Genomic DNA, 56929 nt, shown 5'->3' on the forward strand with positions numbered 1-56929 from the left:
GCGCTGCTCATCCGCCTGCCTGCCCCCCAGGGCCGTGCGCTGAGCCGCCAAGAAGCACCCGCCCTGTTTCAAGCCTTGGACGATATGCGCCAGCGCATGAAGGGCCCGCGCTTTCACCATGTGCTCTTGGTGGACGACGTGAACGCCGCCGTGGTGCAACGCCCGGCTTTTGGTTTGATGGGCTTTCCGCGCAATTACCTGCTGCTGGGCCTGCCCCTGCTGGAGGCCATGACCCCCGATGAGGCCTTGGCAGTGGTCGCCCATGAGTATGGCCACCTGAGCGGCGCACATGGCCGCTTCGGGGCCTTCATCTACCGCTTGCGCCTGACCTGGTCCACCGTCCAAGCCCATGTCGACGCTTGGCAAGGCCGGATGGGCAAGCTGCCCAGCCGCTTGGTGGGGTGGTACGCCCCCTACTTCAACGCCTACACCTACGTGCTGGCCCGGCAACAGGAATACCAAGCCGATGCCGCTGCGGCTGAGCTGGTGGGCCTGCCCGCAGCCCAAAGCGCACTGAAGCGCAGCAATGTGGCGATGGCCTGCCATTCCGCCTTCATGGACAAAACCATTGAAACAGTGCGCCTGCAGGCCCTGCCGCCCAGCGACTTGGCCGTGCGCTGGGCCCAAGAAGCTGCTGCCGAGCAGGCGGCCAGCCCCCGCTGGCTGAACGATGCGCTGGACCGCCAAGCCAACCCGCTGGACACCCACCCGACTTTGCGGCAGCGCTTGCGTGCACTGGGCGTGCCCGACGAAGACCTGAGCCACAGCCCGGACACCTTGACCGGCCCCTCTGCCGCCCAAGCCTGGCTGGGTGAACAACTGCCGCAGTTGCGAGAGGCCCAGCAGACGGCTTGGCGGGATGCTGTGAACGAAGGCTGGGCCCAGCAACACCAAAGCTGGGTAGAGCGCCGCAAAGCCTTGGCCGACCTGCTGGCCTTGGACGAGCGCAACAGCGACCAAGCGCTGGAGGTGCTGCGCCTTCAGCTGAACCTGGAGCCAGAGGCCGACCATCGCGAGGGCCTGGCCGCCTTCAATTCGGCCCACCCTGACCATGCGCTGGGGCAGTTTCTGGAAGGTGTGGCCCGCCTGGACCAAGAGGACGACAGCGGCTTGGCCAATCTGGAGCGCGCCATCGCCTTGGATGCCGACGCCACCAAGGGCGCCAGCGAAAAAGCATGGCGCTACCTGCTGAGCCGAGACGCCGCCGCCGCCGAGGCCTGGGCCCAGCGCTGGCGCGACCGCGACGCCTGGGAACAGGAGCGTGCACGCCAGGTGGACACCCTCAGCGACCAAGAAGTGCTGTTGGCGCCCACGCTGAGCGCTGAAGCCCGCGCCCAAGCCGCCACCCTGATGTCCCGCCACACCCAAGGCGTGAAGCGGGCCTGGCTGGCCCGCCGCCAGATTGCCGCAGACCCGAACGTTGAGACCTATGTCATCGTGTTGGAGCTGACGGCCTGGGCCTCATTCCGCAGCAAAGGCCCGGAGATCGTGCAGGCTTTGGCGAAAGAAGAATGGCCTTTTGTCACTCACCTCTGCCTGCTGAAGTCCTTCCCTGGCTACAAAGCCAAGGTGAACTTGGTGGGTGACCCTCTGCTGCGCTAACGCGAGAGATTGGCCCCCAGGAACTCCCACAGCTTGGGCTCCTGGGCAAAAGCCACGTTGAAGCGCATCCAGGGCGTGGGTGCCAAGTCTGCGGTGAAGAGGTGGCCGGGGCCGAGCATGATGTCTTGCTCGCTGGCTTGGTTGGACAGCGGCAGTGAGTCGGCCAGCGCCGGGTGGCGGGCCCAGAGGAACATGCCGGCCTTGGGCTCGGCAAACAGCTCAAAGCCCTGGGTTTGCAAATGCCCCGCCACCTGCTGGTGAGCCTGGGCCAAGCGCTCGCGCAGCGCCTTGAGGTGCTTGCGCCAGCGCCCTTCGGTGAGCGCGCCATGGGCCACGCGCTCGCCGAACTCGGCGCTGGTCAGGCCCGAGATCATCTTGAGCTGCGCCAAATCCTCGATCAAGTCGGGGTGAGCCACGGCATAGCCCACGCGGATATTGGGCGAGATGGTCTTGGAGAAGCTGCCGATGGTGATGACCCGGGCAAGTTGATCCAGGCTGGCCAGCGAGGGCCGGGGCTCCGGGTCCAGGTCAGCGTAGATGTCGTTCTCGACAATGATGATGTCGTGCTTCTCGGCCAGTTGCAGCACCCGGTGCAGATGCGCCAATTGCGCCACCGAGCCCGTCGGGCTTTGCAAGCGCGGCTGGGTGAAGAAGACCTTGGGCCGGTGCGCCACGATGCGCGCCTCCAGCGCGGCCAGGTCCCAGCCCTGGGGCGTGCGCGGCGCGCCCACCAACTCTGCCCCCTGAAAACGCAGGCTGAACAGCAGGTTGGCATAGCCGGGGTCGTCCACCAACACTGCATCACCGGGCCGCACCAAGCGGCGCACGGCCAGGTCCAGCGCCTGGCTGGAGCCCTGGGTCAGCAGCACCTGGGCCGGCTGCACGGCCACCTCTTGTTCGGCCAGGGTCTCGCAGATCAAGGCGCGCAGCGGCGGGTAGCCTTTGGGGTCACCATAGCCGCCCAGGTCGGCGTCGTCAGCCGCCAAAGCACGCAGAGCGCGGCGCACGCCGTCTTCAAACAGCCAGTCGCTGGGCAGCCAGCCGCAGCCGGCCTTCACGCTCAGGTGGCGGTGCTCAAAAATCTTGCGCAAGTACCACATGGCATCAAAGCCCTGGCCCACGGCGGGCAGGGCTTGCGGGGCCGCGTTGGCCACCACTCGCTTGCGCACAAAAAAGCCGGAATGCGGACGCGAGACCAAAAAGCCCTGGGCCACCAGCCGGTCGTAGGCCTCGACCACGGTGAACACGCTGACCTGGTGCGCGTGGGCAAACTGCCGGATGGACGGCAGCTTGGTGCCCGAGCGCAGCGCGCCGCTGGCGATCTGGCTGGCCAAGCCGTCCACGATCTGGGCCACCAGCGGGGTGGCGGATTGGGGCTGGAGTTGGAGCATCACGCCAGCATCTTAGGGCAAGGCTGTACAGGGTCTCGGGCCTGTACAGTCTTTGCGCTGTTGGGCTGGGCTGTACATGGCTGCGGGGCTGCGCTGGCCGTACAGTCGAGCGAACCCATCCTGGAGATTGACATGCCGCTTGACCCCAAGACCCCTGCTCAGACCAACGCCGCCCTGATGGCCCGCCGCAAGGCCGCCCTGCCCTCGGGCCTGGGCCAGACCTATGAGGTGTTTGCCGCCCGTGCCGAAGGCGCTGAGATTTGGGACGTGGAAGGCAAGCGCTACATCGACTTTGCCGGGGGCATTGCGGTGCTGAACACCGGCCACCGCCACCCCAAGATTGTGGAAGCGGTGAAGCAGCAGCTCGACCAGTATCACCACACCTGCTTCCAGGTGCTGGCCTATGAGCCCTACGTAGAGTTGGCTGAGCGGCTGATTGCCAAGACCCCAGGCAATTTCGCCAAGAAGGCCTTTTTCCTCTCGAGTGGCGCCGAAGCCGTGGAGAACGCCATCAAGATCGCCCGCGCCGCCACCAAGCGCCAGGGCGTGATCGCCTTTGGCGGTGGCTTCCATGGCCGCACGCTGATGGGCATGGCGCTGACCGGCAAGGTCGCGCCCTACAAGGCCGGCTTCGGCCCCTTCCCGGCCGAGATCTACCACGCCGAGTTCCCCAATGCGCTGCATGGCGTGAGCGTGGCCGACGCGCTGAAGTCGCTGGAGCATTTGTTCAAGTACGACATCGAGCCCGAGCGCGTCGCGGCCATCATCTTGGAGCCAGTACAGGGCGAAGGCGGCTTTTATGTGGCGCCGCCTGAGTTTGCCCAGGCGCTGCGCGCCTTGTGCGACAAGCACGGCATCGTGCTGATCGCCGACGAGGTGCAAACCGGCGCCGGCCGCACCGGCACCTGGCTGGCCTGCGAGCAATGGGACGTGGCGCCGGACCTCATCACCATGGCCAAGTCCATGGCCGGTGGCTTCCCCCTCTCGGCCGTGATTGGCAAAGCCGAGATCATGGACAAACCCGGCCCCGGCGGCCTGGGGGGCACTTATGCCGGCAACCCGCTGGCCTGCGCTGCGGCGCTGGCGGTGCTGGACGTGTTTGAGGAAGAAAAGCTGCTCGACCGCTCCAAGGCCGTGGGCGAGCGCCTTCGCAAGGGCCTGACCGCCCTGGCCAGCCAGCACAAGAGCATTCTGGATGTGCGCGGCCTGGGCGCGATGATCGCCATCGAGCTGTTCAAGGGCGGCGACATCACCCAGCCCGATGCTGACCTGACCAAGCGCGTCTGCGCCGAGGCGATCCAACGCGGATTGGTGCTGTTGTCATGTGGCGTCTATGCCAACGTCATCCGGGTGCTGGTGCCGCTGACGGCGTCAGATGCCATTTTGGATGAAGGTTTGGCGGTGCTTGGGGAATCCCTCAAGGCGGCGGGCGCCTGAAGCCACGGTAGAGTGCAGCCATGACCACCTCTTCCTCACCACTCTCCCAGCTCAACGACCCCAGCTTGCTCAAGACCGACGCCCTGATCGGCGGCGAGTGGGTGGCGTCTTCCAACCGCTTTGCCGTGACGGACCCAGCCACCGGCGAGCACCTGGCCGATGTGGCCAACCTGGGGGCCACCGACGCACACAACGCCATCGTCGCGGCCAACAAGGCTTGGCCTGCTTGGCGCGCCAAGCCCGCCAAGGAGCGCGCCGCTATCTTGATGCGCTGGTTTGCCCTGCTGCACGCCAACGCCGACGACCTGGCCCGCCTGATGACGGCCGAGCAAGGCAAGCCCCTGGCGGAAGCGCGCGGTGAGGTCACCTATGGCGCGAGCTTTGTCGAGTGGTTTGCCGAAGAGGCCAAGCGCGTCTATGGCGAGACTATTCCCACCACCGACAACAACAAGCGTTATCTTGTCGTCAAGCAGCCCATCGGCGTGTGCGCGGCCATCACGCCTTGGAACTTCCCCATCGCCATGATCACCCGCAAAGTGGCCCCAGCCCTGGCTGCCGGCTGCCCAGTGGTGATCAAGCCCGCCGAGCAAACGCCGCTCTCCGCCCTGGCCGTGGCCGAGCTGGCCCAGCGGGCCGGCATGCCTGCGGGCGTGCTGAACATCTTGACGGCCGATGGCGACAACTCGATTGAGATTGGCAAAGTGCTGTGCAGCTCCGACGTGGTGCGGCACTTGTCCTTCACCGGCTCCACCGAAGTCGGCCGCATCTTGGCCGCGCAATGCGCGCCCACCATCAAGAAGATCTCGCTAGAGTTGGGCGGCAATGCACCCTTCATCGTGTTTGACGACGCAGACCTGGACTCTGCCGTCGAAGGCGCCATGGTCAGCAAATACCGCAATGCCGGACAAACCTGCGTGTGCGCCAACCGCTTTTACGTGCAGAGCAGCGTGTACGACGCCTTTGTGGCCAAGCTGGCCGAGAAGGCGGCCGCCATCAAGGTGGGCAATGGCTTTGAGCCCGGCATCAACCAAGGCCCGCAGATCGACGAGCCGTCGATGCAGAAGATCGAAACCCTGGTGGCCGACGCGCTGGACAAGGGCGCCAAAGTGGTGGTGGGCGGCGAGCGCATTGGGGAGCGTTTCTACACACCCACGGTGCTCTCAGGCGTGACGCCCGAGATGCGCGTGGCCCGCGAAGAAATCTTTGGCCCAGTCGCACCGATCTTCCGCTTCGACACAGAAGCCGAAGCCATCGAGTTGGCCAATGCCACCGAGTTCGGCCTGGCCAGTTATTTCTATAGCCGCGACATCGGCCGCATCTTCCGCGTGGGCGAAGGCCTGGAGTACGGCATGGTGGGCGTGAACACCGGTCTGATCTCCACCGCCGAAGTGCCCTTCGGCGGCGTCAAGCAATCCGGCCTGGGCCGCGAAGGTGCACGCCAGGGCATGGATGACTATGTAGAGGTCAAGTACCTCTGCTTGGGTGATATTCAGAAGTAAATCAGCGGCTTGGCAGTAACGCGCGGCGGTTTGAGCGTGCGCTGCCACAAGCCATGGCCCGGGGCTCATGCATCGGCGGTCGGCTGAAGCCGACTCCCTTCGGTGCTCGGTCAAGGGCGTGCGCCGTCAAACTCCCTCCGCTCGCCTTCGGCTCGCTATGGTCAAACAGTGACGGCGAGTATGTTCTTGAAGCGCGCGAATACGCGCGCCACGCCCTTGCCCTGCGCGCCTCAGCGCCGAAGAAATCGCCCCGGGCCATGGCCTGCGGCAGCGCGGTGAGGGCGGGGGTGGCTTGCGGACGGGACACGATGTGTCGATGCCGTCCGTCTTAGTGGTTCGCCGAGCCAGTAGTGCCGTGTTCTCTGCAGTGCTGGGCTGATCTCTCGGGAAAGCGTCATCAGTAGCAAACTCATGAGGACGTTTATGTAGGTGCCCGCTTGAGTAGATCTTTGACACCCTTCCCCCTGCCGAATTCGCCCAAACGGTCTAACCGACTAATGACGCCAAAGGACATGGGGAAGAAGACTGACGGGATCGCTATGGGCTAGGCTAAAGAGAGCTAGATTTGAGACACAGCCCTGATTTCCAAAACATCAAGTCTCATGCAGCAATGTGGACAAGGCCTAAAACCTTGCTACTGAGTTCGGCGCGAAAATGGGAGGTCTTCGGTGACAGCTTGGGCTCGCCTCAGTGATGTCGGTTTTCTCGGCGTCGATTTTGAATTCGAAAGCTCGGTTCCGGCCCTGGCCGCAACCCGATTCGTATACGAGCAGCATCGCCTCTCAGCCTCGCTCAACGGTCAACTTCTAGCCGTTAGCGATGGTGCAAGGCGGCTTCAATTGGGATCAGAAATTTACAAGCCAGTGCGAAAGTGGTTTCGCGTCGTTGCATGGACTGGCTCGGACGGAAGGACTCTGGATCTAGCGTGGAGGCGCGACCAGCTCTTGGGGCCAGAACTGCTCTTGCTCATCGAGCCTGGGTCCCGCCGCTACTCGATCGGCAGCGATCAATTGCAGAGATTTAGGATCGGAACGTCTGTGAGTATCGTGAGCTCCGATCCACATGCAACCGATCATTTCGGGGCTGAGATGATTGGTTTGCTGACCTATGCGTGGGCCATGTTCGAACGGGACCGGCGCGCGACAGCATGAATGTGGGTACTAGGACTTCACCGCATTGACTGGCAGAGGACCTGAAGCCGTCTCGCGACGGCTAGCCTCGAAACCCCACGCCTCGTCAACTCAGCACGCCGCCATGCCCACGACATCCAAGAAACTCACCCTCCGCCTCGTTTGCCAGTCGATGCCCGAAACACCGTCTGAAGAAGGCCCACTGGACGTCGGCATTCAAGACAAAAAGCAGGCTGTGCACGCCGGGCGAAAGGGCCAAGACGGTGAGATGTGCTTTGAGTGCTCAGCCGAGGCACGCATCGATGCCTTGAGCGGGGACATCGATTTTCGGGGTCCGTTTGTCCACGGTACGCCCCAAGCTCGCTTCCTGTACCTGAGCTGGAAGCGCACAGGTGCCAGCGCCACGCCTTGGTACTGGCGGCTGAAGATTCCGCTCGCCGGCATCGGTGCTCAAAACATTGCCACGCTGCGGGGTGGCGAGTGGCTTGTCGCAGACATCACGGGTCGGCGCCCACATGCGTCCGAGCCGATTATTTGGAAGCGCGTCGCTGACGAGAAAGCGTGAAGCGCTCGCTCGCGCCACCACGCCAACCGCCCTGGCGCGGGGTAGGCCCCAGGGCGATTTGAGAGGCGCTGAGGCGCGCAGGGCAAGGGCGTGGCGAGCGTAATCGCGCGCTTCAAGAACATACTCGCCGTCATTGTTTGACCATAGCGAGCCGAAGGCGAGCGGAGGGAGTTTGACGGCGCACGGCCTTGCCCGAGCACCGAAGGGAGTCGGCTTTAGCCGACCGTCTCTCGCATGAGCCCTGGGGCCTACCCCGCGCCTGGGCTAGCAGGCCACCACCTGAAAGCGGCATCGAACTGGCAGAGCGGCCCTTCGACAGGCTCAGGGCGAACGGTGGGGAAGCTTGGCTCCACACATGCCGCTATGAACGCTCAGGCAGGCCGAGTGCGAACAATTCAAAACCGTGGCGTCAAGACCAGCTCAATCGTCATTCGCCGCCGCATCCGCCGCCAGCAAGCGGCCGAGCTGGCCGACTGAGGCTTGGGTGGCCGCATGGCGCAGCAGAGATTGCGCGTCGCGGCCATGGGCGGGGTACTGGCCCACGCCGGCGCGGGCGGTGATGGGCACGGCTTGGCCGCCGACTTGGAAGGGCTGCATCACGGTTTGCACCAGCTTTTGGGCCACGCGCTGGCCATCGTCTTCGGCGTCTATCCAGGCCAGGAGCACGGCAAACATGTCGCTGCCTAAGGACGCCACCACGTCGCTGGCGCGCAAAGAGGCGCGCAGGCGCACGGCGGCTTTGCGGCGCAGCACGTTGGCGGCTTCAACGCCGTAGGCCGACTCGACCGGACGGAAGCCGTCGAGCTGCAGCACGATCAAGGCCATGGAGGCGGGCTCGCGCTCGCGCAGGGCCAGCAGATGGGTCATGTGCTCCATCAACTGGCTGTGGTTGGGCAGGCCAGTCGCCAGGTCGCTGCTCAAGGCACGGCGGGCGATGTCGTCGGTGCGCTTGCGCTCAATGGCCAGGCGCAACACGCGGCCCAGCATCTCGGGGTTGACCTCGCGGGTGGAGATGATTTCGCGCACGCCTAACTGCACCAATCGCTGGCAGAGGGGCCAAGAGGGCTCCAGCGCCATCACCACCACCGTGGTGTCCAGCAGAGCACTGGGCAAGCCCGTCCAGCCGGCCAAGGTCTCAACGCCGCCGATCAGGTTGAGGTCAATCAGCAGAGCGTGATGGCTCTCCTGGTGCAAACGCGCTGAGGCCTCTTCCAGCGACGGGCAGGCCTGGGTCACAAACGGCCCAAAGGCCGAGGTGAACAAGTCGGGGGTCTTGGTGGAAAGGCAGAGAACCTGGAGCGGGCTGGACATGATGACAACGGCGGATTTTGTTTGCAACCATGATGCCTAAGCGTGCTGACGCGCACCAGCGCGAAAACACCCAGAGACACAGTGTCAAGCTGTCAGGACTGCGTCAGACATGACCATACGGTGGTGTATGCAGCAAGCTTCGTGCCCAGTGCTAACGGGCCGGCGCCTTTGCAGCACGGCCCAAGCAAGCCGTCTTCAGTGCGCCTCGTCCCAGTTCAAGCCCACCCCCACCTCGGCCAAGAGCGGCACGCGCATCTGCGCCACGCCGGCCATCAGGCGCGGAATGGCCTCGCGGGCCCAGTCCAGCTCGGCCTCGGGCACTTCCAGCACCAGTTCGTCATGCACCTGCATGACCATGCGGCTGGCGCGCTGCTCGGTGTCCAGCGCGTGTTGCACCGCCACCATCGCCAGCTTGATCAAATCGGCGGCTGTGCCCTGCATCGGTGCATTGATGGCCTGACGCTCTGCACCAGCGCGGCGCGGGCCATTGCCGCCACGGATCTCGGGCAGCCACAGGCGGCGGCCAAAGGCGGTTTCCACATAGCCCAGCTCGGCGGCGCTGGCCTTGGTCGATTCCATGTAGCGCTTGACCCCGGCAAAGCGGTCGAAATAACGCTCGATGTAGTTCTTGGCGGCCTTTTGGTCTATGCCCAAGCTCTGCGCCAAACCGAAGGCGCCCATGCCGTAGATGAGGCCGAAATTGATGGTCTTGGCATAGCGGCGCTGCTCGCTGCTCACGGCCTCAGGCTCCAGGCCAAAGACCTCGGCCGCCGTGGCGCGGTGCACATCCAGGCCCTGCTCAAAAGCGCGCAGCAGGCCCGGGTCTTCGCTCAGGTGGGCCATGATGCGCAGCTCGATCTGCGAGTAGTCGGCGCTGACGATGCGGCAGCCCTCAGGCGCAATGAAGGCCTCGCGCACCCGGCGGCCTTCAGGCGTGCGGATGGGGATGTTCTGCAGGTTCGGGTCGTTGCTGGACAAGCGCCCCGTCACAGCCACCGCCTGCGCATAGTTGGTGTGCACGCGGCCCGTGCGCGGGTTGATCATGCCCGGCAACTTGTCGGTGTAAGTGCCTTTGAGCTTGGCCAAGCTGCGGTGTTCCAGCAGCTTGGCGGGCAGCGGGTAGTCGGCCGCCAGCTCTTGCAGCACCTCTTCATCGGTCGAGGGCGCGCCCGAGGCCGTCTTTTTCTTGACGGGCAGGCCCAGCTTGCCAAACAAGATTTCCCCAATCTGCTTGGGCGAGGCCATGTTGAAGGGCTGGCCCGCCACCTCATAGGCCTCGGCCTCCAACGCCAGCATGCGCTCGGCCAACTGCTGGCTTTGCTGGGCCAGGCGCTGGCTGTCGATCAGCACCCCCGTGCGCTCCATGCGCATCAGCACCGGCACGGCGTCCATCTCGATGGCGCGATAGACATGGCTGAGGCCCGCATGGGCCTCGATCTGCGGCATCAGGGTCTGATGCACCTGCAGGCACATCTCGCTGTCTTCACCGCTGTAGGTGGTGGCGCGCTCGATGTCCACCTGCGAGAAAGAGATTTGGTTCACCCCTTTGCCGCACAGCTCTTCATAGCTCAGGCCTTTGCGGCCCAGGTGACGCTCGGCCAGGCTCTCCAGGCTGTGCTTGAGGTGGGCCTCCAGCACATAGCTTTGCAGCATGGTGTCGTGCTGATAGCCCTGCACGGCAATGCCATGGTTGGCAAACACATGCAGGTCGTACTTGATGTTCTGGCCCAGCTTGGCAGCTTGGGCGTCTTCCAGCCAGGGCTTCAGGCGCGCCAGCACTTCGTCCAGCGGCAACTGGTCCGGCGCGCCAGGGTAGTCATGCGCCAGCGGGATGTAAGCCGCGCGGCCTGGCTCCACCGCCACGCTGAGGCCCACGATGCGAGCTTGCATGGCGTCCAGCGAGTCGGTCTCGGTGTCCAGCGCCACCAAGGGGGCAGCAGCCAACTTGGCCTGCCAAGCTTCAAACTGCGCCCAGGTGCTGATGGTCTCGTACTCGCGGGCCAGGTCGGTGCGCGGTGCGGCGGGGGCGGTAGGCTCGAACAAGTCACCCTGGGCCCGAGACGGAGCTGGTGCGGCTTCAGGGCTTCTACTGCGGCCCAGCTCGGCCTCCAGTTCGCGGCGCCAGGTTTTGAAGCCATAACGCTCATAAAAAGCCAGCAGGCCTTCGCGGTCCACCTCTTTGAGCGCCAGGGCTTCAACCGAGGGCCAGCCCTCGACATGGCCCGCCAAGTCGCAATCGGTCACCACGGTGATGAGCTTGCGGCCCATGGGCAGCCAGTCCAGCGCCTTGCGCAGGTTCTCACCGGCCACGCCCTTGATCTGGCTGGCAGCAGCCACCACGCCGTCCAGCGAGCCATGCTCGGCCAGCCACTTCACCGCCGTTTTGGGGCCCACCTTCTCAACCCCAGGCACGTTGTCCACCGTGTCGCCAATCAGGGTCAGGTAGTCGATGATGCGGTCGGGTGGCACGCCAAACTTGGCCAGCACGCCGGCCACATCCAAGTGCTCCATGCTCATGGTGTTGATCAGGGTGACGCGCTCGGTCACCAGCTGCGCCAGGTCTTTGTCGCCGGTAGAAATCAGCACCTGGTGGCCGCTGGCTGCGCCCACGCGGGCCAGGGTGCCAATGGCGTCGTCAGCCTCAATGCCCGGCACTTCCAATACCGGCCAGCCCATCAAGCGCACCACCTCGTGGATGGGGGCGATCTGCGCGCGCAGGTCGTCGGGCATGGGGGCGCGCTGGGCCTTGTACTCGGGGTACCACTCGTCGCGGAAGGTCGGGCCTTTGGCGTCAAACACGCAGGCGGCGTGCCCTGCGCCCACTTGCTCGCGCAAGCGCTTCATCATGGCCACCATGCCGTGGATGGCGCCAGTGGGCACGCCCCCCGGACCCCGCAGATCGGGCATGGCGTGGTAGGCGCGATAGAGGTAGCTGGAGCCATCCACCAGCAGCAGAGAGGCTTTGTTGGGCAGTGCGGGGTCTTGCATGCTGCCATTGTGGCGCGGACTCGGGTTTGTCGCCCCGGGTACACTGCGCGACATGCTCAAAATCAGTCAGCCCTTCGCCCTTGCTTTGGCACTGTCCTGCGCCGCTGTGCTGCCTGTGCAGGCCGCCGAGCCCACCCCCGCCGAGTCTGGCGTGCGCGGCGGCGAGGCCGCGGTAGAGCGCAGCGTGATTGAAGACGATCAAAACCGCATTGAGTCGCTCAAGGTGCGTGGCCAGACCGTGCGCATCACAGTGCAATCCAAGGTGCCTGGCGCCAAGGCCTACGACATCACCGTGCCGGACACCACCGGCCGGGCCGCGGAAGCCGACCCTAAGGCGGGCAAGCGGGTCTGGTGGGCCCTGAACTTTTAATTTTTGGTGGTCGCCGCTGGGCGGCTGCTCACACTGATCTTTTGCCATGGCCGTCTACACCGACGTTCAGCCCGAGGCTGCCCAGACATTGCTGGCGCAGCTGAGCCTAGGGCCACTGGAATCCTTGACACCCATCGGCGCCGGGATTGAAAACACCAATTACTTCGTCCGCACGCCTGAAGCCGTGTGGGTGCTGACGCTGTTCGAGCGTCTCTCTACCGCCGAGCTGCCGTTTTATCTGCAGCTCATGCGGCACTTGGCCGACCGGGGCCTGCCGGTGCCCGCGCCCGTGGCGGGGCCTGAAGGCGGCTTGATCCACGAAGTCTGCGGCAAGCCTGCGGCCCTGGTGAATTGCCTGAGTGGCCGCGATGTGGTCGCCCCCTCCTTGGCGCAAATTCGCCAGGCTGGCGAGCTCTCAGCCCGCCTGCACGTGGCGGCGGCAGACGCCCCGCTGCGCCAACCCAATTTGCGCGGGCCGGCGTGGCGGGAGCAGGCCGCCCAGGTGGTTGCCCCGTATCTGCAAGGCACCCAAGCCGTGCTGCTGCAAGAAGAGTTGGCCCACCAGCACCTGAGCTTGGCCTCGGCAGATGCCCAACATGCGCCGCAAGGCCCGGTGCACGCGGATATGTTCCGCGACAACGTGCTGTTTGACGGCGAGTCCCTCAGCGGCGTGATCGACTTCTACTTCGCAGGGGTCGACCATTGGGTGTTTGACTTAGCGGTCACCCTCAATGACTGGTGCGTGGACTTGAGCAGCGGCCACCTGGTGCCCGAGGCCGCACAAGCCTTGTGCGAAGGCTATGCCCAAGCCCGCACGCAAGCGGGGCAGCCGGTGACGGCGGCAGAATGGCGCTTGCTACCCGCCATGCGCCGTATGGCCGCCTTGCGGTTTTGGTTGTCGCGCTTGGCTGATTGGCACCTGCCTCGGGCCGCCTCGCTGCTGACCCCCAAAGACCCGGCGCATCTGGAGCGCGTGCTGCAGGACTGCCGCGCCCAGCCTTGGCGACCTGCTCTTTGACATGCCCTTACCCTGACCGTACAGCACACACACCACCATGGGACTCCGACTGTTGACTCCACCAGCCTCTGCCGGCGTGCAGTGGGTGCGTGAAGGGCTGGCCAACTTTTTCAAGCAACCGATGGGCTTTGCGAGTTTGTTCGTGATGTTCCTGCTCGCGGCCCAGTTGCTAGGCCTGGTCCCGGTCGTGGGCAGCCCCCTGGCACTGATGATGGTGCCACTGCTGGGTCTGGCCTATATGTGCGCGGGGCTGCGCACAGCGCGGGGCCAACTGGTGCAGCCCCAGGTCTTTGCCGAGCCTTGGCGCCAAGGCCCGGTGGTGCGCCGCAACCTGCTGCAGCTTTGTGCCCTCTACATGCTGGCGTGCGTGCTGTCTATTTTGATGTGCGATGTGCTGGACGGCGGCGAGTTCAACCGCCAGTTGGGCCTGCTGTCGGACGCGATGGCCAAGTCTCAAGACATGGAGCAGTTGGCGATCTCGCCCGCGATTGCGCAAGGCATGTTCATGCGTCTGGTGGCCACCACGCTGGTAGGCCTGCCCTTTTGGCATGCCCCAGCCCTGGTCATGTGGGGCCAGCAAAGCGTGGCCCAGGCCCTGTTCTCCAGCACCATTGCCTTGTGGCGCGCCAAGGCGGCGTTCACGGTGTTCGGCTTGGCCTGGGCCGGCGTGATGGTGGGCGCGATGGCTGTCGTCGCAGTGCTCTCAGGCCTCTTGGGCGGCGGCCTGACCATGCTGGCCGTGGTGCCGCTGGGCATCGCGATGATCGGGGCCTTCCAAGCCTCGCTCTACCCCACTTATCGCGACTGCTTCGGCGAACCGGAATCCGCTTGATCCCGCGCCTGCACGGCCAAGCCCACTTGGCCACGGTTCAGCGCAGCTTCAAAATCTTGCTCCACCACATGGAGCTCAGCGACGTCTGAGACGTCCAAGGCTGTCAGGCCAGCAGCGCAGTCACGGCCACGGCCTTTGGCTGAATAGAGCGCCATGTCGACCAGGTTCACCGCCTGCTCCCAGTCCAGCGAAACCATCTGCCGAGGCAAAGGGAAGCGCGCGTAGCCCAAGGATGCGGTGACGGGAAGCTGCCGGCCATCGGGCAGCACCACCGGGTGGTCGCCCACCACGGCCAACAAACGGCGCGCCTGAATGTCCAGGCTCTCGGCGGCCAAACCGGGCACGAAGATCAAAAACTCCTCGCCACCCCAACGGCACACCAAATCATCGCTGCGCACGGTGCCACCCAGGCGGCGCGATAGCTCCACCAGCACCGCGTCGCCGGCCGCATGGCCGTACTCGTCGTTGATGCGCTTGAAGTGATCCACGTCCACCAGCAGCAGCCCCCCCTCAAAGCCCGCACCGGAAGAACCCGGCGCACTGCCGCCTCCGCGGGCCCGCAAGAACGAAGAGGCCGCCCCCGGCAGCGCGGGCGCAGCCTGCACCGCCAAGACATCACGGAAATGCCGTCGATTCGCGAGGCCAGTCAACGGGTCGCGCTCGCTTTGAACCCGCAAAAACGCCTCGCTGCGGCGCAACTGCAGATTGGCCTTGCGGGTGCGCTGCACCAGCACCACCACGCCCGCCAATGCGGCCACCAGCAGGCCTGCGGCCACGGCCCAAATGCGCTGTTGAAGGCGTTGGTTTTCCAGGCGCGCCGCCTTCACTGCGTTGTCACGCTCCAAGAGCGCCAACTCTTGCTGCTCGGCCTCGGTCCGGTAGCGCGCTCTCAGCTCTCTCAAACTGGCTTCTCGGTTGGCCTCGTGCATTTCATCGCGCAGCGCTTGCTCACGGTGGTAGAGCGCCAAGGCCGCTCGCGCTTCGCCACGCTCGGCCAGGGCATCGGCATACTCCCGCAGCCCAGCCAGCATGGCCCCTTGCGCACCCCCCTCACGCCACAGCGTCTGCGCAGCTTCCAATTCTTGGGTGGCCACACTCACTTGACCCAAGGCCAGGCGCGCCAAGCCACCGTTGTGAAGCAGCGGTGCGACGAAGTGCAAATCGTTGAACTGCCGCACCACAGGCAGCGCATCCAACACCACCGCCAAAGCATCCTTGGGCTTGCCTTCGTGGAGGTAGTTGGCACTGAACTCCACCGCCATTTGCGCCTCCATGCGCGACGAGCCAAACTGCCGGGCCAGGCGGCGCGCCTCCTGCAGCAGCAGCTGAGCGCCGTGGCTGTCTCCCTGCGCTGTGCGCAGGGCCGCTTGCTCCACGCGCAAGCGAGCCAGTGCGTCCAAGGCATTGGCCTGCCGAGCCATGGCTTCGGCCCGCTGCAAGTAGTGCTGGCTGCGATCGGGCTCCGCCAATCGTTGCGAGATCACGGCCAGCAGTGTGGCCGCCCGGACCTTGAGGCGGCCGTCGCCGGATCGCTCAGCCCAGCGCTCAGCATCCTGACCAAACCCACGAGCCTCCACGAAGAGGCCCTGCCCCATCGCGGCCACGCTACGGACATGTGCAGCTCGCCACCCGGACCGTGCGTCACAGAACAAGGGCTGGGGCGTACCGCCACAGGCGGACTCATAGCCCAGCACCGCCTTTTGGGCCAGGTCGCCAGCCTGAACAGATTGCGCGCGATAGGCGTGCATCACCGCCAACGCCAGGGCGCGATCGACAGCGGCCAATCCCCCGGTTTCCGTGGTCAAGGACTCCAGTTGCCTCAGCGCCGATTGGTGTGTCGCAGCATCTCCCACGGCGGCAGCCACCATGGCGCGGCTGTGCCAGATCATGCGCTGCCACTGCGCAGCCGGCATTCCTGCAGGCGGCTGGGCCAGGGCCAGCTCCAAGGCTTGTTGGGCACGTTCAGGCGCATCAAAACCGTAGCTCTGCCACTCATGCACCCAGCTCATGGCCTCTGCGGCTTGGGCATTGGCCGCCAAAGGGGCAGGCTCAGGCCTGGAGGCCCAGGCCAAGTCGGCTGCCGCCAGCACACTGACGACGACGAAGAGCAGCCGTTGCCATGTCCTCATGAGGCACTTCCCATGGGGGGCAGACCGGCCGTTTCGATCAGGGTCATGCCGCCGCGCCGCCAAGCGCCCTCAAAGTCCTGCATCAAAGCCTGCAACTCCTGCGTGTTGTGGGCGGAGAGATGTCGGATGCCGCAAGCCCGGTTACGACCTTGGGTTTTGGCCAGATACATGGCCGCGTCCACCAAGTCCAGGGCTTGATCCCATTGCAGTTCAAGCGGCCCAGGCGCCAAGGGAAAATCGGCGTAACCGATGGAGGCAGTGACCGCCAAATGGCGCTGCTCAATCACCACCGGCAAGGCCGCTAAAGATTGCAGCAAGCGCTGAGCCAGCAAGTCAGTTTGCTCGGGCGTGCTGGAGCGCACCAGGATCAGGAACTCCTCACCGCCCCAACGATAGACGCGATCGTTCTCTCGCAACACAGCCTTGAGCCGGCGCGCCACCTCGATCAGCACCACGTCGCCCGCCGCATGGCCATAGGTGTCGTTGATTTGCTTGAAGTGATCAAGGTCCAGCAGATACAGGGTGCCGCGCGCCACCACACTGCTGGCCATCAAGGCCTGGCCATGTCGCCGGTTGGCCAGGCCCGTCAATGGGTCTTGCTCCCCTTGAACCTTGAGCTTCTCGTTATTGCTGCGCAGCGCCAGTTGCAAGCGGCGCATGCGCCCATAAAAGAACACCGCCAAGGCGAGCAAGACCAAGGCCAAGGCAGACACCAAGACCCAGAGCCTGAACATCAGGGTGGAGCGCGTCAAGGCTTCTTCCTTGAGGTGGTTCTCATCGGCCAACAAGGCGCGCTCACGGTGCCGGCGCTCGGCGTCAAAGCTCTCTTGCAGCTCCAAGACCGCATGCAATCGAGCCTGCCGCGAGACCTCGTCGGCATAGTGACGGTACTCACGATAAGCCGTGTAGGCATCCGCCCAATGGCCGCCCTCTTCCAACAAGCCTCCGAGCTCAAACATGACCTCGGCCATCTCCACCACCTCATTGGAGCGGCGGTAACCTTCCACCACCGACCGAATGGCGGCCACACCCTCCGCCTTACGGTCCAGCCCAATCAAGGCAAAGCCTTTGTTGAGCTGCGCCAAGATTTCAGCCTCGCGGTAGTGCGCTTGCTGCGCCAAGGGCAGCGCCTTTTCTGCCGTACGAAGAGCTTGCGCGTAGTCCTTTCGCTGAAGATAAGCGTCGGACAGATTACCCGTGGCCAGGGCCTCATCCCGCACCGAGCCGCCTCGCTTGGCAAAGCCAATGGCTTGCTGAAGAGCTTCCATCTCGGCTTTCTGGTCACCTCGGGCCGTGGCCAAAATGGACTCGACCAGCAAGACCTCGGTCAATGAGCGCCAATCCCCCTGCTGCGTGGCCAAGGCTCGCGCTTCATTGTTGGTGGCCTGTGCTTTGTCGAGGTGGCCGGCGCGCCGGTAGGCATCGGCCATCAAGCTGCGAACGCTGCTGGAAGCCCAGTGCTGCGGCAGCGCATCAGCAAGCCGCAAAGCCTCTTGGCGGCGGGCAATGGCTTGCTCCAAATTGCCCAGGCTTTCTTTGATCCCCGCGCTGGTCAGTAGACAGGCGAGATGAACACCCAGGCGGCTGTCCGCATTCAAGGTGGGCAGGACGTCGTCGATCAAGGTATCCAACTGACCCAAGGGCGTCTTGTTGCGGCTCAACTCCGCGCGCAAGCAAGCCGCTGCGGCGCGTGCATCCTCGCGGGCCCGCGCCGGCGCCAAACGCAAGCCGCGTTGGTCCAGCTCCATGGCATAGCGTTCGGCCTGCTCGGTCTGCCCAAGGTCATGGGACACCTCACCCAGCACTCTCAGCAGGTCGATCTGCTCTGGGTCATCGGGGGACATGCCCGCACGCATCATCAAGAGCTTGTCGCGAGCCAAGTCAGGGCGCGATCGGGCCTCGTCTTCAATGGCCAGGATACGACTGAGGGGCTGGCTGTGCGCCGCCAGAGGGAGGCCCACCAGCACGAGCCAAAGAGCTTGGCACACCGCAAACGCCAGCCCGCCACAGGCGGCAGCCGGGTGAAGGCGGTGCGCAGCAGCCAAGGGCTTACTCCACGATGGTGAGCTTGGCCACACTCAGCGCCAGCCATTTAGGGCCGTGGCGGCCGAAGTTGACCTGGGCACGGGCCTCGGTGCCGCTGCCCTCCAGCGTCACGATCACCCCTTCACCGAACTTGGTGTGGAAGACCGACATGCCGGCCTTGAAGCGCTGCCCGCCCACTTCCGTGGGGCTGCGCGTGGGCATGGGCGGTGGGGGAGCAGGCGTCCGATATGGCTGCTGACCCGCGCCCACCATGGACTGCAAGCCACTGCCGCGCTGCCAAGCGGCTTGATAGTCGCGTGCGAAACCACTGCCGAAGCCTTGGGTGCGCGGCGTGAGCCACTTCAGCGCGGTCTCGGGCAGCTCATCAAAGAAGCGGCTCTTGATGTGATAGCGCGTCTGGCCGTGCAGCATGCGGGTTTGGCTGAAGCTAAGGTAAAGCCGTTGGCGCGCCCGGGTGATGGCCACATACATCAGGCGGCGCTCTTCCTCCAAACCATCGGGCTCATTGGCCGAGTTCTCGTGCGGAAACAGCCCCTCTTCCAAGCCAGTGATGAAGACCGCGTCGAACTCCAGGCCCTTGGCCGAATGCACCGTCATCAACTGGATCGCGTCTTGGCCGGCTTGCGCCTGGTTGTCGCCGGCCTCCAGCGCAGCATGCGTCAAGAAGGCCGCCAGCGGGCTCATGATCTCACCGGTTTCAGCGTCAGGTTTCAGGTCCACCGCCGCGACGGCACGCGGCAGGCCTTCGGCCATGCTGCCCGGGGCCAGCTCATCCACGGGCAAAGCCACCGCGTCTTTGCCAAAGCCCTCTTGGGTGACAAAGGCCTCGGCCGCGTTGACCAGTTCTTCCAAGTTCTCGATGCGGTCGGCGCCTTCCTTTTCGGTGCGATAAAAATCGACCAGGCCACTGCGTTGCAGCATCACCTCAATGATCTCGCGCAGCGTCAAGCCGCGCGTCTCGTTGCGCATGCTGTCGATCAGTTGGTTGAAGGCCACCAAATTGCCGCCACCCTTGCCGCCCACTGCGCCCACGCTCTGCCACAGGCTGCGGCCACTGCTGCGGGCAGCGTCTTGCAACTGCTCCAGCGTGCGAGCGCCAATGCCCCGCGTCGGGAAGTTGACCACCCGCAGGTAACTGGTGTCGTCGTTGCAGTTTTCGATCAGGCGCAGATAGGCCAAGGCATGCTTGACCTCAGCCCGCTCGAAGAAGCGCAGGCCGCCATACACCCGGTACGGAATGCCCGCATTGAAGAGGGCCGACTCGATGACACGGGACTGGGCATTGCTGCGATAGAGGATGGCGATCTCGCGACGCGCCATGCCTTGGCGGTGCAGTTGCTGGGCTTCTTCCAGAATCCATTGCGCCTCTGAGTAGTCGCTGGCCGACTCCTGCACGCGCACCGGCTCGCCTGGCCCCGCCTCGGTGCGCAGGTTCTTGCCCAAGCGGCGACTGTTGTGGCCAATCAGATGGTTGGCCGCGTCCAGAATATTGCCGCAGGAGCGGTAGTTGCGCTCCAGCTTGATGATGTGCTGGACGCGGAACTCGCGCTCGAAGTCGGCCATATTGCCCACCTGCGCGCCACGGAAGGCATAGATGCTCTGGTCATCGTCGCCCACGGCCAGCACCGAACACTGCGGCCCGGCAAACATCTTCAGCCAGGCATATTGCAGGCGGTTGGTGTCCTGGAACTCATCCACCAAGATGTGGCCAAAGCGGCGTTGGTAATGCTCGCGCAAGGGGGCGTTGTCGCGCATCAGCTCATAGGTCCGCAACATCAACTCGGCAAAGTCCACCACGCCCTCGCGCTGGCATTGGTCTTCATAGGCTTGGTAGATCTCCACCAGCTTCTGCGTCTGCCCGTCGTGGATGGCCACATCACCCGGGCGCTTGCCGTCTTCTTTGGCCCCCGCGATGAACCAGCTCACCTGCTTGGGCACAAAGCGCTCTTCATCCAGGTTCATGCCCTTGATGACACGCTTGACGGCGGAAAGCTGGTCACTGCTGTCCAAGATCTGAAAGGCCTGAGGCAAACCTGCCACCTTCCAGTGGGCCCGCAAAAAGCGGTTGCACAGGCCGTGAAAGGTGCCGATCCACATGCCCCGCACGTTCACCGGCAGCATGGCCGACAAGCGGGTCAGCATTTCTTTGGCGGCCTTGTTGGTGAAGGTCACCGCCATCACGCCACCAGGAGACATTTGGCCGGTCTGCAGCAACCAAGCGATGCGCGTGGTCAGGACGCGGGTCTTGCCAGAGCCGGCACCGGCGAGGATCAGGGCCGGCACATGCGGCAAGGTGACGGCTTCGTACTGCTCAGGGTTCAAGCCCCGCAACAAGCTGCCTGCAGGCACAGAGGACGGGTCAGAAACTGGCGCTGGCGCCGAGGGGGGATGGATCTCCATCGGTGGATTGTAGAGACGGTGTTCGCCGCTTTGAGACGACGGGTTGTGACAGGGTGCATACACCCCACGCAACGCGGCGGCCAGAGCCTGCGTACAATCGATCACCGGGCCCAAATTCTGGCGCCCGGTTTTTTGTGCCCACCGCCCTGCCCTCAGGCGTGTGCACAGCCCTGGCGCCCTGCCAGGTGAGCCGGGTCTCCAGGTCAAGCGCTCGCAGCCCTTTGCCGGCGCACTGCTTCTCAACGCGCCGCATCCTCAATGGAGCCTGTGAGATGGAAATTTTTGACTATGACAACGTCCTGCTCTTGCCCCGCAAGTGCCGGGTAGAAAGCCGCGCGGAGTGTGACACCAGCGTCGAGTTTGGTGGGCGGCGCTTCAAGCTGCCGGTGGTGCCGGCCAATATGAAGACCGTGTTGGACGAGCGCATTGCCGAGTTCTTGGCCGCGAATGGCTTTTTCTACGTCATGCACCGCTTTGACCTGGACAACGTCTGCTTTGCCAAGCAGATGCGCGACAAGGGCTTGATGGTGTCCATCAGCTCCGGCGTGAAGCCGGCCGATCGTGACGTCATCGACCGCTTGGCGGCTGAGGGCGTCGGCGCGGACTACATCACCATTGACATTGCCCACGGCCACGCCGAGAGCGTGCGCCAGATGATCGAGTACATCAAAGCCAAGCTGCCGCAGGCTTTCATCATCGCCGGGAACGTGGGCACACCGGAAGGCGTGATCGACCTGGAAAACTGGGGCGCCGACGCCACCAAAGTGGGCATCGGCCCCGGCAAGGTGTGCATCACCCGCCTGAAAACCGGTTTTGGCACCGGTGGCTGGCAGCTCAGCGCGCTGAAGTGGTGCGCCCGCGTGGCCACCAAGCCCATCATTGCCGACGGCGGCATTCGCCACCACGGCGACATTGCCAAGAGCGTGCGCTTCGGTGCGGCCATGGTGATGGTGGGCTCGCTCTTTGCCGGCCATGAGGAGTCCCCCGGCGCCACCGTCGAGGTGGATGGCAAGCTCTACAAGGAGTACTACGGCTCAGCCAGCGACTTCAACAAAGGCGAGTACAAGCACGTGGAAGGCAAGCGCATCTTGGAGCCGGTCAAAGGCAAGCTGGCAGACACTTTGCGCGAGATGCAAGAAGACCTGCAAAGCTCCATCTCCTATGCCGGCGGCCGCGCCCTGCACGACCTGCGCCGGGTCAACTATGTGATCTTGGGCGGCGAGAACGCGGGCGAGCACCTGCTGATGTAAACCCCGGAGCCAGCGCGGACTTGCGCTGCGGGGCTTCACCATGAAAAAGGGCCTGCACGTGCAGGCCCTTTGCGTTGGAGCGCATGAATCAGCGCGCCACCATGCCCCCAAAGCGGTCGCCGGGCTCGCCCTGCCAAGACTTCAAGAGCTTGGACGAAGCCGACTGCGGCTGGACCCGATCATTGGTCACAGCGGGGCAGCCCAGACCATCCGCATGGTTGGCCGCAGCCACCAGCAAGGGCTCGCTGACCGAGCCCAGCGGCTTGGTGAAGTCTTCGGCCACCGGGCAGGTGGCGGCAAAACCGTTGAAGTAGCGGCCCTCATTGCGCGCATTCACCGATTCGAAGTTGACCACGCTGTAGGTGGTGCCGCAGCCATCCGCCTGCGGCAAAAAGCCGACCGGCTTGCCACAGGTGGTGTTGCCAATGGTGACCACGCTGACAAAAGGCGACAAGGCGTTGATGAGTTGCTCGCTGGCCGAACAGGTGCGCGAGCCGGTCAGCACATACACCCGGCTCATGGCCAAAGCGTTGATCGGATTACCGAAGGTGAAGGTTTGGTTGGACGACGAGTGCTTGTCGTTGTAGAGCAAGCTGGCAAACGCAGCGCCTGAGGTGCGATGAGACGCAGGGTAGGACGCGATCTTGCTGGCCGTGTCCACCAAGCCGCCCCCGTTGTAGCGCAAGTCAATCATGACTTCAGACACACCGTCGCGCTTGAACTGTGCAAAGGCCGCATCCAGCGGATTGATGGCCTGGCTGATCATGTCCTTGACCATCACATAACCCATCTTGCGCCCTCCTGCGGAGAGAACCGTCGTGCTGGTCGGGACAGGCACCAAGCTGTAAACCGCTGAGGTCAAGGTCACCAAGCGCGCTTCAACGCTTCCGGATTTGCCGACCATGAGGTTCAGAGTTTGGCCCGCAGCGGTGGCGCTGAGCGCCGCATAGTTGTCTGTGCTGATGACGGTGGAGGACGGGACACCGTTGACGGCCAAGACCACATCGCCGCGCACCAAACCCGCTGCAGCGGCTGGAGAGCCAGGCTCCACATAGCGAACGTAGAGCGGTGAATTGGGCTGCCCAGTGACTTCGCGACCGGCCACCATCACGCCATAACCCATGGTTTGGCCAGCGCCGAAGAAGCGCTCATAGTCGGCTGTGGGGATGGAATAGCTCCAGCGATCCGCCGGGAACACTGAATTGCCGCCTTGATACAGCTTGGCCTTGAAATAGCTGTCCACGGTGCTGTAGCCCACAGGGCTCGGATCTGGGCTCAGTGCGTACCAGTAGTACCAATCGTTCATATAGCTGCGCAACCAGGTGTTCTGGTCGGCCACCGAGCAAGACTGGGGCGGAGGAACATAAGTACCGTCATCTCCGCCCCCGCAAGCCGTCAAGGCGGCCGTAGCCGCCAAGGTCAGGCCCAGTGCCACACGGCGCACTGCGCCAGTCTGAAAAGCAGTTGCTTGAACACGCATTTTGATTCTTCCTTTTTGGGGGCAGCAATATCAAAAACAACGGTAACACGGCAGCCTCAAGGTTCAGTCAGCGCCGCAGCCCGACACCCTAGACCACCACCTACAATTGAGCAACTCCCTAACTCGGTTTGGCGTTGACCGTGGCTTCACGTAAAGCTAGGTAATGCCTGGATGTGCCATGACTGAACTCGCGAAATCCTTCGACCCCTCCCAACTTGAGCGCCACTGGGCCAGCTTGTGGGAGCAAAGCGGCCTCTACCGGCCGACCCTGGATGCCTCCAAGCCCTCTTTTTGCGTGCAGTTGCCTCCGCCCAATGTGACGGGCACCCTGCACATGGGCCATGCCTTCAATCAAACCATCATGGACTCGCTCACGCGCTATCACCGCATGAGTGGCTTCAACACCTTGTGGGTGCCGGGCACCGACCATGCGGGCATTGCCACCCAGATCGTGGTGGAGCGCCAGTTGCAAGAAAAGGGCATCAGCCGCTACGACATGGGCCCGACCCCGGAAGAAGCGCGCAAAAACTTTGTCGCCAAGGTCTGGGAGTGGAAGGAGCAAAGCGGCTCGACCATCACTGGCCAAATGCGCCGCATGGGCGCTTCAGTGAGCTGGGACCATGAGTACTTCACCATGGACGAGAAGCTCTCCAAGGTGGTGACCGAGACCTTTGTGCGCCTCTACGAAGAAGGCCTGATCTACCGCGGCAAGCGCCTGGTGAGTTGGGACCCGATCTTGAAGTCCGCCGTCTCTGACCTGGAAGTTGAAAACGAAGAGGCCGACGGATCGCTGTGGCACATCCGCTATCCCGTCGAGGGCAGCACGGAATCCTTGGTGGTCGCCACCACCCGGCCCGAGACCATGCTGGGCGACACCGCCGTCATGGTTCACCCCGAAGATGAGCGTTATACCCACCTGATTGGCCAGCAAGTGCGCCTGCCCATCACCGGCCGCTTGGTGCCGGTGATTGCCGACGATTATGTGGACAAAGCCTTTGGCACCGGCGTGGTCAAAGTCACCCCGGCGCATGACCAGAACGACTACCAAGTCGGCCTGCGCCACAGCTTGCCCATGCTGACCATCTTCAACCTGGAGGCCAAGGTCAGCGCCCATGAGGCAACGGACATCCCCGCGGCCTATGTGGGCCTGGACCGTTTCGTGGCCCGCAAGCAGATCGTGGCCCAACTGGAGGCCGAAGGCCTGCTGGTGGAAGTCAAGAAGCACAAGCTGATGGTGCCCAAGTGCGCGCGCACCGGGCAGATCATCGAGCCCATGCTGACCGACCAGTGGTTCGTGGCCATGACGAAGGCCGGCGCCAGCGGCCAAAGCATTGCGGAAGAAGCCATCGAGGCGGTGGATTCAGGGGCGGTCAAGTTTGTGCCCGAGAACTGGGTCAACACCTACAACCAGTGGATGAAAAACATCCAAGACTGGTGCATTTCGCGCCAGCTTTGGTGGGGCCATCAGATCCCGGCCTGGCATGGCGAAGGCGGCGAAGTCTTTGTCGCTCGCAATGAGGCTGATGCCCGCGCCCAGGCCGCCGCCGCAGGCTATGCCGGCGCCCTGACCCGCGACCCCGACGTGCTGGACACCTGGTATTCCTCCGCTTTGGTGCCCTTCTCCACCCTGGGCTGGCCTGAAAAGACCATCGAGCAAGACCTCTTCTTGCCCAGCCAAGTGCTGGTGACGGGCCACGACATCATCTTCTTCTGGGTCGCCCGGATGATCATGATGACCAAGCACTTCACTGGCAAAGTACCTTTCAAGGATGTCTACATCCACGGCCTGGTGCTGGACGCTCAAGGCCACAAGATGAGCAAGTCCGAGGGCAATGTGCTGGACCCGGTCGACCTGATTGACGGCATCGCGCTGGCCCCCCTGCTGGACAAGCGCGTGGTGGGCCTGCGCAAGCCCGAGACCGCACCCAAGGTGCGCAAGAACACCGAGAAGGAGTTCCCAGAAGGCATTCCCGCCTATGGCGCCGACGCACTGCGCTTCACCTTTGCGGCCATGGCCACGCTGGGCCGCACCGTCAACTTTGACTCCAAGCGCTGCGAGGGCTATCGCAACTTCTGCAACAAGCTCTGGAACGCCACCAAGTTTGCGCTGATGAATTGCGAGGGCCAAGACTGCGGCCTGATGGAGCACACCAAAGACGAGTGCTCGGTGGGCGGCGCGGCCCACGGCTATATGAGCTTCAGCCCTGCCGACCGCTGGATCGCCAGCGAGCTGCAGCGCGTGGAGCAAGCCGTGCACCAAGGCTTTGCCGAGTACCGCTTGGACAACGTGGCCAACACCATCTACCAGTTCGTGTGGGACGAATACTGCGACTGGTACCTGGAAATCGCCAAGGTGCAGATCCAAACCGGCAGCGAAGCCCAGCAGCGCGCCACCCGCCGCACGCTGATCCGCACCCTGGAGACCGTGCTGCGCCTGCTGCACCCCATTGCGCCCTTCATCACCGCCGAGCTGTGGAACACCGTGGCGGTGGTGGCCGGCCGCAAAGCCGAGGGTGACAGCAGCACCGTGGCCGCGGCACGCTACCCGCAGCCTGAGCTGGGCAAGATCGACCCCGTCAGCGATGCTTGGGTGGCACAGCTCAAGTCGCTGGTGGGCGTGTGCCGCGCGCTGCGCAGCGAAATGGGTCTCTCGCCCGCCGAGCGTGTGCCCTTGGTGGCGCATGGCGATGCCGAGTTCTTGACGGCTGCCGCACCGCTGCTCAAAGCCTTGGCCAAGCTCAGCGAGGTGCAAGTCATGAACGACGCCGCCGAGTTTGCCGCCGCCACTGAGCTGGCCCCGGTGGCCGTGCACGGCCAGGCCCGCTTGGCCCTGAAGGTGGAAATTGATGTGGCCGCTGAGCGCGAGCGCATCGGCAAGGAGATCAAGCGCATTGAAGGCGAGGTCACCAAGGCGGAGGGCAAGCTGGGTAACGAAAGCTTTGTGGCGCGCGCTCCAGCGGCCGTGGTGGAGCAAGAACGCGCACGTCTGGCGGAGTTCAGCCGCACCTTGGAAGGCTTGCGCAGCCAATTGAACAAATTGCCCAACGCTTGATGGATCCCGTCGATCTGGCCACCGCCTTGTCATCGGCGGGTGCCAGAATCGGCCACAGCATGAGCGCTGTTCAAAAAAAGACAGGAGTGGAACGCATGAAATCCAAGATCAACAAGGCCATCTTTCCGGTGGCAGGCCTGGGCACGCGGTTTTTGCCCGCTACCAAAGCTCAGCCCAAAGAAATGCTGCCGGTGGTGGACAAGCCCCTGATCCAGTACGCCGTCGAGGAAGCCTACGCCGCAGGCATCCGGCAGATGATTTTTGTGAATGGCCGCCACAAGCGCGCCATTGAAGACCATTTCGACTCCGCCTTCGAGCTGGAAAACGAGCTGGAGACCCAAAACAAGCGCGAATTGCTGTCGCTGGTGCACTCCATCAAGCCCGATGACATGGAGTGCATCTACATCCGCCAGCCCAAGGCTTTGGGGCTGGGCCACGCCGTGCTGTGCGGCCAGTGTGTGGTGGTGAATGAGCCCTTCGCCGTGCTGTTGGCCGATGACCTGATGGTGGGCCAGCCGCCAGTGCTCAAGCAGATGGTGGATCAGTTTGAAGAGTGGCAAGCTTCCATCTTGGCCGTGCAAGAAGTGCCCCCCGAACACACCAAGCGCTACGGCATTGTGGCCGGCACCTCGGTGAACGATCGGATGATGGACCTGACTCACATCGTCGAAAAGCCCTCTCCCGAGAACGCCCCCTCACGCTTGGGCGTGGCAGGACGCTACATCTTGACGCCAGGCGTGTTCCGCGAAATTGCCAACCAACCCCGCGGCGTGGGCGGCGAGATCCAGCTCACCGATGGCATTGCCGCGCTGATGCGCCGCGAAAAGGTGTTTGCCTATCAGTACGAAGGCAAGCGCTATGACTGCGGCAGCAAAGAGGGCTTTTTGGAAGCCAATGTGGAGTTGGCCCTGGCGCACCCGCAATTGGGCGCGTCGTTCAGGCACTACCTGAAAGGCCTGACGCTCTGACGCTCACGCGCCAGACTCCCACCACTCAAAGGGCTGCTTCGCGCAGCCCTTGGTCATTCAACGGCGGCGCAGGTAGTGGACGAACTCTTCGCCCACGGTGTCTTGCTGCAGCAAGTCATTGCCGGTCTGCCGCGCAAAGGCTTGAAAGTCACGCGCCGAACCAGGATCGGTCGCGATGACCTTCAGAACCTCACCACTGCTCATCTCTGCCAAGGCCTTCTTGGCCTTCAAGATGGGCAAGGGGCAATTCAGCCCGCGGGTGTCGATTTCCTTGTGCGCGTCCATGCGTGTCCTCTGATGCTTGAAGCCTGATTTTAGGCTTTGAATTCCATGAAACGAGGCGTGATACCCCGCCCCCTCAACCAGTCCGCCATGGCCAAGCCTGTTCCGGCCGGCCAGCAGATGATGTCTTCGGGCTTGAACAGCTTGTATTCGGCCAATTCGGGGGACAGCGAGATCTCACCCCGGGCCTGCACATGGTAGGCGATGATCACCTGGTTCATGCGCAGGAATTCATACACCCCAATGAGTTTGACGGACTCGGCCACCAAAGAGGTCTCTTCCAGCACTTCGCGCGCGATACCGGCCTCGGGGCTTTCGCCCGCCTCCATGAACCCCGTGATGTGCGCAAACATCCGCCCCTGCCACGCCGCATTGCGGGCCAGCAGCACCAAGCCCTCGCGGTCTACGCATTCCACCACCGCCGCCAGCACCGGCGTCGGGTTATTCCAATGGGTGAAGCCGCAGGCTGCACAGCGCAATCGCGTCTTGGGGCCGCCGTCCTCCTGGGCCTCTACCCAGGCCAGCGTCGCCGCACACCGCGGGCAGTAGGTGAAGGCCGTGCCACTCATGGCCGTCAGGCCGGAAACACGCCGGTGGAGAGATATCGGTCGCCCCGGTCGCACACCACAAACACGATGGTGGCGTTGCTGACCGTCTTGGCCACCTGCAAGGCGGCCCAGCAGGCTCCGGCGGCGGAGATGCCGACAAACAAGCCTTCTTCAGCAGCCAATCGCCGTGCCATGTCTTCAGCGTCACTCTGGCTCACATAGACCAGTTCATCGACAGCCTTGGGGTCAAAGATCTTGGGCAAATAGGCCTCGGGCCACTTGCGGATGCCGGGGATCCGGGAGCCTTCAGAGGGCTGGGCGCCAATCACGCGCACCGCATTGCTCTTTTCTTTGAGGAAGCGCGACACGCCGGTGATGGTGCCCGTCGTGCCCATCGCGCTCACAAAGTGGGTGATCTGGCCTTCAGTGTCGGCCCAGATCTCCGGCCCGGTGGTTTCGTAGTGCACCAGCGGGTTGTCCGCATTGGCGAATTGATCCAGCACTCGGCCCTTGCCATCGCGCTGCATTTGCTCGGCCAAGTCGCGTGCCAGCTCCATGCCGCCGGACTTGGGTGTCAGGATCAACTCCGCGCCAAAGGCCTTCATGGTCTGGGCGCGTTCAATGGAGAGATCCTCCGGCATGATCAAGACCATGCGGTAGCCCCGGATGGCCGCAGCCATGGCCAAGGCAATGCCGGTATTGCCCGAGGTCGCTTCAATCAGCGTGTCGCCGGGCTTGATCTCGCCGCGCAACTCAGCACGTCGGATCATGTGAATGGCAGGCCGGTCTTTGACCGAGCCTGCCGGATTGTTGCCTTCAAGCTTGCCAAGGATGATGTTGCCGCGCTGGGCGAGCTCAGCACCGGGCAGGCGTTGCAACCGTACCAAGGGCGTGCGGCCGATGGCGTCTTCGAGCGTCAGGTAGGGGGGCATGGCTGGTGAGCGAGGTGATGCCGTGTGATTATCACGGCACCGCCTGCTCTGTGCTGCGGCCCCGGCCTAAAGCCCGAGGCGCCTGAGGCCCCAGCGCCCAAGCCAGCGCGACACCGCCTGGGCCTTTCAAGCGCCTCAGGGCTGGTTGATCCAGGTTTGAAGGTTGTTGTTCACGGCCTGGGTGATGCGTGTGCCGCTGTTGTTGCCGCCCGATGCCGCATACGCATGGATCGCAATACCGCAGTCGCCCTGGCAGGTGCCCGGGCCAGTGCCATCGGCCTGCACCACAGGCGCACCGCTTTGACCCCCTGCGGTGTCAATCGGGTAGCGCGTCTTGCGGGCTTCGGAGACCGCAACTGCGCCAGCACCGCCCCACTGCGTACCGCTGAGCTTGTCGCCGGGGTAGCCGAAGATACCGATCGGCACGCCCACTTGGGAGGCCGTGGTCCAAGCCCGGCCCAGCCAACCCGTTGTGTTGCCAACGGTGCAGTTCAGGCGCGCAGCGCCGTAGTCATACTCTGGGTTGGCGCTTGAGGTCCAGCCGGTGACGGAATGCAAGCGAGTGGCAGTGCAGGAGCCATAAGGAGAGAGGCCACCATTGCGAGCCGGGTAGAACACCACGTTGGTGGACCACACCCCCGTGCTGCCGCCAGAGTGCACGCAGTGGCCTGCCGTGGCCACCGTGTTGTTGCTGATGAGCCAGGCGGTGCAAGAGAAGCTGCCAGAGCCTTGGTTGAAGGTCAGCAAGCCCACCGCACGATAGGGATAACCAGACTCTTGAGGATAGACGCGGAAGCGACGATCCGAGTTGATGACCGACTCCGGGTCCAGCGCTTCCGCCGCAGAAGCATAGGGCGCCATCTTGGGCTTGAAGGTCGCGGCAAACACCGCTTGCTCTGCCGCCGTCAGGCGCGAAGCCGGGAACTCAGCCTCGGCATCCAGAGCGACACCGCGCTTGTTGTGGCCCGCAAATGCGCCGCCCGGCACCGTGCTGGTCACCACCAGCGAAGGCATGGTGCCATCGCTGGCCACGGGCAGGTTCTTGTTGTCAGCCTGCGCGGCAGAGGCCAGGCCCAGAGCAGCCGTGGCCAAAGCCAGGGTGGTCAGACGACGGGATGTGAAAGCAAATGACATGACATCTCTCCTGTGTGTTTGAGGGTGTTGCCAGTGTTGGCGGGCGGATCATGGGCGCGGCTGGCCCCGCTCGCAATGGGCTGGCAGCCCGCTCCCCCGCGTGTGCCAGGGGGACTCCCCCTAGGGATGGGGACGAAGACTTTGCGGCCCCCTAATCACTCAATTTTCAAAATCGCCCAAAGCTTGTGTCATAATGGCGGACTACGTGATGCACAGCAGAGTTCTCAACTCAGCAAAGCCCACACACCGTGCCCGGGTGGCGAAATCGGTAGACGCAAGGGATTCAAAATCCCTCGCCGCAAGGCGTGTCGGTTCGAGTCCGACCCCGGGCACCACCCCTCAGTCGGCCCCTTCGCGGATCCTCCGACTTCGCGACAAAAGCTCCTGCGAGTGACTATGCCGCCTCTTCCCCGCCTCACCAAGATCTTGCTGCTGACCTGCGGCGCCTTGTTTCTCATCGAGTCTTTGCTCGGTAGCAGTTTGGCGCTCGACCGCTGGTTTGGCCTGTGGTCACTCAACTCCGGCCACTTCATGCCCTGGCAGTTGCTGAGCTATGGGCTGCTGCACAACAGCATCAGCCATTTGGTCTTCAACATGCTGGCGCTGTGGATGTTCGGCTCTGAGCTGGAGCGCCTGTGGGGCGACCGCCGTTACGGCCAACTGCTGCTGGCCGCCACCTTCACGGCCGGCCTGGCCCAGCTCGGCATGGGTTTCTTGTCGCCAGGCGCCAGCGTCACGGTGGGCGCCTCTGGCGCCACTTACGGCCTGCTGTTGGCCTACGCCTTGACCTTCCCACGCAAGCAGTTCGACTTGGTTGGCTTCTTGCCCATGGTATTGATGATCCTGCCAGGCCAGTTGTTCTACACCCTGGGCCTGATTCTGTTCGTGGTGCTGTTCACCAACCGCGCCATGGTGCCCATCCCTCCCCTGCCCATTCCGGCGCTGCAGATGGTCATGGTCTTCGGTGGCTTGGAGCTGCTGATGGGCGTGATGTTCTCGCGCTCCGGCATTGCCCACTTCGCCCACCTGGGCGGCATGTTGGGGGCCTGGCTGATGCTGCGCTACTGGCGCGGCCAGCCGCCCTTCAGCGCCAAGAAACGCTGGTAAGGCCTTCGGGGGCCAGCGCGCACAAGTTCGCGCTTGAGTTTGCGCCTAACGCCCCGCCTTCAACGCCGCTTGAACGGTGGGATAGCGCAGCGCCACACGCAGCTCTTGCTTCAGGCGTGCATTGCGCAGGCGGCGTGACTCACTCAAAAAGCTCATCTGCATGGGCGACAGCGCCGCTTGCGCCTCTGTACGGCTGAGCCTGGGTGGACGCGGCAGGCCATGGTGGTCGGCCACAGCATCGAAGTGATCCCCCATGGTCAGGGTGCTGTCGTCGCACACATTGACCACGCGCTGCGGCAAGCCCCGCCACAGCGCCGCCACACAGGCCCGTGCCAAGTCATCTGCATGGATGTGGTTGGTGTAGACATCATCCTCCGCGCGCATCACGGGCGCCCCCCGCAGCACCCGGTCCTTGGGGTCGCCGCCCTCGCGGTCTGCCGCATAGATGCCGGGGATGCGCAACACACAGGCCCGCAGGCCCAGCGCCCTGCCAGCCCAGCGCACGCGGCGCTCGGCATCCACCCGACGCCAAGCGCGGTCGGTGCTGGGGTTCACCGTGCGGGCTTCATCCAGCCAAGCGCCTCGGGCATCGCCGTAGACGCCACTGGTGCTGCCGTAGACCAAGACTCTGGGCTTGCACCGCCTGGCCAAGGCTTGCACCAAGCGCTGGGTGCGGCCATCGGCGTGGCCCTGCGAAGGCGGCGGCGCCAAATGCAGCACCGCATCGGCCAAGCCGCCCAAGCGGGCCAGGCTCGCGGCGTCATCTAGATTGCCGATCAAAGGCGTGGCCCCGGCAGCGCGCAGCTCTGCCACCCGGTCTGCCGAGGAGGTCAGCGCCAGCACGCGCCAGCGGCCCTGCAGCAAGCGCAGCACGCGCAGGCCGACATCGCCGCAGCCAACGATCAACAACACCGGTTTGCGGTGCCGGGACGAGCGCATCAGGGACATGACGGGATGGGGGACAATTCCGAGCTGTTGAACGAGAGGCCCAGTGTACGGGCCACCCCTCTTGTCTTGCCTTGTCCGACACAGCCCGCCGCACCATCATGACGTTTCGCATCACCCTCACCCCTTCCGAGCGCAGCTTTGACGTGGCCCGCGACGAGCCCATCTTGAATGCCGCCATCCGCCAAGGCATTGGCCTGCCCTATGGCTGCAAGGACGGGGCATGTGGCTCCTGCAAGAGCCGCCTGCTGGACGGCCGCGTGATCCACGGCGCCCACCAAGAAAAGGCGCTCTCTGCCGCCGAAGAAGCGGCCGGGCTGATCTTGACCTGCTGCGCCACGCCCACCACCGACTGCACGGTAGAAGCCAAGAGCGTGCCGGGCCTGGGCGAGCACCCTATCCTCAAGATGCCGGGCCGCATCCTGAGCTTGAGCAAGGCCGCCCCGGATGTGATGCTGATGCGGGTGCAACTGCCGGCGAATCAAAACTTCAGCTTTCATGCCGGGCAATACGTGGAGTTCATCTTGCGCGACGGCAGCCGCCGTAGCTACTCCATGGCCAATGCGCCGCACAACCTGGGCACACCACCGGCCATCGAGCTGCACATCCGCCACATGCCCGGCGGCAAGTTCACCGACCAAGTCTTCAGCACCCTGAAGGAAAAAGACATCGTTCGCATGGAGGGCCCGTTTGGCAGTTTCTTCCTGCGTGAAGAGTCCGACAAGCCCATCATCCTGCTGGCATCGGGCACCGGCTTTGCCCCGATCAAAGCCTTGATTGAGCGCATGCAACAACAAGGCATCACCCGCCCCACCAGCCTGTACTGGGGCTGCCGCAGCCAGGCTGACCTCTACCTCTTGGACTGGGCCACCCAAGCCGCCGCCAACATGCCGCACCTGACCTTCCACCCCGTGCTCTCCGAGCCGGGCGCTGGCTGGAGCGGCCGCACCGGTTTTGTCCACCAAGCCGTGATGGCCGACTGGCCCAGCCTCAAAGGCCATCAGGTCTATGCCTGCGGCGCCCCCGTGATGGTGGACAGCGCCCAGCGCGATTTCACCGCGCAATGTGGGCTGCCTTCGGAAGAGTTCTACGCCGACAGCTTTACGTCGGAGGCAGATAAGGCGAAGGCCTGAAGTTCATGCGCCGAAGCCAAGGTGACATCGACTTGAGCTATCGCATTGGTGCTGGCTCGGTCGGCATGTTCGCGGGCGGCGCATTCGGCTTGTGCTTGGCTTTCGCCCTGATGGCCGCAGGCTTGGCCGATGTCGATCTCGCCAAACCCGTGATAGGTGGCGCGTTGGCGGGCGCCATCAGCGGACTGCTGATGCCCAGCGACACCATGGATGCAGCGGAGTCATTGCTCCATGTCCTTTTCGGCTATGTCCTTGAGCGAACGGACCTCATCGACCCCCAAGCGCCGCGCCATTTGCGCCTCGCCTTTCTCTTCGGGTCCTTGACCGCCCTGCTCACCTATCTGTTGACGGGCTAGCAGCGGCGGCCATGGTGAGCCAGGCCTGAAACGTGATCAAGCCCGGCGTCTCCGCTTTGTGCGCCGGGTAGATCAGCCGATAGGCCCGCCCGCTGTCTTGCGAGTGCGGCAGCAGTTGCACCAGCCGCCCGCTGGCCAGCTCTCGCTCAATCAGCAGGCTGGGCACCAGGGCCGCGCCCAGGCCTTGCGCGGCCGCTTCGGTGAGCATGGAGAACAGCTCCATCCGGGCCCCGGCCATGTCATGCTCGACCTTCAGGCCTTGCGACTCAAACCACTGGCGCCAGGCATAAGGACGCGTGCTGGCTTGTAGCAGGGGTAAGCGGGCGACATCTTCTGCGCTCTGGCAGGGCTGGCCTGCCAGATGCCGCTGGACCAAGCTGGGCGCAGCCACCGCAATCAGGTGCTCGGACATCAGCACCTGGCCGGTGGTGCCGGGCCAAAACGATTCACCGGGGTGGATGGCGGCATCCAGTGGCGTGTCTTCAAACAAAAAGGGCCGCGTGCGCGGCGTCAGGTGCACGGTGATGCCCGGATGCAGGGCCTGAAACTCGGTCAAGCGTGGGATCAGCCATTGGGTGGCGAAGGTGGGCACCACGGCCAACTCCAACGCGCCCAGGGCCTCGCCCAGGCCCGCTTGGGACATCAGGTCCAGGGTGTCGCGCTCAACTTCATCCAAACGCGTGGCCACGCTGCGGGCATAGCGCTGGCCAGCCTCGGTCAGCAACACGCCACGTTGGCCTCGCCGAAACAAGGCTACGCCTAAGAACTCTTCCAGGCTGGCGATTTGGCGGCACACCGCGCTTTGGGTCACGGCCAATTCATGCGCCGCCTTGGTGTAGCTCTGGTGCCGGGCGGCAGCTTCAAAGGCGGCGAGTGCCGCGGTGGACGGGATTTTGCGGCGCACGGGGCCTCCGAAGTGCATTGATCGCACACATGGGTGCGAAATTTTCGTTTGCTACCGGGTAGGCTCTGATTCTAAGATGCAGGAATCGAACTTGTCGGAGACACACACTCATGAACGCCAGCGCCACCAAAGCCCGATTCAACTGGGAAGACCCCTTGCTGCTGGACAGCCAGCTCACCGATGACGAGCGCCAGGTGCGCGACGCCGCTCGGGCCTATTGCCAAGACAAGCTGGCGCCCCGGGTATTGAATGCGTTTCGCCATGAGCAAACCGATGCGGCCATCTTCCGCGAGATGGGCGAGCTGGGCCTGTTGGGCCCCACCATCCCTGAGGCCTACGGAGGCGCGGGCCTGAACTATGTCTGCTACGGCCTGGTGGCGCGGGAGGTCGAGCGCGTGGACTCGGGCTACCGCTCAATGATGAGCGTGCAGTCGTCCTTGGTGATGGTGCCCATCCACTCGTTCGGCAACGAAGCCACCAAGCAAAAGTACCTGCCCAAGCTGGCCACGGGCGAGTGGATTGGCTGCTTTGGCCTGACCGAACCCGACCACGGCTCAGACCCCGGCTCCATGGTCACCCGCGCCCGCAAGGTCGATGGTGGCTATGAGCTGAGCGGCGCCAAGATGTGGATCACCAACAGCCCCATCGCCGATGTGTTTGTGGTCTGGGCCAAGGACGACGGCGGCCAGATCCGCGGCTTTGTGCTGGAAAAAGGCTGGAAGGGCCTGACCGCCCCTGCCATCCACGGCAAGGTAGGCCTGCGCGCCAGCATCACTGGCGAGATCGTGATGGACAAGGTCTTCTGCCCCGAGGAAAACGCCTTCCCTGAAGTGCGCGGCCTGAAAGGCCCTTTCACCTGCTTGAACAGTGCGCGTTATGGCATTGCCTGGGGCGCTTTGGGCGCGGCCGAGTTCTGCTGGCACACCGCCTTGCAGTACACGCTGGACCGCAAGCAGTTTGGCAAGCCCTTGGCCGCCAATCAACTGATCCAGAAAAAGCTGGCCGACATGCAAACCGAGATCACGCTGGGCCTGCAAGGTTGCCTGCGCCTGGGCCGCATGAAGGACGAGGGCAGCGCCACGCCGGAGATCACCTCGATCATGAAGCGCAATTCCTGCGGCAAGGCCCTGGACATTGCCCGCACTGCGCGCGACATGTTGGGCGGCAATGGCATTTCGGACGAATTTGGGATTGCCCGCCACTTGGTGAACCTGGAAGTGGTGAACACCTACGAAGGCACGCATGACATCCATGCGCTGATTTTGGGGCGTGCGATGACGGGGATTGCGGCGTTTTGAGCGTTGCAAGTCCCTATTGATTCGTTGCGTCAAGACGGTTTCCACAGCCCTTTCGACCGTTTCAACGAGGCAAGAGGGACTGCCCGCCGCACCGCTCATGTCCCCCGTCCAAGGCCAAAGGCCTTGGCCTCCTCCTTTACTTCGCTATGCGGCGGGCAGTCCCTCTCGCCAATCCCAGCGCGCAGCCCTATGCAGGCTTCGCGATTGAAGTCCCTCCACTTCGGCCCGTAGGCGATGTGGGGTGACTCACAGAGCGAAGTAAAGGAGGAGACGGCGGCGCAGCCGACGGCGGGGGACTGAACTCGGACATGAACAGTCCTGAGGACTGTTCGTGCCTAGTGAAGGCCAGCGGCGCTGCCGCTGGCATGAGCGGCGTGAGTCGCCCCGCAGCGCCTACCTGCACAACCCATTGCAGTCAGCAATCGGATCAAGAGCATGACCCCAACCTCCCTCCAAGGCTTAAAAGTTCTCGACCTCTCCCGCGTCCTGGCCGGCCCCTGGGCCAGTCAGTTGCTCGGGGATTTGGGCGCGGATGTGGTCAAGGTCGAGCGCCCCGGCGCCGGTGACGACACCCGGCACTGGGGCCCGCCTTGGGTGGCTGAGCCCAGCGCCGAGACCGGCCCTCAAGCCGCCTACTTCCAGTGCGCCAACCGCAACAAACGCTCCATCGCGGTGGACATGGCCACGCCAGACGGACAAGCTTTGCTGCGGGAATTGGCGGCGCAGGCCGATGTGGTGCTGGAGAACTTCAAGGTGGGAGGCCTGAAGCAATATGGCCTCGACTACGACAGCCTGAAGGCACTCAACCCCCGGCTCATTTACTGCTCTATCACCGGCTTTGGCCAAACTGGGCCCTACGCGCCGCGTGCGGGCTACGACTTCCTGATCCAGGGCATGGGCGGGTTGATGAGCCTGACCGGGCGCGCCGACACCGAAGACGGCGCAGGGCCGCAGAAAGTAGGCGTGGCCTTGGTGGACATCATGACCGGCCTCTACGCCACCATCGGCATTCTGGCTGCGCTGAACCACCGGCAGACCTCGGGCCAAGGCCAGCATGTGGACATGGCACTGCTGGATGTGCAGGTGGCCACCCTGGCCAACCAAGCGGCCAACTACCTGGTGAGCGGCGTGGCGCCGAAGCGCATGGGCAATGCGCACCCCAACATCGTGCCCTACCAAGACTTCCCAACGGCCGACGGCGACATGATTTTGGCCGTGGGCAATGACGGGCAGTTTGCCAAGTTTTGTGCCGTGGCGGGGCGCCCGGAATGGGCCATCGATGAGCGCTTTGCCAGCAACCCGGCTCGCGTAGCGAACCGCGCAGCACTGATCCCGCTCCTGCGCCAAACCACGGTGATGAAGACCACCGCGGAGTGGGTGGCAGCGCTGGAAGCCGCTGGGGTGCCCTGCGGTCCGATCAACCGGCTTAACGACGTTTTTGCCGACCCGCAGGTGCAGGCGCGCGGTCTGCTGCAGCACCTGCAGCACCCGACCCTGGGCGAGATGCCTTTGGTGGCCTGCCCCATCCGCTTGTCGACCACGCCGGTGCGGAACCGCTTGGCACCACCCACACTCGGCGAGCACACCCAAGAGGTGCTCGCCGAGTGGCTGGGTCGGGCCTAGGCCCCGTACTTACTGGCCGGCCTTCACGGGTGCATCGCTGGCCAACTCGACCGCAAAGGTCAGGCCCAGCTTGGCGAACTTGACCGCATGCGCGGCTGAGTTGTTCGACTTGGCCAAGGTGTCGTTGGGCGTGTGGATCAGCTTGTTGTCCGCGGCCAAGCTGGACTCGAACGGGAACGAGGCGGCATAGCCGCGCTTGGTCCAGGACGCATGGTCTGAGCAGGCATAGCCGCACGCATCTTGGGTCACCGTCAACTCGGGCAGGTAGGCGGTGGCCAAGGCCTTCACAAAGTTGTTTTGAGCGGCGTTGGTGTAGTCCGTGATCAAGGTAATGTCGCTGGTGGGTTGACCTTGGTAGTTGGTCATGTCCAACTGCATCACGCCCACCACCTTCTTGCCTTGCTTTTTGTACTTGGCGGCAATCGCATCCGAGCCCAGCAGGCCCACTTCCTCAGCGGCATAGCCCATGAACTGCAAGGTGCGCTTGGGCTTGTAATTGCTGGCCAGCAGCACCCGCATCACCTCTTGCAAGCTGGCAATGCCCGAGGCGTCGTCATCAGCGCCTGGCGCGCGGCTGTTCTCACCGGTGAGGAAGCCGACCGTGGAATCCAGGTGGCCGCCGATCACCACAATCTCGTCGGGTGCATGGGTGCCCTTGATGCTCAAGATGACTGACTTCTGCGGCCACTTCTTGTGGGCAAACTGGCTGACCGTGATGTCCGTCCGCCCCGCCGCCATTTGCTTCCAGGTATTGAACAGATCGTTAGACGCGGCCGTGCCGTGACTGGTCTTGTAGAAGCGGTTTTGATAGTCCGACAGCTTTTGGATGGTGGACAGCACTTGGCTTTCCTGCACCTGTGTCAGCAGAGGCGTGACCGTGCTTTGGTTGTCAATGGCGTAGCTGGGGGCCAGTGCCGTGGCCTCTTTCGCGCGGGTCAGGTGGCCCCGCAATTCCTGCAATGACTGGCGGGCTTCAGCACGCGAAGCATGGACGATGTAGCCACCGCAGCGGTGCAGCTTCTCGTGCACTTCGGTCGAGAGGCGATGCAGTTGATCCTCATCGACCTGCAGCACATGGATGCGATCCGTCCGCGTGGTCAGGCTCTCAGGGCTGCCCACTGCTTTGGCCAGCATGCCCGCCCGCGGCACATTCACCTGAACATCGTGGCTTTCAGTGGACTTGGCTTGCGGGTGGGCAGCGCGGAGCAATTGATAAGCGTCATCGCCCATAGACACCCAGATCTTGGGGCCAGCCACAGCGGCTTGGGCAAAAAAAGTAGCACAAGCCAGTGTGGCTGCACTCAAAACAAGTTTTTTCATGATGAAGGGTCCTCAAAAAAGAGTGGCAAGCCCTCCAGGCTCATGGCCCGAAGGACTGGGCCGGGCCCGCCCAGCAGCAGAGTCCGCCCAGGTGAGCGACAATAGCGGGCTTTCCCTTAACCCACTGCCGGCGAAACCCTGGGTTTTTGCCGCCCTCCCTAGAACTTCTACGATGAGTGCCTTCAATGAAGAGCGCGTGCTGAGCGTGCACCACTGGACGGATAGGCTGTTCAGCTTCACGACCACCCGCGACACCTCGCTGCGTTTCTCCAACGGCCACTTCACCATGATTGGCTTGCGTGTCGATGGCAAACCGCTGCTGCGGGCGTATTCCATCGTCAGCCCCAATTACGAAGAAACGCTGGAGTTCCTGAGCATCAAGGTGCAGGACGGCCCGCTGACCTCGCGCCTGCAGCACATCAAGGTGGGTGACAGCATCATCGTTGGCAAAAAGCCCACGGGCACGCTGCTGATCGACTATCTGCTGCCTGGCAAGCGCCTCTACCTGCTGTCCACCGGCACCGGCCTGGCGCCCTTCATGAGCGTGATCCGTGACCCGGACACCTATGAAAAGTTTGAGCAAGTCATCCTCATCCACGGCGTGCGTGAGGTCAAAGAGCTGGCCTACCACGACTACATCACCCAAGAGCTGCCGCAGCATGAGTTCTTGGGCGAGATGGTCAGCAAGCAATTGCTCTACTACCCCACGGTGACCCGCGAACCCTACAAAAACCAAGGCCGCGTGACCACGGCACTGGAAGAGGGCAAAGTGGCTGAAGCCTTTGGCATCCCCTTGCTGAATGCCGCTGAAGACCGCGTGATGATCTGCGGCAGCCCCGAGATGCTGCGCGATTTGAAAGCCATGATGGAAGTCCGGGGCCTCAAAGAAGGCAACACCACCACGCCCGGTGACTTTGTCATCGAGCGCGCCTTCGTCAGCCAGTAAAACGCCTGCCCGGACCCGCATGCACAAGCCCCCGCCACCGCGCCTGATGGGCGAGTTGGCGTGGCTGCATGAGGATGACTGGCTGGTCGCCGTCAATAAGCCGGCGGGCTTGCTCTCGGTGCCCGGGCGCGGCCCAGAGAACGCCGACTGCGCCGCGCTGCAAGTGCAGCAGCGCTACCCCGATGCCCGCGTGGTGCACCGCCTGGACATGGGCACCTCGGGCATCCTGATTTTCGCGCGCCACTTGGCAGCGCAGCAGGCCTTGTCGCGGGCCTTTGAAACCCGCCAAACCGACAAGCGCTATGAGGCCTTGGTCACCGGCTTGGTGCAGGCCGATGATGGCGAGGTTGACCTGCCCCTGCGCTGCGACTGGCCCAACCGCCCGCGCCAGATGGTGGATGCAGAACAAGGCAAGCGCGCGCTGACGCGCTGGCAGGTCTTGTCCCGAGACGCCGCACAGCACAGCACGCGCATGGCGCTTTTTCCCGTGACCGGGCGCTCGCACCAGTTGCGGGTGCATATGCAGGCGCTGGGCCATGCCATCGTTGGCGATGAGCTCTATGCCGAACCTAGAGTGGCCGCGGCCTCGCCCCGGCTGATGTTGCATGCAGCGCAATTGGCACTGCCTCACCCGGGCACGGGCTTGCGTTTCGTGGTCGAATGCCCCACACCCTTCTAGGAAGCTCCACCCCCATGCGCGTGCCGGTTGAACTCTCCAAAGCCTATCGTCTCTTGAACCACGGCCCGACCGTGCTGATCAGTGCCGAATATGGCATTCAGCGCAATGCCATGGCTTGCGCCTGGGCCATGCCCCTGGATTTCGACCCGCCTAAAGTGGCTGTGGTGATTGACCGCAACACCTTCACCCGAGGCTTGGTGGAGTCGTCAGGCCGCTTGGCCATTAGCGTGCCTTGCGTGGCTCAAGCACGCATCGTCACCCTGCTGGGCACCCACAGCGGCCATGAGCAAGACAAGTTGGCCGCCTATGAGATTCAAGTGCTGGATGAGCCTTTGGCGCAATCGCCCTTGATCGCGGGCTGTGTCGCGTGGCTGGATTGCGTGTTGATTCGGCGCCCCGAGATTGAACAAGCCCACGACCTGTTTCTTGCCGAAGTGACCCACGCCTGGGCCCGCACCCGAGTGTTCAGCAATGGACGGTGGCACTTTGACACCGCGACCGACAGCTTACGCACCCTGCATCATGTGGCCGGGGGGCACTACTTTGCCACCGGCCAAGAGGTGGATGGCCACCGCTGAAGTGCAAGCCGTCACTGCGCCGCTGAAGCAGCGGCCAGAGGCTGGCGCAGCCGGGCTTCGAACTCGCCGGGCGCGACATACTGGATGACGACCCGGCTGGCCGATTGATTGGCGCCGGGCACCGCAATGGCCACGCCCGTCGCTGGGTAGAGCAACTGAACCTCCCCCCCGGCGCCGGTGACGCGCTCCGCGGGCTCCCCAAACCGGGCCACCAAAGTCGCCTCATCCAAGCGCGCAGCGGGCGTAAAACTCAGGCCCACCAAACGGGCTTGCGAGGCCAGGCTCTCTGCATTGCGCACATCCAGGTCGTCCGCGGCCAGGCTCAATTGGCGCACGCGCCCGCCGGACCCCACCTCGCGCTTCGGTGAACGCTCGGCGGCTTTGCGGCGCAAGGCATCGTCCACCTCAAAGGCCAGCACCAAGCGGCCGGTCACAAAGCCGGCCTCTAGGCGCTCGACAAAGCCTTCCAAGGCTGGCGCTTCTTCATCCTTGGTGCCAATGGCTTGAATCAGGGCCAGATGCAGGTTGTCGCCAAAGCGCGCCTGGGCTTGGGGCAGGCCAGACTGCCCCACCAAGAGGCCGAAGACCTCGCTGCCCTCGGCCGTGGGCTTGACCTGCCAAGGCAATCCTTGCGGCGCTGAAGCCGCGGCGGCGACGGGCGGCGGGCTGGTCCAGACCGGAAAGATCAAAGCCCCCGCCAACACAAACAACACAAATGCGGTGGCCAACCAGACAGGACGCAGCCACCACACGCCGCGCGAAGCCACAGAGGCAGACGACAATTCACTCATGCGCTGATTGTCTCCTCGGCTCTCTTGCACGGCCCTGTCAAATTCACGCGCCGGGCCCCCAAACCACATAGGACATTTCCCATGACAACACTGACATTACTGACCGGCTCATCCCGTGGTATGGGCGAGGCCATCGCCCGGCAATGCCTGCAGGCAGGGCATCAGGTGCTGGGCATCGCTCGACACGCCAATGCCAGCTTGGGCGCCTTGGCAGGACCTCAGCAACTCACGCAGTGGGAGGTCGACCTGACCGACGCCCAAGGCGTGGCCCAACGCCTGGCGGCTTGGCTGGGCGAACAAGACGCCCAACGCTTCAAATCGGTGCAGTTGATCAACAACGCTGGGGTGATCGCCACCCTGGCCCCGCTGTCACAGGTGCCCCTGGCCGAGACTGTGGGAGCACTTCGGGTGGGCCTGGAGGCCGCGATGCTGCTGACCAGCAGCTTTTTGGCGGCCACGGCGCACTGGCCGGCGCAGCGCAAGGTGCTCAACATCTCGTCGGGCTTGGGCCGTCGCGCCATGGCAGGCAGCGCCTCTTACTGCGCGGCCAAGGCCGGCATGGACCACTTCAGCCGCGCCGTCGCACTGGAAGAAGCGGCCAAGCCCCATGGCGCGCGCATCGTCTCGCTCGCACCGGGCGTCATTGCTACCGACATGCAAGTGCAGTTGCGCTCAGCCGATCCGCAGCAGTTTCCTGACCGCAGCGCCTTTGAGCAACTCCTGGCGCAAGGCCAACTCGCCAGCCCCGATGAAGCCGCACGCAAAGTGCTGGCCTATCTGGCGCGGGCCGACTTTGGCAGCCAGCCCGTGGGCGATGTCAGAGATGCGTGATCTTCAAGGACGGCGGCGCGGTGCAGCCGCCGACGGTGCGCCCGTGCCTGGGCGGCGCTCAATGTGACGGAAGGTGATGCGGCCCTTGGAGAGGTCATAGGGCGACAACTCCAGCGACACGGCGTCACCCGCCAAGATGCGGATGTGGTGCTTGCGCATCTTGCCCGAGGTATAGGCGATCAGCACATGGCCGTTTTCCAGGGTCACGCGGTAACGCGAGTCGGGCAACACTTCGTTGACCACGCCTTGCATCTCAATCAGTTCTTCTTTCGCCATCGCGATTCTCCAAAAGAGCAGTATTCAAACGGGCTGCGCACCTCGCGCAGCCCCATCAGTTCAGGGTTCGCTCGTAAGCCTGGGCGCTGCGGCTGTAATGCAGCAGAGTGCCACGGTAGGGGCCAGACAGCGCACCGAGATCCATCAAGCTGTGCTGCACCAAGGTGTAGCCCAGCGCCATCATCTGGTGGGTAAAGCGGGCACGGTTGCCACGGTTCGGGTCGACGATCAGCACCTCGCCCGCAGACGTGGCGTGCCGGCTGATAAAGCCCGACAGCACCCCGGCCTCATCGCGCTCATAGAGCACATCGCTGCCCATGATGACTTCATAGCGGCCGTCCACAGGCGCGCGCGCCGCAAAGCCGGGCAAGGCCGCCGGCTCGGCCCAGTTGCCGTGGCGGTAAGTCATGTCTGCCAAATCATTGGCTTTCACATTGCGCTGCAGAAAGGCCTCCGCGAGTGGATGACAGTCGCTGGCGGTCACCAAGGCGCCACGGCGGTGGCTGACCAAACTGGCCAACCCCAGGCCGCAACCCACCTCAAGAATGCGCTCTCCTGCCACCACTGGCCTGCGGCCCATATGAGCGGCCAACTGCACGCCCGAGGGCCAGACCAATCCAAACAGAGGCCATGCCGCCGACGAAATGCCCAGTGCTGCTGCCTCGCCAGACGGGTCGGCAAACTGCTGGCGATCCAGCAGCGAGTGGATGTGCAGGTCGGCCACACCAGCGACCGCAACGCACTCTTGCTTCAGCAGGTATCCGGGCAATGAGGACTCCGTCAGGACAGAGACCCCACGCTCAGGCGGCCTCCGGTGAAAGGGCGGACGGATCCGCAGCCTTGACCTTGAGTCCGAACCAAACGAAAACCGCCACGAGACCGGTACGGCCTTGCAGCGGTGGTTAGCCCCCGAGTGTACCTCAGCCCCCAATTCGCGGACAGTCCCTCAGCGATGGGGCTCCTAGAATGCAGCGCCGCTCAACGCTTTCACCCTCCCTCATGCCCTTAACGGCCTTGATCCTGCAGTTTGTACGCCGCCACGCCTGGGCTTATACCGCCGCAGGCCTGATGCTGCTGGGCATTGCGCTGATGACGGTCTGGGTGCCGCGCCAAATCGGGCAGGTGGTGGACGGTCTGGTGCAGGGGCGTTTGGCGGGCGCTGCGTTGTGGGCGGAGTTGGGCTGGCTGCTGGGCGCGGGCTTGGCCATCTACCTGCTGCGGGCTGGATGGCGCATGGCCTTGTTTGCGGCGGCCTATCGCATGGGGGTCGAGCTGCGCGCCCAGTTGTATCAGCGGCTCTCGCTGCAGGGGCCGCGCTTTTATCAAACCCACCGCACCGGCGACCTGATGGCGCTGGCCACCAATGATGTGGACGCCGTCGAGATGGCGGCCGGTGAGGCCTTGCTCGCGGGCTTTGATGGCACCCTGACCTTGGCCCTGGTGGTGGGCACCATGGCGCTGGGCGTCGATGCCCGGCTGGCGGCGGTGGCCCTGCTGCCCTTTCCCTTCATGGCCCTGGCCTTTTGGTGGATTTCTCGGTATGTGCACGACCGCTCCAAAGCAGCACTCGACCGCTTTGGCCACCTCAACGATCATGTTCAGGAGACGCTGTCGGGCGTGCGAACTTTGCGCGCCTTGGGCCTGGAAGCCCAGAGCGCGCAACGCTTTGGCGAGCTGGCCCGCTCAGCCGCCCAAGCTGGCTTTGAAGCCCAGCGCTGGGAAGCGCGCTACGAGCCCGCGGTCGGCATCAGCTTGGCCTTTGCCAGTGCCGCCTCGCTGGGCCTGGGTGGCTGGCTGGTGTGGCAGCAAGAGTTGACCATCGGCCAGTTGACCAGCTTTGGGCTGTACCTGACGCAGCTGATCTGGCCCATGTTTGCGGCAGGTTGGGTGTTGTCGCTGTGGGAACGCGGCCGCGCGGCTTGGGGGCGCTTGAGCGCGGTGCTGAATGAGCCCTTGGCCGTGGATGACGAGGGGACCATCACCGAAGCGCCGGCCGGCGCCATCGTCTGGGACAAGGTCAGCTTCCATTACCCGGGCAGTGCTCAGCCCGCACTCGACGACGTTGCGCTGAGTCTGCCACCCGGCCAGACCCTGGGCTTGGTCGGCCCCACGGGCAGCGGCAAGAGCACCATCATCAAGCTCTTGCTGCGCCAATGGACGCCACAGCACGGCCAGCTTCGCTGGGGGAAGCACGACATCAGCGACTACCGCTTGGCGGCACTGCGCCAAGCCACCGCCTGGGTGCCTCAAGAACCGGTGCTGTTCAGCGCCACCGTGGCCGAAAACATTGCCTTGGCCAAGCCTCAAGCCAGCCGCGAGGAGATTGCCGCCGTGGCCCGCATGGCCGCGGTGGAAGAAGACATCTTGCGCCTGCCGCAGGGCTATGACACGCCCGTCGGCGAGCGCGGGGTGACCTTGTCGGGCGGGCAAAAGCAGCGCATTGCGATTGCGCGGGCCTTGCTCAGTGAAGCCCCAGTGCTCTTGCTGGACGATGCCCTGTCAGCCGTAGACACCGAGACTGAAACCCGCATCCTGCAGCATCTGCGCCAGCACTTGCGCAGCGGCTCTCGCCAGCGCAGCGTGGTCGTCGTCAGCCACCGCTTGTCGGCCGTGGCCGAGGCCGACGAGATTGCCGTGATGCGCCAGGGGCGCGTGGCCGAGCGAGGCTCACATGCTGACCTCTTGGCCCTGGGCACAGAACAAGGCTGGTATGCCCATCAATGGCGGATTCAGCAACTGGAGGCCTCGCTGCAAGGGGCGGGAGCCGCACCATGAGCAGCCACAACGACAACACAAGCCCAGAATCCTCCACCGCTCAGGCCGCCCGCCTGCTGTGGCAAGCCGCCCAGCCCGACCGCCGCACCGTGCTGTGGGGCTTGGCCTGGTTGATCCTGGCGGCCGGCCTGGATGCCGCCGGCCCGGTGCTGGGCAAGTATTTCATTGACCGCTATCTGCTGCCACGCGACCCCATGCTCAGCACCATGGCGGCGCTGCTCATTGGGGTGTTCATCACCGGCAGCCTGGCCAGCCTCTTGCGCTATTGGCAGCTCACGCGGCTGGCCGGGGTGGCCATGCGCTCGGTGCTGCGCATCCGAGAGCAGGTCTACGGCCATGTGCTGCGCCTGCCCATGAGCTTCTTTGACCAAGCCATCACCGGCCAACTGGTGAGCCGAGTGACCAATGACACCGAGTCGGTCAAGCAGCTTTATGTGCAAGTGCTGTTCGTGATGCTGGATGCCATGGTCATGCTCGGCATCATGCTGGTGACCATGGCGCTGTTGGATGTCCGGCTGATGCTGATCAGCGCCGTCATGGTGCCCGCCGTGGTGGCGGTGGTGGTGGGTTATGGCCGGCTCTCGGGCCCCGCCGTGGCCCGCACCCGCGAGCTGCGCAGCCAGCTCAATGCGCAGACGGCAGAGTCGATTGGCGGCATGGTGGCCCTGCAAGCCACCGGGGCGACCGCGCGCTATGGCGAGCGCTATGCCGAGGTCAACCAAGCGCACTATGACTCGCGGCTGATCGAGGTGCGGGCCAATGCCTGGCTGCTGCGGCCCGCGCTGGACCTGATTCATGTGCTGGTATTGGCCGTGGTCATTGCGGCCTGGGGCGCCCAAAGCGAAGGACTGGCCTTGGATGCCTTGCAGGTCGGTCTGCTCTACGCCTTTGTGGGCAGCTTGGGCCGAGTCACCGAGCCCTTGATCCAGTTGACCATGCAGTTCTCGCAATTGCAGCAAGCCACGGTCTCTGCCGCACGGGTTCACACCTTATTGACCCAAGCCCAGGCCGAGCGACCGCACAGCACGGGCCAGGTCACGGCCGGTGCGGTCAGCCTTCGCGAATTGGACTTCGCCTATCAGGCGGAACAACCCATTCTGAAGAAGGTGACCCTAGACATCGCACCCGGTGAGTTCATTGGCATTGTGGGCCCCACCGGCAGCGGCAAGAGCACGTTGCTCTCGCTGCTCTTGCGCTACTACCCTCTGCAAGATCCTGCGCAGCTTTGTGTAGACGGCCAGCCGCTGGGCTGGCTCGACGAAGACGCCTTCCGCCAAGCGGTGGGCCTGGTGCCGCAAGAGCCCTTTCTGATGGCAGGCAGTGTGCGCGACAACATCGCCATGGGCCGCCCCTTGAGCCAAGAGGCCCTTGAACTCGCCGCCACCCAGGCCGGTGCCAGCGGCTTCATCGCCCGCCTCAGCGAAGGCTACGACACCGTGCTGGGCGAAGGCGGGGCACGCCTGGCAGTGGGCGAGAAACAGCTCATTGCCATTGCCCGGGCACTGGCAGGCCAGCCGAAAATCTTGCTGCTGGACGAAGCCACTTCACACATCGACACGGCCACCGAACAGGTGGTGCAGCAGGCCCTGCAGGCCCTGCGGGGCAAGATGACCTTGATCGCGGTAGCGCACCGTCTCTCCACCATTCGCGAGGCCGACCGCATCCTGGTGCTGCAGCAAGGCCGGGTCGTGGAATGCGGCCCTCATGCGGCGCTGATGCAAATCACCGACGGTGTGTATCGACGTCTCGTGGAGCTACAACAACTCCACGAGGACGAATTGGGCGACAGCCCAGAAGGCCAGGCGCCACCTGCCTGAGTGGTGTGCTCAGTGGGGGGGCTTGTTGCGGTACATGGCCGCATCGGCCTTGCTGACCAAGGTGTTCACGTCGCTGCCATCCTCCGGATAAAGCGAAGCCCCCACCGACACGCTGATCACACCCCCTGCATCGGTGGACACCCCATCCAGGGGCGTGGTGAAGGCCTGCTTGAGCTTGTCGATCACCAGGGCCAGGCTGGCTTGTTCAGCCATGTCGTCAAGCAAGATCAAAAACTCATCCCCCGCCCAGCGGGCCACCAAGTCGCCCTCTCGCAACTGCGCCTGCAGACGCTGGCCCACAGCCCGCAGCACGCGGTCACCCGCCTCATGGCCGTAGTGATCGTTGACGGCCTTGAAGCCATCCACGTCCAAAAACAGCAGCCCGAAAGACTTGCCGTCGTCGCCACGCCGGTGCAGCTTGATCCTGTCTTCCAGACGCCGCACCATGGCCTCTCGGCTGGCCAAGCCGGTCAAGCGGTCGGTGGCCAGCTTATGGCGCATCGCGGAAAAGCTCTCGGCCAAATCGCCAATCTCGTCTGAGCGCTTGATGCGCAGCGGCGTGTCGAACTGCCCGTCGCCCACCTCTTTAGCCGCAGTAGCGAGCTTGCGCAAATCGCGCGACACCACCGACAGGCTGAACATGCCCACACCCACGACGGCAGCCGCCGCCAAAAGACTCAGCAGCACCGTTTGGTAGACGTTGTCCGTCACCGTCTTGAGAAAGTCACTGCGAGGAACCGCCACCGCAATGATCCAGTCCAATCCAGCCGTGTCGCGAATGCGCGCATAGGCCACCTGCACCGGGACACCGTCAGGCCCGGTGATCTTGCGGGCCCGCACCCCCAAATCGCCTTCTTGGCCCTGCATCAAGGCCCGCACTTCACGGTGTACCGACGCCAATAAGGGGTCGTCGCTGTCACCGGCATTCAGCCGCTGATGCACGCCTTGCTCGTCGCGCCGCAGATAGTCGCCCCGAGAAGTGGCAATGAGCTTGCCATCGGGTTCCTCAATGAAGGCAAAGCCGTGGCGGCTGACGGGCAGCGAGCGCACAAAGTCGCTGAGCAGCTTCAGCGACACATCGGTGGCCACCACGCCCTTCATGGCGCCATCTGGTCCCAACACGCGCCGAGCCCTCGTGGCCACCAGCTCATTGGTGCGAAAGTCAATGTAGATGGACGTCCAGGTGTCGGTGGCCGCTGCGGCGGCCGCTTTGTACCAAGGGCGTTGGCGTGGCTCAAAGACCTTGGACTCTTGCTCGGCGGGCCCCAAGGCACCGTCAATGCCCGTGAAGCGGTAGAGCGTGCGAGGCCCCTCGCCACTCAGACGCAAGCGCAACTGCGCGTCAGATTCAGAGTCGCGCCACAGGCCAAAGAAGTGGCCCTGCTCATCACCGTAGTAGGCGTAGTTGTTCAGGCCCCGATGCACCGAGGTGGCCAACCAAAAGCGGGTGCGCAGGGCCGTCACATCTTTGGCAATGTTTTGCGGTGCGGCCACGCCTTTGGGGAAGGCCGTCTCCAGCACCGCACCAGAGCCATAGACATGCCGCTCCACGGCCTGGGCAATGCGCGACACCGTCTCTGTCAGCAACTGGTCTGACAGGCTGTCCACCGCATTACGACCTGCGCGGTAGGACAAAGCGCCCAAAATCACAGCCAACACCAAGACCAGCACCACATAGGGCACGGTCAGCAGCTGACCCAGACTCAGCCTGCGAAAAATGGGCATTCGACACCTCCGAACCCTGACGGCTCACCGGGACTGAACCGCGCAGTTGCCTCCCTCGAGAGCAACTGCTTCATCACAATGGTTCGGGCCAGTCTACCGCGACAGATGTGGGGATTCGGTGCGAAAGTGGAGTCAAGCCCCTAAGGCCGCCCTTTCAGCCGTGGTGGCGCCTCAGGGTCAATACGCCCGCCCGCTTTACTGCTGCTGAGCAGCCAAGCGCGCGCGCTCGCGGGCTTCGTCTTCACGGATGTGCGTGATGAAGTAACGCGTATAGAAGCCAGCCATGCCCAAGGTGATGGCGATGACGGCAGCGCTCAACAGACCGTAGTCGGTGGTGAAGAAATCAGTCAGTGCGTGCATGGTCCCCTCCTTCAGGGCGTCAATCAGCGATGCCGCTATCTGACACCCGCGCGGACCGAAGCGCTTTGCGCTGGCGCAAGGCTGCGGCACCCCTCATGCACTGCGTTTGACCTGGATCAGACCGGGCCTTGGAAGCCCCCAGCGCGGAAGGTCAAGACCAAGGTGTCGCGGTGTCCAGCGCCCTCCGCCTGCACGGGTTGAATGGGCGTGGACTCATGAATCACCCGCTCATCGTCCAAGAGCAAGGTGCTCCAGGGCTCGCTCAACGTGAAGCGCAGGCCTTCATGGCTTTGTGCCGCGAACACGCGCGTCTCACCGCCCTTGATCTGGTGCCGGCCGACCATGGTGACGGCCACCAGGTCGACCCCATCGCGGTGCGCGCCTTCGGGCGTGGGCCGGCCGATGCCATCGGTGGTGTCGATGCGAAACACATGCGCCTCGACATACCAAGGCTGCGCGCCTTTCAGCGCACTGACCCGCGCGCCCAGCGCCGCCAGCCAACGCGCCCAGAGCGGGTGCTGGGCCATGGCCGGGTGCATGGGCTCAAACTGGCGCTCGATGCCGCCGTGCAAGGCGTTGTACTCCACCGGCTGCCAATGCGCGCGGTGCGGCACTTGGCGCACCGTGGCGCCATCCACCACAAAGCAGCTGTGCCGCCGCCGCCGGTAGCGCCCCCCATCTTTGAGGTAAGCATCAGGCGGCAGGTCGTCCCAGCACGCACGCCAGTCTTCCAAACCAGCTACCGCCGCCCCCAGTAATGCCGCCCCCCCCGCTGCATCCAGCACCGCATAACCCTGGCGGGCCAAGGTGTCGTCCACAAGTTCCGGAGGCGTGACGGGCGGCTTCAGCATGATGAGAGGGCTCAAGAAAAGGCAAACATCGGAGTGAGCATTGTGCCCCTGAGCGAGGTGATTCAGCCTGAGAGTGATGCAGGTGCTTGTGCATATGCTGACCCCGATGTGGGGCGCCCTAGCACATGTGTCCCAAGGCCTGATGAACTTGCTTGGGCGGTTCATGCAACGGTTAACGCGAACGCCGCGCCACAGGCATTCCCCGCCGCTCATGCCTGGCGCTCCGCGTCAGGCGTTCGCCAGGCATAGACAGTTCACTGAACTGTCTATGTCCGGGCTCACTCACCCGGCCTTCGGCCTCCTTCTTTACTTCGCTCTGGGGAACCCCTGTGTCACTGCGTCTTCACCCTGTCGGCCAAAACTACTGGACCTAAGCCAGCGGCTAATCGGCCGGCAGTTCCATTGCCCTCAAGCGTTGCCCTCTCAGGGCACCAACATACCGATCAGCAAGGGAACTTGGGGGCGTGATGCAGCGAAGTAAAGGGGGAGACGGCGGCGCAGCCGCCGTCGGAGGACATGAGCGGAATCACGCCCCCAAGGTCCCTTGCGCGTAATTCCCCCCGCAAGCACTCTCTCAATCTGCCCGCTCAATCGTCAGCGCAATCTCCCCCACGCCTTCCATTTGCCCCGTGATCTTGTCCCCCGCCACCACCGGCCCCACACCCTCGGGGGTGCCGGTGTAGATGACATCGCCGGGCTGCAGGTGGTAGTAGGTGGAGAGATCTTCGATGATCTCGCGGATGTTCCAGATCAGCAGATTGACATTGGACGACTGCTTGGGCTGGCCGTTGACCTGCAGCGCAATCGTGCCCTGCTCGATCACCACGCCGGGCATGGGCACCACGGGTGAGATCACCGAGCCGTCTTCGACATCTTTGCCCAAGTCCCAAGGGCGGCCTTTGTCGCGAGCGATGAGTTGCAAGTCGCGGCGGGTCATGTCCAGGCCGCAGGCATAGCCGTAGATCAGCTCATGGGCATCGGCTGCCTTGACCTGAAAGCCGCCCTTGCCCAGCACCACCACCAACTCCATTTCATAGTGGTAATTGGCGGTGGACGGCGGGTAGGCGATGGTGGCGCCAGACTCCACCAAAGAGTGCGGTGACTTGGTGAAGTAAAAGGCCCGCTCATTGGCCTTGTCCACCGGCTTGCCCACCATCTCCATGGCGTGGGCGTGGTAGTTGCGGCCCACAAAGAAAAGGCGGTGGACGGGCAGGCGCTGGGTGCTGCCGTGCACAGCAAGAGAAGGCGTGGCGGGCGGGGCCCACAAAAAGTTGGTGTGGCTCATGAGGTCTCCTGGTCAGCCTCGATTTTCATAGACACCGAGCTTGCGGTGCAGCGGCGATTCATCGGCCATGAAGAGAAAGGCCGCCTCCGTCTCGGAGCGGTTGCGCAAGCGCACCGCGGTATAGCCCGGCGCACAAGCGGTGTCGGCCTCGGCCAGGGTGAAGGCGTGACCTTCAACGTCCATGTCCGTGCGGCCTTCGATTTGGTGGAACACGCAGGCCGGCGAGCGGGCCGGCAAGCGCAGAGTTTGGCCGGGGCGCAGCATCAGGGCATAAAAGCCCAGGATGTTCTCAGCATCCTCACCGGTCTCCGGGTTGATGTAGGTGACTTGCACGCACTCCAAGCTCGGCTGGTCTTGCGCCAGCGACTCCAGCGCGGCGCGAGTGTCCACCCAGGGGTAGCGCAGCATGGGGTAAGCCCGTTCGCTGCGGGTGAAGACGGGCGTGGGCGCCACGCCCGCGCGGCGGAAGGCGGCGTCACCCCGGCCCGGCTTGACCGCCTGGCGCTCACCGTTGACGTGATAGCTGGCCTCCATGTAGTACACCAAGGGCAAGTCCAGCACATCGAGCCACACCACCGGCTCATCGCCATCGTGGCCGTGCTCGTGCCACAGGCCCGTGGGGGTGAGGATCAGGTCGCCACGGCTCATGGGGCACTTTTCGCCGTCCACCGTGGTGTAGGCCCCCTCGCCTTCCACAATCATGCGCACGGCATTGGGCGTGTGGCGATGGCTGGGTGCCCACTCTCCAGGCAGCAGCAGTTGCATGCCCAGATAGATGGCCGCGCTGGCCTGCATCTTTTCCAGCCCATGACCCGGGTTGGCCAGCACCAGCACGCGGCGCTCGGCTTTCTCAATGGGCGTCAGCTCGCCAGCCTGCAGCAGCAGGGGCTTCAAGCTGGCATAAGGCCAATGCGTCGGCCGGGTTTGGCGGGTCGGCACCTTGGGCGGCAGCACGGCACGCAGGCTGGGCCACAGCGGCACCAAGTTCAGCGCCTTGAGCTCATCGCGGTAGCTCTGAGGCAGGTCTTCGAGTTTGCCGAGTTCGTTCATACGGGTGCTCCCTGTGCAGCCAGGCAATTGCCCACATTCCAGCCGTACAGCCATTCCATCGCGTCATAGAAGCGCTCGGCACTGCGGCCGCGCCACAGGTCGTTGCGCACCAAGCGCTCGACACCCTTGGCGTGATAAATCCGCCCCATCTCTCGGGCGGACAAGACAATGCGGGCCGTGCGGGCCACGCGGGAGCGTTGGTAGAGGTCGAGCGCCTGATGCCAATCGTTGCCGTGTACGCGCAAGGCCTCCCCCAGGGTCACCGCATCTTCCAAGGCCATGCAGGCGCCCTGGGCCATGTATTGCGTGGTGGGGTGGGCGGCATCGCCCAGCAGCGTGACGCGGCCATAAGTCCATTGGCCAATCGGCTCTTTGTCCGCCGTGGCCCAGCGCCGCCAGCTCTTGGGCAGCTCAATCAATTGCCGCGCCTTGGGGCAAATGCCTTGGAAGTAGCTCTCCACCTCGGCCTTGCTGCCGTCACGCACGCCCCACTCTTCTTGCTCGCGGCTGTGGAAGGTCACGACCACGTTGTACTGCTCGCCACCGCGCAGCGGGTAATGCACCAAGTGGCAGTTGGGGCCGACCCAGATGCTGGCCGCATTCCACTTCAACTCGTCGGGAAAGTCGGCCTTGTCGACCACAGCCCGATACACCACATGGCCGGTGACACGGTGCGGGTCGTTCACATACTGCTGGCGGACCACCGACTTCACCCCGTCGGCACCAATCAGGGCCACGCCGCGATGCCGCTGGCCGTGCTGGTCGATGGCGGTCACGCCCTGCTCGTCTTGCTCCACCCGCTCGATGCGGGTGTTGGTCAGGCAGTGCACCTTGCCGGTGGCCTGCGCGCCCTCGTAGAGCGCGCCATGCACATCGGCACGGTGGATCACGGCGTAGGGGTTGCCAAAGCGTTCACGAAAGCGCTCGTCGGTGGGAATCTTGCCCACCTGGTACTCGTCGATAGCGTCGTGCATCACCATGTAGTCGGTGAAGACCGCGCGGCTGCGGGCCAAGTCGCCCACGCCCAGTGCGTCAAAGGCATGGAAGGCGTTGGGGCCGAGCTGGATGCCGGCCCCGATTTCGCCCAGCTCCGCCGCCTGTTCCAGCACCAGGACCTGAAAGCCTTGGCGCGTCAAAGCCAGGGCGGCGGCCAGGCCGCCGATGCCGCCACCGGCGACCAACACCGGGCCGGCCTGAATGGGCGGGCGAATGTCAGGGTTCGTCATCGTGACTCCAATTTAATCAGTACACTGATGATTAGTATAGTCATAATTCCGCTCAAGAAAACGCCGGGCCGCCCCAAGTTTTCTTGCGCCCCCTCGGGGGGCCGGGACGGGCAAAGCCCGGACCTCGGGGGTACACCTCCTCGCCGAGGGTTGACCCTCGCCGCCCACCTCCTCCTGCTGCCATGCCCGCCACTGCCATCGACTTGGACACTCTTCCCGGCCACCACATCCGGCGCTTGCACCAGATTGCCGTGGCTGTGTTCTTGCAAGAAACCGAAGACCACGGCATCACGCCGGTGCAGTTCGCGGCATTGCAGGCTGTGGCCAACACCCCCGGTTTGGACCAACGCAGCCTGGCCGCCCGCATTGGCCTAGACACCTCCACCTTGGCCAATGTGGTGGACCGCTTGGAAACCCGCGGCTGGATGCAGCGCAACGCCTCGCCCGAAGACAAGCGGGTTCGCCTGCTCACCCTCACCCACGAAGGCGAGCAGTTACTGGCCGGCGTGCTGCCCGACATGCAGCGCGCCCAAGAGCGCATCCTGGCGCCCTTGCCCAAGGCAGAGCGCAAAGAGTTCATGCGCATGCTGCGCACCTTGGTGGACGCCAACAATGAATTGAGCCGGGCGCCCAGCACTTCACAGTAAGGTCAGCCTTGCGCCACGTCGTCAAGGCGATCGCTGGCTATCATCCCCGGCTCTTTCGTCTTGGGGACCTTGTGGCGCTCACCGTTTTGCTTGGAACGACCGTGTTTCTCTCGGCGTTCCTGCTGTTCCTGATCCAGCCCATGGCCGCCAAGGCCATGTTGCCCACCTTCGGCGGCACCTCTGCAGTCTGGGTCACCAGCCTGGTGTTTTTCCAAACCACGCTACTGCTGGGCTATGCCTATGCGGACCGCCTGAGCGCCTGGCTCGGGGCACAGGCCCGGGTGCGGGTTCATATCGGGCTCCTGCTGGCCTCCCTGGTGTTCCTGCCCCTGCAGGTGCTGAATCGCAGCAGTGACATCGCTGGCAGCGCCTCACCCAGCATCGGCGTCTTGAGCTTGCTGCTCCTGACGCTGGGGCTGCCCTATCTGCTGCTGTCGTCGACTGGCCCGCTGCTGCAGGCCCTCCACCACCTGCGCTTTCCAACCCGCAATGTCTATCGGCTCTACGCCATCTCCAACTTGGCCTCGCTGATCGCCTTGCTCGCCTATCCCTTCACGGTAGAGCGTTTATGGCCCGTCGAAACCCAGTTGCAAACCTGGAGCGGCGCCTATCTGGTGTTCGTGCTGCTGTGCGGTAGCACCTTGTGGCTGTATGCCCGCCCAAGACCTGCAAGCCCCTCCGCCCCCGAGCCCTCTGAGGCTGCTGCCGTGACCAACCTTGCCCCGGACGCTGCCCCGACCGCCCGCACCCAAGCCCGCTGGCTGGGCTTGGCCGCTTTGGGCTCTGCGCTGTTGGTGGCCACCACCTCGCACATGACCCAAAACATCGCCAGCATCCCTCTGTTTTGGGTGCTGCCCCTGGGGGTGTACCTGCTGTCCTTTGTAATCACCTTTGACAACAGTCAGTGGTACGCCCACCGCCTGGCGCTGGTGCCGGTGATGTTCGCCCCAACCCTGATGATCCTGACAGTGTTTGCGGAGGCCGAACGCCTGAGCATCCTCACCACCTTGAGCGTCAACACCCTGGGCTTGCTCGTGTGCTGCTGGTTTTTGCATGGCGAGTTGGCGCAGTCGCGCCCTCAGCCCCGCTATCTCACACGCTTCTACCTGATGATCAGCGCGGGCGGCGCGCTGGGCGGCGCCTTGGCCAGCATCGTCGCGCCGGCGCTGTTCAACAGCTTCATTGAGTTTCGTCTGCTCTTGGTGGTGTTCGGCCTAGTCAGCGTTGCCGGACTTTGGCCCTACCTCACGCGCAACCTGGTGGCCAAAGGCCTGCTGGGTCTGCTGTTGCTGAGTGTCGGTTTGAGCGCCCTGCTGGCAGGCTGGAGTGTTTACTCGGACCACCAAGGTCGCCTCTCAGCAGTGCGCAACTTCTATGCCGCCACCTCGGTGAATGAACGCACGCTGCGCAATGGCCAAGTGCAGCGCTTGCTGGTCAATGGCAATATCCGGCATGGCTCGCAGTTCATGATGCCCGAGGCTCTGCAGCAGCGTGCTGGCGACTACTACGGCGCCAGCAGCGGCATCGGCAAACTCATGGCCGCACAGCCGACCACACCCAGCCGCGTCGGGGTGATTGGCCTGGGGGCGGGCGTGATGGCCAGCTATGCACGCGAGGGCGATCACTTCACCTTCTTTGAGATCAACCCACAGAGCATAGACGCCGCGCAAACCCAGTTCACATACTTGCGAAATGCACGCGGCCACATCGATATGCGCTTGGGCGATGCGCGAATCGAGTTGCAAAAGCAAAAGGCTGCGGGGCAGCTTGCAGGGTTTGACCTGTTGGCTGTGGACGCTTTCTCCGGCGATGCCATCCCCGTGCATTTGCTGACGCTTGAAGCTTTGATGCTCTACCGCGCCCATCTGAAGCCAGACGGGGTGTTGGCCCTTCACATCACCAACAAGTACCTCGACCTTCAGCCGGTGCTGGCGGCGGCCGCCCGAGCTTTGGATGCAAAGGCTTGGTTGTTCGAAAGCAAGCCGCGCAACGACCATGAGTCCACGTCCGTCTGGGTGATTTTGACGCCAGCCTCAAGCACC

Annotated in this window: 46 protein-coding genes and 1 tRNA gene (2 of these 47 running past the window's edge); 24 read left to right on the forward strand and 23 right to left on the reverse strand. The window is 64.0% G+C overall.

Translation table 11 applies throughout. The annotated features are described in order from the left end of the window. On the forward strand, positions 1–1602 hold the 3' portion of the coding sequence (locus KAK11_RS16805) for a M48 family metallopeptidase (protein ID WP_210810394.1). Its footprint begins 285 nt before the window's first position; 1602 of the gene's 1887 nt are visible here — the last part of the coding sequence; its start codon lies off the left edge, out of view; its stop codon occupies positions 1600–1602. Here the strand turns inward: KAK11_RS16805 and KAK11_RS16810 are convergent. After that, positions 1599–2993, reverse strand: coding sequence for an aminotransferase-like domain-containing protein (locus KAK11_RS16810; RefSeq protein WP_210810479.1), 1395 nt, complete (start codon positions 2991–2993; stop codon positions 1599–1601). The two genes, KAK11_RS16805 and KAK11_RS16810, sit on opposite strands and share 4 nt — an antisense overlap. Positions 2994–3125: 132 nt before the next feature. Between KAK11_RS16810 and gabT the strand changes: the two genes are divergently transcribed. The 3 genes from gabT to KAK11_RS16825 all read left to right on the forward strand — a co-directional run bounded on the left by gabT (position 3126) and on the right by KAK11_RS16825 (position 7624). After that, on the forward strand, positions 3126–4430 hold the full coding sequence (gene gabT, locus KAK11_RS16815) for a 4-aminobutyrate--2-oxoglutarate transaminase (protein ID WP_210810396.1): 1305 nt from the start codon (positions 3126–3128) through the stop codon (positions 4428–4430). A 20-nt stretch (positions 4431–4450) separates the two neighbouring features. Continuing rightward, positions 4451–5929 carry an NAD-dependent succinate-semialdehyde dehydrogenase gene (locus KAK11_RS16820; protein ID WP_210810397.1) on the forward strand — a complete coding sequence of 493 codons (1479 nt, stop codon included), beginning with the start codon at positions 4451–4453 and terminating at the stop codon, positions 5927–5929. 1254 nt (positions 5930–7183) lie between these two features. Then, a complete protein-coding gene (locus KAK11_RS16825) occupies positions 7184–7624 on the forward strand; it encodes a DUF5990 family protein (protein ID WP_210810398.1) in 441 nt (146 codons plus the stop codon). Between the two features lie 420 nt (positions 7625–8044). Here the strand turns inward: KAK11_RS16825 and KAK11_RS16830 are convergent, their stop codons facing one another. After that, positions 8045–8935 carry a GGDEF domain-containing protein gene (locus KAK11_RS16830; RefSeq protein ID WP_210810399.1) on the reverse strand — a complete coding sequence of 297 codons (891 nt, stop codon included), beginning with the start codon at positions 8933–8935 and terminating at the stop codon, positions 8045–8047. Between the two features lie 195 nt (positions 8936–9130). Next, positions 9131–11923: a DNA polymerase I gene (polA, locus tag KAK11_RS16835; RefSeq protein WP_210810400.1), complete on the reverse strand. Its 2793-nt coding sequence runs from the start codon at positions 11921–11923 to the stop codon at positions 9131–9133. A 52-nt stretch (positions 11924–11975) separates the two neighbouring features. On the opposite strand from polA, the gene KAK11_RS16840 reads away from it, so the two are divergent. Genes KAK11_RS16840 through KAK11_RS16850 form a run of 3 tightly spaced genes read left to right on the forward strand, consistent with a single transcriptional unit; the run spans position 11976 to position 14143 of the window. Beyond that, a complete protein-coding gene (locus KAK11_RS16840; RefSeq protein WP_210810402.1) occupies positions 11976–12293 on the forward strand; it encodes a hypothetical protein in 318 nt (105 codons plus the stop codon). Positions 12294–12339: 46 nt separating this feature from the next. Further along, on the forward strand, positions 12340–13311 hold the full coding sequence (locus KAK11_RS16845; RefSeq protein ID WP_210810403.1) for a homoserine kinase: 972 nt from the start codon (positions 12340–12342) through the stop codon (positions 13309–13311). Between the two features lie 37 nt (positions 13312–13348). Beyond that, the gene (locus KAK11_RS16850; RefSeq protein WP_210810404.1) at positions 13349–14143 is read left to right on the forward strand and encodes a BPSS1780 family membrane protein; all 795 of its coding nucleotides are present in this window, start codon (positions 13349–13351) and stop codon (positions 14141–14143) included. On the opposite strand, the gene KAK11_RS16855 is transcribed toward KAK11_RS16850, so the two are convergent. The 3 genes from KAK11_RS16855 to KAK11_RS16865 are packed head-to-tail and all read right to left on the reverse strand — an operon-like array spanning position 14107 to position 20718. Further along, complete coding sequence (locus KAK11_RS16855; RefSeq protein ID WP_210810406.1) at positions 14107–16272, reverse strand: GGDEF domain-containing protein; 2166 nt, start codon at positions 16270–16272, stop codon at positions 14107–14109. The two genes, KAK11_RS16850 and KAK11_RS16855, sit on opposite strands and share 37 nt — an antisense overlap. Then, a complete protein-coding gene (locus tag KAK11_RS16860; protein ID WP_210810407.1) occupies positions 16269–18317 on the reverse strand; it encodes a GGDEF domain-containing protein in 2049 nt (682 codons plus the stop codon). Before KAK11_RS16860 ends, KAK11_RS16855 begins: the two co-directional genes overlap by 4 nt. A gap of 4 nt (positions 18318–18321) precedes the next feature. Continuing rightward, positions 18322–20718 (reverse strand): UvrD-helicase domain-containing protein, encoded by a 2397-nt coding sequence (locus KAK11_RS16865; protein ID WP_210810408.1) that lies wholly within the window; start codon positions 20716–20718, stop codon positions 18322–18324. 272 nt (positions 20719–20990) lie between these two features. Here KAK11_RS16865 and KAK11_RS16870 point away from each other — a divergent pair, with 272 nt between their 5' ends. Next, on the forward strand, positions 20991–21968 hold the full coding sequence (locus KAK11_RS16870; RefSeq protein WP_210810410.1) for a GMP reductase: 978 nt from the start codon (positions 20991–20993) through the stop codon (positions 21966–21968). 88 nt (positions 21969–22056) lie between these two features. On the opposite strand, the gene KAK11_RS16875 is transcribed toward KAK11_RS16870, so the two are convergent. Then, positions 22057–23448 carry a S41 family peptidase gene (locus KAK11_RS16875; protein WP_210810411.1) on the reverse strand — a complete coding sequence of 464 codons (1392 nt, stop codon included), beginning with the start codon at positions 23446–23448 and terminating at the stop codon, positions 22057–22059. A gap of 178 nt (positions 23449–23626) precedes the next feature. Between KAK11_RS16875 and KAK11_RS16880 the strand changes: the two genes are divergently transcribed. Both KAK11_RS16880 and galU read left to right on the forward strand, forming a co-directional pair. Next, complete coding sequence (locus KAK11_RS16880; RefSeq protein WP_210810412.1) at positions 23627–26500, forward strand: valine--tRNA ligase; 2874 nt, start codon at positions 23627–23629, stop codon at positions 26498–26500. A gap of 95 nt (positions 26501–26595) precedes the next feature. After that, positions 26596–27468, forward strand: coding sequence for a UTP--glucose-1-phosphate uridylyltransferase GalU (galU, locus tag KAK11_RS16885; protein ID WP_210810414.1), 873 nt, complete (start codon positions 26596–26598; stop codon positions 27466–27468). A gap of 57 nt (positions 27469–27525) precedes the next feature. On the opposite strand, the gene KAK11_RS16890 is transcribed toward galU, so the two are convergent. The 4 genes from KAK11_RS16890 to KAK11_RS16905 form a co-directional block, all read right to left on the reverse strand. Continuing rightward, positions 27526–27753, reverse strand: a complete 228-nt coding sequence (locus KAK11_RS16890; RefSeq protein WP_210810415.1) for a sulfurtransferase TusA family protein — start codon at positions 27751–27753, stop codon at positions 27526–27528. 29 nt (positions 27754–27782) lie between these two features. Then, positions 27783–28319 carry an NUDIX domain-containing protein gene (locus tag KAK11_RS16895; RefSeq protein ID WP_210810416.1) on the reverse strand — a complete coding sequence of 179 codons (537 nt, stop codon included), beginning with the start codon at positions 28317–28319 and terminating at the stop codon, positions 27783–27785. A 5-nt stretch (positions 28320–28324) separates the two neighbouring features. Further along, positions 28325–29230 carry a cysteine synthase CysM gene (gene cysM / locus KAK11_RS16900; protein ID WP_210810417.1) on the reverse strand — a complete coding sequence of 302 codons (906 nt, stop codon included), beginning with the start codon at positions 29228–29230 and terminating at the stop codon, positions 28325–28327. 135 nt (positions 29231–29365) lie between these two features. After that, positions 29366–30364 carry a trypsin-like serine peptidase gene (locus KAK11_RS16905; RefSeq protein WP_210810418.1) on the reverse strand — a complete coding sequence of 333 codons (999 nt, stop codon included), beginning with the start codon at positions 30362–30364 and terminating at the stop codon, positions 29366–29368. 250 nt (positions 30365–30614) lie between these two features. Between KAK11_RS16905 and KAK11_RS16910 the strand changes: the two genes are divergently transcribed. Beyond that, positions 30615–30699 (forward strand) — tRNA-Leu (locus KAK11_RS16910). Between the two features lie 61 nt (positions 30700–30760). Further along, on the forward strand, positions 30761–31471 hold the full coding sequence (locus KAK11_RS16915; RefSeq protein WP_210810420.1) for a rhomboid family intramembrane serine protease: 711 nt from the start codon (positions 30761–30763) through the stop codon (positions 31469–31471). Between the two features lie 45 nt (positions 31472–31516). Here KAK11_RS16915 and KAK11_RS16920 read toward each other — a convergent pair whose 3' ends face one another. Further along, positions 31517–32419: an SDR family oxidoreductase gene (locus KAK11_RS16920; RefSeq protein WP_210810421.1), complete on the reverse strand. Its 903-nt coding sequence runs from the start codon at positions 32417–32419 to the stop codon at positions 31517–31519. Positions 32420–32517: 98 nt separating this feature from the next. Here KAK11_RS16920 and KAK11_RS16925 point away from each other — a divergent pair, with 98 nt between their 5' ends. Both KAK11_RS16925 and KAK11_RS16930 read left to right on the forward strand, forming a co-directional pair. Then, positions 32518–33549, forward strand: coding sequence for a CDP-6-deoxy-delta-3,4-glucoseen reductase (locus KAK11_RS16925; protein ID WP_210810422.1), 1032 nt, complete (start codon positions 32518–32520; stop codon positions 33547–33549). Between the two features lie 5 nt (positions 33550–33554). Then, entirely contained in the window at positions 33555–33905 is a 351-nt protein-coding gene (locus KAK11_RS16930) for a hypothetical protein (RefSeq protein WP_210810423.1), read from the forward strand. On the opposite strand, the gene KAK11_RS16935 is transcribed toward KAK11_RS16930, so the two are convergent. Beyond that, positions 33883–34809, reverse strand: a complete 927-nt coding sequence (locus tag KAK11_RS16935; protein WP_210810424.1) for a LysR family transcriptional regulator — start codon at positions 34807–34809, stop codon at positions 33883–33885. The two genes, KAK11_RS16930 and KAK11_RS16935, sit on opposite strands and share 23 nt — an antisense overlap. Positions 34810–34919: 110 nt before the next feature. Here KAK11_RS16935 and KAK11_RS16940 point away from each other — a divergent pair, with 110 nt between their 5' ends. Continuing rightward, complete coding sequence (locus KAK11_RS16940) at positions 34920–36107, forward strand: acyl-CoA dehydrogenase (protein ID WP_210810425.1); 1188 nt, start codon at positions 34920–34922, stop codon at positions 36105–36107. A 435-nt stretch (positions 36108–36542) separates the two neighbouring features. Beyond that, positions 36543–37730, forward strand: coding sequence for a CaiB/BaiF CoA transferase family protein (locus KAK11_RS16945; protein ID WP_210810426.1), 1188 nt, complete (start codon positions 36543–36545; stop codon positions 37728–37730). Positions 37731–37739: 9 nt separating this feature from the next. Here KAK11_RS16945 and KAK11_RS16950 read toward each other — a convergent pair whose 3' ends face one another. Further along, positions 37740–39050: a M20/M25/M40 family metallo-hydrolase gene (locus KAK11_RS16950; RefSeq protein WP_210810427.1), complete on the reverse strand. Its 1311-nt coding sequence runs from the start codon at positions 39048–39050 to the stop codon at positions 37740–37742. 172 nt (positions 39051–39222) lie between these two features. On the opposite strand from KAK11_RS16950, the gene KAK11_RS16955 reads away from it, so the two are divergent. From KAK11_RS16955 to KAK11_RS16965, 3 genes are read left to right on the forward strand one after another with little or no spacing between them, the layout of a single operon-like run. Beyond that, complete coding sequence (locus KAK11_RS16955) at positions 39223–39996, forward strand: ferredoxin--NADP reductase (protein WP_210810428.1); 774 nt, start codon at positions 39223–39225, stop codon at positions 39994–39996. Positions 39997–40015: 19 nt separating this feature from the next. Next, a complete protein-coding gene (locus KAK11_RS16960; RefSeq protein ID WP_246499065.1) occupies positions 40016–40675 on the forward strand; it encodes an RluA family pseudouridine synthase in 660 nt (219 codons plus the stop codon). Between the two features lie 14 nt (positions 40676–40689). Continuing rightward, a complete protein-coding gene (locus KAK11_RS16965; RefSeq protein ID WP_210810430.1) occupies positions 40690–41253 on the forward strand; it encodes a flavin reductase family protein in 564 nt (187 codons plus the stop codon). An 11-nt stretch (positions 41254–41264) separates the two neighbouring features. Here KAK11_RS16965 and KAK11_RS16970 read toward each other — a convergent pair whose 3' ends face one another. Beyond that, a complete protein-coding gene (locus KAK11_RS16970) occupies positions 41265–42044 on the reverse strand; it encodes a hypothetical protein (protein ID WP_210810431.1) in 780 nt (259 codons plus the stop codon). Positions 42045–42125: 81 nt separating this feature from the next. On the opposite strand from KAK11_RS16970, the gene KAK11_RS16975 reads away from it, so the two are divergent. Then, positions 42126–42875 carry an SDR family NAD(P)-dependent oxidoreductase gene (locus KAK11_RS16975; protein ID WP_210810432.1) on the forward strand — a complete coding sequence of 250 codons (750 nt, stop codon included), beginning with the start codon at positions 42126–42128 and terminating at the stop codon, positions 42873–42875. 3 nt (positions 42876–42878) lie between these two features. On the opposite strand, the gene infA is transcribed toward KAK11_RS16975, so the two are convergent. Next, the gene (gene infA / locus KAK11_RS16980) at positions 42879–43151 is read right to left on the reverse strand and encodes a translation initiation factor IF-1 (protein ID WP_210810433.1); all 273 of its coding nucleotides are present in this window, start codon (positions 43149–43151) and stop codon (positions 42879–42881) included. A gap of 55 nt (positions 43152–43206) precedes the next feature. Next, positions 43207–43920 (reverse strand): class I SAM-dependent methyltransferase, encoded by a 714-nt coding sequence (locus KAK11_RS16985; protein ID WP_210810435.1) that lies wholly within the window; start codon positions 43918–43920, stop codon positions 43207–43209. A gap of 230 nt (positions 43921–44150) precedes the next feature. Here KAK11_RS16985 and KAK11_RS16990 point away from each other — a divergent pair, with 230 nt between their 5' ends. Next, positions 44151–45926 carry an ABC transporter ATP-binding protein gene (locus tag KAK11_RS16990; protein WP_210810436.1) on the forward strand — a complete coding sequence of 592 codons (1776 nt, stop codon included), beginning with the start codon at positions 44151–44153 and terminating at the stop codon, positions 45924–45926. Next, positions 45923–47743, forward strand: coding sequence for an ABC transporter ATP-binding protein (locus tag KAK11_RS16995; RefSeq protein WP_210810437.1), 1821 nt, complete (start codon positions 45923–45925; stop codon positions 47741–47743). Before KAK11_RS16990 ends, KAK11_RS16995 begins: the two co-directional genes overlap by 4 nt. Positions 47744–47752: 9 nt before the next feature. Here KAK11_RS16995 and KAK11_RS17000 read toward each other — a convergent pair whose 3' ends face one another. The 6 genes from KAK11_RS17000 to KAK11_RS17025 all read right to left on the reverse strand — a co-directional run bounded on the left by KAK11_RS17000 (position 47753) and on the right by KAK11_RS17025 (position 54240). Further along, positions 47753–49468: a bifunctional diguanylate cyclase/phosphodiesterase gene (locus KAK11_RS17000; RefSeq protein ID WP_210810438.1), complete on the reverse strand. Its 1716-nt coding sequence runs from the start codon at positions 49466–49468 to the stop codon at positions 47753–47755. A gap of 195 nt (positions 49469–49663) precedes the next feature. Continuing rightward, the gene (locus tag KAK11_RS17005; RefSeq protein WP_210810439.1) at positions 49664–49828 is read right to left on the reverse strand and encodes a DUF3149 domain-containing protein; all 165 of its coding nucleotides are present in this window, start codon (positions 49826–49828) and stop codon (positions 49664–49666) included. Between the two features lie 116 nt (positions 49829–49944). Continuing rightward, entirely contained in the window at positions 49945–50679 is a 735-nt protein-coding gene (locus tag KAK11_RS17010) for a 2OG-Fe dioxygenase family protein (RefSeq protein WP_210810441.1), read from the reverse strand. 574 nt (positions 50680–51253) lie between these two features. Beyond that, on the reverse strand, positions 51254–51964 hold the full coding sequence (locus KAK11_RS17015) for a fumarylacetoacetate hydrolase family protein (protein ID WP_210810442.1): 711 nt from the start codon (positions 51962–51964) through the stop codon (positions 51254–51256). Between the two features lie 12 nt (positions 51965–51976). After that, positions 51977–53014, reverse strand: coding sequence for a cupin domain-containing protein (locus tag KAK11_RS17020; RefSeq protein ID WP_210810444.1), 1038 nt, complete (start codon positions 53012–53014; stop codon positions 51977–51979). Further along, positions 53011–54240, reverse strand: a complete 1230-nt coding sequence (locus KAK11_RS17025; protein ID WP_210810445.1) for a 3-hydroxybenzoate 6-monooxygenase — start codon at positions 54238–54240, stop codon at positions 53011–53013. Before KAK11_RS17025 ends, KAK11_RS17020 begins: the two co-directional genes overlap by 4 nt. Before the next feature lie 182 nt (positions 54241–54422). Here KAK11_RS17025 and KAK11_RS17030 point away from each other — a divergent pair, with 182 nt between their 5' ends. Both KAK11_RS17030 and KAK11_RS22240 read left to right on the forward strand, forming a co-directional pair. After that, a complete protein-coding gene (locus KAK11_RS17030; RefSeq protein ID WP_210810446.1) occupies positions 54423–54887 on the forward strand; it encodes a MarR family winged helix-turn-helix transcriptional regulator in 465 nt (154 codons plus the stop codon). Between the two features lie 101 nt (positions 54888–54988). Next, positions 54989–56929: the 5' portion of a spermidine synthase gene (locus tag KAK11_RS22240; RefSeq protein ID WP_210810447.1), read on the forward strand. The gene runs 123 nt beyond the window's last position; 1941 of the gene's 2064 nt are visible here — the first part of the coding sequence; its start codon is at positions 54989–54991; its stop codon lies off the right edge, out of view.

The organism is Ideonella paludis (assembly GCF_018069865.1).
GTDB classification, from domain to species: domain Bacteria; phylum Pseudomonadota; class Gammaproteobacteria; order Burkholderiales; family Burkholderiaceae_C; genus Ideonella; species Ideonella paludis.

What these genes read in the sequence shown, in the direction of transcription:
- KAK11_RS16810 (WP_210810479.1), bottom strand. Translation starts at nt 2,993, where the DNA reads ATGCTCCAACTCCAGCCCCAATCCGCCACCCCGCTGGTGGCCCAGATC.
- gabT (WP_210810396.1), top strand. Translation starts at nt 3,126, where the DNA reads ATGCCGCTTGACCCCAAGACCCCTGCTCAGACCAACGCCGCCCTGATG.
- KAK11_RS16820 (WP_210810397.1), top strand. Translation starts at nt 4,451, where the DNA reads ATGACCACCTCTTCCTCACCACTCTCCCAGCTCAACGACCCCAGCTTG.
- KAK11_RS16825 (WP_210810398.1), top strand. Translation starts at nt 7,184, where the DNA reads ATGCCCACGACATCCAAGAAACTCACCCTCCGCCTCGTTTGCCAGTCG.
- KAK11_RS16830 (WP_210810399.1), bottom strand. Translation starts at nt 8,935, where the DNA reads ATGTCCAGCCCGCTCCAGGTTCTCTGCCTTTCCACCAAGACCCCCGAC.
- polA (WP_210810400.1), bottom strand. Translation starts at nt 11,923, where the DNA reads ATGCAAGACCCCGCACTGCCCAACAAAGCCTCTCTGCTGCTGGTGGAT.
- KAK11_RS16840 (WP_210810402.1), top strand. Translation starts at nt 11,976, where the DNA reads ATGCTCAAAATCAGTCAGCCCTTCGCCCTTGCTTTGGCACTGTCCTGC.
- KAK11_RS16845 (WP_210810403.1), top strand. Translation starts at nt 12,340, where the DNA reads ATGGCCGTCTACACCGACGTTCAGCCCGAGGCTGCCCAGACATTGCTG.
- KAK11_RS16850 (WP_210810404.1), top strand. Translation starts at nt 13,349, where the DNA reads ATGGGACTCCGACTGTTGACTCCACCAGCCTCTGCCGGCGTGCAGTGG.
- KAK11_RS16855 (WP_210810406.1), bottom strand. Translation starts at nt 16,272, where the DNA reads ATGAGGACATGGCAACGGCTGCTCTTCGTCGTCGTCAGTGTGCTGGCG.
- KAK11_RS16865 (WP_210810408.1), bottom strand. Translation starts at nt 20,718, where the DNA reads ATGGAGATCCATCCCCCCTCGGCGCCAGCGCCAGTTTCTGACCCGTCC.
- KAK11_RS16870 (WP_210810410.1), top strand. Translation starts at nt 20,991, where the DNA reads ATGGAAATTTTTGACTATGACAACGTCCTGCTCTTGCCCCGCAAGTGC.
- KAK11_RS16875 (WP_210810411.1), bottom strand. Translation starts at nt 23,448, where the DNA reads ATGCGTGTTCAAGCAACTGCTTTTCAGACTGGCGCAGTGCGCCGTGTG.
- KAK11_RS16880 (WP_210810412.1), top strand. Translation starts at nt 23,627, where the DNA reads ATGACTGAACTCGCGAAATCCTTCGACCCCTCCCAACTTGAGCGCCAC.
- galU (WP_210810414.1), top strand. Translation starts at nt 26,596, where the DNA reads ATGAAATCCAAGATCAACAAGGCCATCTTTCCGGTGGCAGGCCTGGGC.
- KAK11_RS16890 (WP_210810415.1), bottom strand. Translation starts at nt 27,753, where the DNA reads ATGGACGCGCACAAGGAAATCGACACCCGCGGGCTGAATTGCCCCTTG.
- KAK11_RS16895 (WP_210810416.1), bottom strand. Translation starts at nt 28,319, where the DNA reads ATGAGTGGCACGGCCTTCACCTACTGCCCGCGGTGTGCGGCGACGCTG.
- cysM (WP_210810417.1), bottom strand. Translation starts at nt 29,230, where the DNA reads ATGCCCCCCTACCTGACGCTCGAAGACGCCATCGGCCGCACGCCCTTG.
- KAK11_RS16905 (WP_210810418.1), bottom strand. Translation starts at nt 30,364, where the DNA reads ATGTCATTTGCTTTCACATCCCGTCGTCTGACCACCCTGGCTTTGGCC.
- KAK11_RS16915 (WP_210810420.1), top strand. Translation starts at nt 30,761, where the DNA reads ATGCCGCCTCTTCCCCGCCTCACCAAGATCTTGCTGCTGACCTGCGGC.
- KAK11_RS16920 (WP_210810421.1), bottom strand. Translation starts at nt 32,419, where the DNA reads ATGTCCCTGATGCGCTCGTCCCGGCACCGCAAACCGGTGTTGTTGATC.
- KAK11_RS16925 (WP_210810422.1), top strand. Translation starts at nt 32,518, where the DNA reads ATGACGTTTCGCATCACCCTCACCCCTTCCGAGCGCAGCTTTGACGTG.
- KAK11_RS16930 (WP_210810423.1), top strand. Translation starts at nt 33,555, where the DNA reads ATGCGCCGAAGCCAAGGTGACATCGACTTGAGCTATCGCATTGGTGCT.
- KAK11_RS16940 (WP_210810425.1), top strand. Translation starts at nt 34,920, where the DNA reads ATGAACGCCAGCGCCACCAAAGCCCGATTCAACTGGGAAGACCCCTTG.
- KAK11_RS16945 (WP_210810426.1), top strand. Translation starts at nt 36,543, where the DNA reads ATGACCCCAACCTCCCTCCAAGGCTTAAAAGTTCTCGACCTCTCCCGC.
- KAK11_RS16950 (WP_210810427.1), bottom strand. Translation starts at nt 39,050, where the DNA reads ATGAAAAAACTTGTTTTGAGTGCAGCCACACTGGCTTGTGCTACTTTT.
- KAK11_RS16955 (WP_210810428.1), top strand. Translation starts at nt 39,223, where the DNA reads ATGAGTGCCTTCAATGAAGAGCGCGTGCTGAGCGTGCACCACTGGACG.
- KAK11_RS16960 (WP_246499065.1), top strand. Translation starts at nt 40,016, where the DNA reads ATGCACAAGCCCCCGCCACCGCGCCTGATGGGCGAGTTGGCGTGGCTG.
- KAK11_RS16965 (WP_210810430.1), top strand. Translation starts at nt 40,690, where the DNA reads ATGCGCGTGCCGGTTGAACTCTCCAAAGCCTATCGTCTCTTGAACCAC.
- KAK11_RS16970 (WP_210810431.1), bottom strand. Translation starts at nt 42,044, where the DNA reads ATGAGTGAATTGTCGTCTGCCTCTGTGGCTTCGCGCGGCGTGTGGTGG.
- KAK11_RS16975 (WP_210810432.1), top strand. Translation starts at nt 42,126, where the DNA reads ATGACAACACTGACATTACTGACCGGCTCATCCCGTGGTATGGGCGAG.
- infA (WP_210810433.1), bottom strand. Translation starts at nt 43,151, where the DNA reads ATGGCGAAAGAAGAACTGATTGAGATGCAAGGCGTGGTCAACGAAGTG.
- KAK11_RS16990 (WP_210810436.1), top strand. Translation starts at nt 44,151, where the DNA reads ATGCCCTTAACGGCCTTGATCCTGCAGTTTGTACGCCGCCACGCCTGG.
- KAK11_RS16995 (WP_210810437.1), top strand. Translation starts at nt 45,923, where the DNA reads ATGAGCAGCCACAACGACAACACAAGCCCAGAATCCTCCACCGCTCAG.
- KAK11_RS17000 (WP_210810438.1), bottom strand. Translation starts at nt 49,468, where the DNA reads ATGCCCATTTTTCGCAGGCTGAGTCTGGGTCAGCTGCTGACCGTGCCC.
- KAK11_RS17005 (WP_210810439.1), bottom strand. Translation starts at nt 49,828, where the DNA reads ATGCACGCACTGACTGATTTCTTCACCACCGACTACGGTCTGTTGAGC.
- KAK11_RS17010 (WP_210810441.1), bottom strand. Translation starts at nt 50,679, where the DNA reads ATGCTGAAGCCGCCCGTCACGCCTCCGGAACTTGTGGACGACACCTTG.
- KAK11_RS17015 (WP_210810442.1), bottom strand. Translation starts at nt 51,964, where the DNA reads ATGAGCCACACCAACTTTTTGTGGGCCCCGCCCGCCACGCCTTCTCTT.
- KAK11_RS17020 (WP_210810444.1), bottom strand. Translation starts at nt 53,014, where the DNA reads ATGAACGAACTCGGCAAACTCGAAGACCTGCCTCAGAGCTACCGCGAT.
- KAK11_RS17025 (WP_210810445.1), bottom strand. Translation starts at nt 54,240, where the DNA reads ATGACGAACCCTGACATTCGCCCGCCCATTCAGGCCGGCCCGGTGTTG.
- KAK11_RS17030 (WP_210810446.1), top strand. Translation starts at nt 54,423, where the DNA reads ATGCCCGCCACTGCCATCGACTTGGACACTCTTCCCGGCCACCACATC.